At 68.2% G+C, this 51,444-nt stretch carries 38 protein-coding genes and 1 pseudogene; 23 read left to right on the top strand and 16 right to left on the bottom strand.

All coding sequences use genetic code 11. The annotated features are described in order from the left end of the window. Window positions 1–197: 197 nt before the first annotated feature. Entirely contained in the window at window positions 198–770 is a 573-nt protein-coding gene (locus B141_RS0128530) for a DUF222 domain-containing protein (protein WP_020578606.1), read from the bottom strand. Window positions 771–1,031: 261 nt separating this feature from the next. Beyond that, window positions 1,032–2,372, bottom strand: a complete 1,341-nt coding sequence (locus tag B141_RS43320) for a class I SAM-dependent methyltransferase (protein WP_063828678.1) — start codon at window positions 2,370–2,372, stop codon at window positions 1,032–1,034. 331 nt (window positions 2,373–2,703) lie between these two features. Here B141_RS43320 and groES point away from each other — a divergent pair, with 331 nt between their 5' ends. After that, entirely contained in the window at window positions 2,704–3,000 is a 297-nt protein-coding gene (gene groES, locus B141_RS0128520; RefSeq protein WP_020578604.1) for a co-chaperone GroES, read from the top strand. A gap of 136 nt (window positions 3,001–3,136) precedes the next feature. Continuing rightward, the gene (groL, locus tag B141_RS0128515) at window positions 3,137–4,756 is read left to right on the top strand and encodes a chaperonin GroEL (protein WP_020578603.1); all 1,620 of its coding nucleotides are present in this window, start codon (window positions 3,137–3,139) and stop codon (window positions 4,754–4,756) included. A 145-nt stretch (window positions 4,757–4,901) separates the two neighbouring features. On the opposite strand, the gene B141_RS0128510 is transcribed toward groL, so the two are convergent. Both B141_RS0128510 and B141_RS43315 read right to left on the bottom strand, forming a co-directional pair. Then, complete coding sequence (locus tag B141_RS0128510; RefSeq protein ID WP_020578602.1) at window positions 4,902–6,173, bottom strand: hypothetical protein; 1,272 nt, start codon at window positions 6,171–6,173, stop codon at window positions 4,902–4,904. Further along, complete coding sequence (locus tag B141_RS43315) at window positions 6,173–6,700, bottom strand: SigE family RNA polymerase sigma factor (protein ID WP_020578601.1); 528 nt, start codon at window positions 6,698–6,700, stop codon at window positions 6,173–6,175. Before B141_RS43315 ends, B141_RS0128510 begins: the two co-directional genes overlap by 1 nt. 256 nt (window positions 6,701–6,956) lie before the next feature. On the opposite strand from B141_RS43315, the gene B141_RS0128500 reads away from it, so the two are divergent. The 5 genes from B141_RS0128500 (at window position 6,957) to B141_RS0128480 (ending at window position 12,784) form a co-directional block, all read left to right on the top strand. Next, entirely contained in the window at window positions 6,957–7,604 is a 648-nt protein-coding gene (locus tag B141_RS0128500; RefSeq protein ID WP_020578600.1) for a PadR family transcriptional regulator, read from the top strand. A gap of 226 nt (window positions 7,605–7,830) precedes the next feature. Beyond that, entirely contained in the window at window positions 7,831–8,520 is a 690-nt protein-coding gene (locus B141_RS0128495; RefSeq protein WP_020578599.1) for a class I SAM-dependent methyltransferase, read from the top strand. Window positions 8,521–8,713: 193 nt separating this feature from the next. After that, a complete protein-coding gene (locus tag B141_RS0128490) occupies window positions 8,714–9,907 on the top strand; it encodes an MFS transporter (RefSeq protein ID WP_020578598.1) in 1,194 nt (397 codons plus the stop codon). A 167-nt stretch (window positions 9,908–10,074) separates the two neighbouring features. Beyond that, window positions 10,075–11,598 (top strand): IMP dehydrogenase, encoded by a 1,524-nt coding sequence (gene guaB, locus B141_RS0128485; RefSeq protein ID WP_020578597.1) that lies wholly within the window; start codon window positions 10,075–10,077, stop codon window positions 11,596–11,598. Window positions 11,599–11,677: 79 nt separating this feature from the next. Further along, window positions 11,678–12,784 (top strand): GuaB3 family IMP dehydrogenase-related protein, encoded by a 1,107-nt coding sequence (locus tag B141_RS0128480; RefSeq protein ID WP_020578596.1) that lies wholly within the window; start codon window positions 11,678–11,680, stop codon window positions 12,782–12,784. Between the two features lie 546 nt (window positions 12,785–13,330). Here the strand turns inward: B141_RS0128480 and B141_RS0128475 are convergent. After that, window positions 13,331–13,609, bottom strand: coding sequence for a type II toxin-antitoxin system RelE family toxin (locus B141_RS0128475; protein ID WP_020578595.1), 279 nt, complete (start codon window positions 13,607–13,609; stop codon window positions 13,331–13,333). After that, on the bottom strand, window positions 13,606–13,863 hold the full coding sequence (locus tag B141_RS0128470) for a ribbon-helix-helix domain-containing protein (RefSeq protein ID WP_157181366.1): 258 nt from the start codon (window positions 13,861–13,863) through the stop codon (window positions 13,606–13,608). Before B141_RS0128470 ends, B141_RS0128475 begins: the two co-directional genes overlap by 4 nt. Window positions 13,864–14,311: 448 nt before the next feature. Here B141_RS0128470 and B141_RS0128465 point away from each other — a divergent pair, with 448 nt between their 5' ends. Further along, a complete protein-coding gene (locus B141_RS0128465) occupies window positions 14,312–15,055 on the top strand; it encodes a hypothetical protein (protein ID WP_020578593.1) in 744 nt (247 codons plus the stop codon). Window positions 15,056–15,402: 347 nt separating this feature from the next. Next, window positions 15,403–16,911 (top strand): PQQ-binding-like beta-propeller repeat protein, encoded by a 1,509-nt coding sequence (locus tag B141_RS0128460; RefSeq protein ID WP_084678582.1) that lies wholly within the window; start codon window positions 15,403–15,405, stop codon window positions 16,909–16,911. A gap of 55 nt (window positions 16,912–16,966) precedes the next feature. On the opposite strand, the gene B141_RS0128455 is transcribed toward B141_RS0128460, so the two are convergent. After that, window positions 16,967–18,715, bottom strand: a complete 1,749-nt coding sequence (locus B141_RS0128455) for an outer membrane protein assembly factor BamB family protein (protein ID WP_020578590.1) — start codon at window positions 18,713–18,715, stop codon at window positions 16,967–16,969. Window positions 18,716–18,778: 63 nt separating this feature from the next. Next, window positions 18,779–20,491, bottom strand: a complete 1,713-nt coding sequence (locus B141_RS0128450) for an outer membrane protein assembly factor BamB family protein (RefSeq protein WP_237742834.1) — start codon at window positions 20,489–20,491, stop codon at window positions 18,779–18,781. Window positions 20,492–21,062: 571 nt separating this feature from the next. Here B141_RS0128450 and B141_RS0128440 point away from each other — a divergent pair. From B141_RS0128440 to B141_RS43305, 5 genes are all read left to right on the top strand, one after another. Then, window positions 21,063–21,983, top strand: a complete 921-nt coding sequence (locus B141_RS0128440; protein WP_040422580.1) for an aldo/keto reductase — start codon at window positions 21,063–21,065, stop codon at window positions 21,981–21,983. Between the two features lie 101 nt (window positions 21,984–22,084). Continuing rightward, window positions 22,085–22,984: an NAD-dependent epimerase/dehydratase family protein gene (locus B141_RS0128435; protein ID WP_020578586.1), complete on the top strand. Its 900-nt coding sequence runs from the start codon at window positions 22,085–22,087 to the stop codon at window positions 22,982–22,984. A gap of 167 nt (window positions 22,985–23,151) precedes the next feature. Continuing rightward, window positions 23,152–23,457, top strand: coding sequence for an SDR family NAD(P)-dependent oxidoreductase (locus tag B141_RS52380; RefSeq protein WP_020578585.1), 306 nt, complete (start codon window positions 23,152–23,154; stop codon window positions 23,455–23,457). A 337-nt stretch (window positions 23,458–23,794) separates the two neighbouring features. Then, on the top strand, window positions 23,795–26,617 hold the full coding sequence (locus B141_RS43310; RefSeq protein WP_020578583.1) for an AfsR/SARP family transcriptional regulator: 2,823 nt from the start codon (window positions 23,795–23,797) through the stop codon (window positions 26,615–26,617). Between the two features lie 795 nt (window positions 26,618–27,412). Next, window positions 27,413–28,036 (top strand): LysE family translocator, encoded by a 624-nt coding sequence (locus B141_RS43305; RefSeq protein ID WP_202805952.1) that lies wholly within the window; start codon window positions 27,413–27,415, stop codon window positions 28,034–28,036. A gap of 271 nt (window positions 28,037–28,307) precedes the next feature. Here the strand turns inward: B141_RS43305 and B141_RS0128405 are convergent, their stop codons facing one another. Continuing rightward, on the bottom strand, window positions 28,308–31,904 hold the full coding sequence (locus tag B141_RS0128405) for an efflux RND transporter permease subunit (protein WP_020578581.1): 3,597 nt from the start codon (window positions 31,902–31,904) through the stop codon (window positions 28,308–28,310). A gap of 264 nt (window positions 31,905–32,168) precedes the next feature. Between B141_RS0128405 and B141_RS0128400 the strand changes: the two genes are divergently transcribed. Together B141_RS0128400 and B141_RS0128395 are read left to right on the top strand one after the other, a co-directional pair. Beyond that, window positions 32,169–33,731, top strand: a complete 1,563-nt coding sequence (locus B141_RS0128400) for a succinic semialdehyde dehydrogenase (RefSeq protein ID WP_020578580.1) — start codon at window positions 32,169–32,171, stop codon at window positions 33,729–33,731. Next, on the top strand, window positions 33,728–35,656 hold the full coding sequence (locus B141_RS0128395) for a GMC oxidoreductase (RefSeq protein ID WP_020578579.1): 1,929 nt from the start codon (window positions 33,728–33,730) through the stop codon (window positions 35,654–35,656). The genes B141_RS0128400 and B141_RS0128395 overlap by 4 nt, the downstream gene beginning before the upstream one ends. Before the next feature lie 11 nt (window positions 35,657–35,667). Here the strand turns inward: B141_RS0128395 and B141_RS0128390 are convergent, their stop codons facing one another. After that, a complete protein-coding gene (locus B141_RS0128390) occupies window positions 35,668–36,072 on the bottom strand; it encodes a hypothetical protein (protein ID WP_020578578.1) in 405 nt (134 codons plus the stop codon). Between the two features lie 561 nt (window positions 36,073–36,633). Here B141_RS0128390 and guaA point away from each other — a divergent pair. Genes guaA through B141_RS0128375 form a run of 3 tightly spaced genes read left to right on the top strand, consistent with a single transcriptional unit; the run spans window position 36,634 to window position 40,265 of the window. Beyond that, window positions 36,634–38,193, top strand: coding sequence for a glutamine-hydrolyzing GMP synthase (guaA, locus tag B141_RS0128385; protein ID WP_026257643.1), 1,560 nt, complete (start codon window positions 36,634–36,636; stop codon window positions 38,191–38,193). A 10-nt stretch (window positions 38,194–38,203) separates the two neighbouring features. Then, complete coding sequence (locus B141_RS0128380; protein WP_020578576.1) at window positions 38,204–39,238, top strand: zinc-dependent alcohol dehydrogenase family protein; 1,035 nt, start codon at window positions 38,204–38,206, stop codon at window positions 39,236–39,238. A 49-nt stretch (window positions 39,239–39,287) separates the two neighbouring features. Continuing rightward, window positions 39,288–40,265, top strand: a complete 978-nt coding sequence (locus tag B141_RS0128375; RefSeq protein ID WP_020578575.1) for a glutathione S-transferase family protein — start codon at window positions 39,288–39,290, stop codon at window positions 40,263–40,265. Window positions 40,266–40,411: 146 nt separating this feature from the next. On the opposite strand, the gene B141_RS0128370 is transcribed toward B141_RS0128375, so the two are convergent. The 3 genes from B141_RS0128370 to B141_RS0128360 all read right to left on the bottom strand — a co-directional run bounded on the left by B141_RS0128370 (window position 40,412) and on the right by B141_RS0128360 (window position 42,576). Further along, window positions 40,412–40,624 (bottom strand): PspC domain-containing protein, encoded by a 213-nt coding sequence (locus B141_RS0128370; RefSeq protein ID WP_020578574.1) that lies wholly within the window; start codon window positions 40,622–40,624, stop codon window positions 40,412–40,414. Window positions 40,625–40,739: 115 nt separating this feature from the next. Then, window positions 40,740–40,958: a hypothetical protein gene (locus B141_RS0128365; protein ID WP_157181365.1), complete on the bottom strand. Its 219-nt coding sequence runs from the start codon at window positions 40,956–40,958 to the stop codon at window positions 40,740–40,742. Beyond that, window positions 40,951–42,576, bottom strand: coding sequence for a PspC domain-containing protein (locus tag B141_RS0128360; RefSeq protein WP_084678581.1), 1,626 nt, complete (start codon window positions 42,574–42,576; stop codon window positions 40,951–40,953). Before B141_RS0128360 ends, B141_RS0128365 begins: the two co-directional genes overlap by 8 nt. 201 nt (window positions 42,577–42,777) lie before the next feature. Here B141_RS0128360 and B141_RS0128355 point away from each other — a divergent pair, with 201 nt between their 5' ends. From B141_RS0128355 to B141_RS0128345, 3 genes are all read left to right on the top strand, one after another. After that, complete coding sequence (locus tag B141_RS0128355) at window positions 42,778–44,160, top strand: ATP-binding protein (RefSeq protein WP_020578571.1); 1,383 nt, start codon at window positions 42,778–42,780, stop codon at window positions 44,158–44,160. A 106-nt stretch (window positions 44,161–44,266) separates the two neighbouring features. Further along, window positions 44,267–45,055, top strand: coding sequence for a LuxR C-terminal-related transcriptional regulator (locus tag B141_RS0128350; RefSeq protein ID WP_020578570.1), 789 nt, complete (start codon window positions 44,267–44,269; stop codon window positions 45,053–45,055). 115 nt (window positions 45,056–45,170) lie between these two features. Beyond that, complete coding sequence (locus B141_RS0128345; protein ID WP_020578569.1) at window positions 45,171–45,515, top strand: hypothetical protein; 345 nt, start codon at window positions 45,171–45,173, stop codon at window positions 45,513–45,515. Here the strand turns inward: B141_RS0128345 and B141_RS0128340 are convergent, their stop codons facing one another. Then, on the bottom strand, window positions 45,516–46,241 hold the full coding sequence (locus B141_RS0128340; RefSeq protein WP_020578568.1) for a PIG-L deacetylase family protein: 726 nt from the start codon (window positions 46,239–46,241) through the stop codon (window positions 45,516–45,518). Between the two features lie 75 nt (window positions 46,242–46,316). Continuing rightward, window positions 46,317–46,880, bottom strand: a complete 564-nt coding sequence (locus B141_RS46265) for a winged helix-turn-helix domain-containing protein (RefSeq protein WP_020578567.1) — start codon at window positions 46,878–46,880, stop codon at window positions 46,317–46,319. A gap of 331 nt (window positions 46,881–47,211) precedes the next feature. Between B141_RS46265 and B141_RS43295 the strand changes: the two genes are divergently transcribed. Then, complete coding sequence (locus B141_RS43295) at window positions 47,212–51,231, top strand: carboxypeptidase regulatory-like domain-containing protein (RefSeq protein ID WP_157181363.1); 4,020 nt, start codon at window positions 47,212–47,214, stop codon at window positions 51,229–51,231. Here the strand turns inward: B141_RS43295 and B141_RS51785 are convergent. After that, window positions 51,228–51,444: pseudogene (locus tag B141_RS51785) on the bottom strand (NF041680 family putative transposase); the annotation flags it as partial. The gene B141_RS43295 and the pseudogene B141_RS51785 overlap by 4 nt on opposite strands.

Here is a 51,444-nt window from a genome sequence, read left to right as displayed (position 1 = left end):
TCCCCAAAAGGAAAGAGCTGCGCACCGTCTTCCTGATCCCCACCTGACACCCTCAATTGGACGCCTTTTCCCACATCGCTCACCACGACAGTCTTCAGCTAACGCAGCAGTGGGCGGTTTGAAGCCACCCCCCGCACGGGCGACTCCGAAGGGCCAACCTTCATCTCCTGCACAGCACCGCCATCCAGAACCCGTACCTACATCCAGGCTCCTTCCCGCGTCCGTGACGCACTCACCTTCAAGATCTCGGCTTCGATATGCAGCCGCAGCAGCCCCGCGCGGAGCTTCAACACCTCGGGGAAGATCGCCGCATCCACCGCCGCACGATCAGCCGGGGGTAGAAGGGAGAGCCGGTCGGCGATCGTCCGGACCTCAGAAAACTCGAGGTCGCCGCGTTCCAACGCCTGCCGGATGTTCGGCAGGTCGGTCAGGGTGAGGGCGATCAGCATGAACTGATCAGCGCGGTAGTTGGTCCACCCCAACAAAGGCGCCAACATCTCAGCCGTCTGCGGCTCCGGCCGAGCTGACCGTTCAGGCTCGTCGTCTTTGAAGCACGGCGGGCAATGCGCCAACGCACCAGTCACATCAAGACTCAGCGACTCGGCCCAGCAGGCAAGCTTCCGCGCGGCCTTAAGCAGCACCCCAAGCTCATACCCATTACACGCCGACCGGTCGATGCCAGCGAATGCCACCGCCAACTCCGGACCGGGAAGCATGTCGCCAAAACCGGGCGGGAGCGGTGAGATCCGCACACCATCACCGTCGCTCATGCGTTCGATCCTACCCCGTCAAGATCATTGAAACAACCGGTGGCAGCTGCCAAACACCCTTATTTTAAAGCGGCCTGACGACCATCATGGAAACCCGCATAAGCCATTGTGTCCGAGGTGGATTCGATAAGTCCCTTGCGAATATCCACAGCTAATGCACGGTAAATATCCCCAGGGGGCTTCTAGCTATCCACCGAAATCTCGATATCCACAGGCCGGTAAGCGCGGCTGCGTCGAATTCTGGTATGTCAGCCCGCCATTTCAATTTCTGTGCGCGGGCTCGGCCAGCAATACGACTGCTCCCTGGTCCGTTCGCGTGACGATGAGCGTGACAGCACGCTGCCCGCGGGCGCCGAGTCGTTTCCGCAGGGTCTCCGGGTCGATGTCGACACCGCGCTTCTTGACGGTGACCGTGCCGGCGTCCCGCGCTCGCAGTGCGCGCTTGATCGTCTTGAGGTCGTACGGCAGGACTTCCTCGACGCGGTACGCAGTCGCGAACGGCGTTGCCACGAACTGGTCGGACGTGAGGTAGGCGATCTTCGGATGGAGCAAGGCGCCGTCGATAAGTGGGGCCACGGCCGTGACAAGACCGGCCCGGATCACGGCGCCGTCGGGTTCGTAGACGTACGCCCGTGGCGACGCCACCGGGACGCCGCCAACCCCATCGCGGCCACCCGAGTCCACGCCACCGCCATCCGCCCCACCGCCATCCGCCGCACCGGGATCATCGGCGTCCGTCAGTGACCAGACCTCGACTGGCCTCGGCGTCGCCAGCAAGGTGGCGCCGCCGCGCCCCACCCGCACGCCCGCCGAGTCCGACCGCACCAGCACCGTGGCGCGTCGGCGTACTCCCGCCCCACTCGCGAGCGCACCGGACCACAGCGCCGCCTCCTTGACCTCGCCGCCTTCGCTGATCCACTCGGCTTCAACCCCGGCAGGTATGAGCCGGTGCGGGATGATCGGGGCGGTTTTGACGCAGGCGGTGCCACCCAGGAGGTCGAGCACGAACGACCACGGCGGCGAGTAGTCCGCGGGATCGAAGACCCGCCCACGGGCGGACCGCCGGGCGGGATCGGCGATCACCCGCCCGTACGCCGAGCGGTCGAACGTCGTCACGTCGGCGAGTTCGACGCTGGCCTGGTCTGACAGATCGAACGCGGCCAGGTTGGCCCGGGCGATCTCGACCGTCAAGGGATCCTTGTCGACGCCGGTGACCTGGCAGCCGGACCGTGCCAGCGCGATCAGGTCTCCGCCGATCCCGCAGCAGAGGTCGGCCACCGGCGCCGCGGTGGGTCCGGAACCCCCGGCCGGCGACGCCTGGTTGATCCGCTGGGCGCGGTACGCCGCCACCGCCGCGGTCGTCGCCTGCTCGAAGCCGTCCCGCGTGAAGAACATCCGCTCCGCGTCCGAGCCCCACTTCGCCCGGGCGCGCCGCCGCAGGGCGACCTGGGTCAGGGCCGCGGCCACCAGGTCGGGGGCGTTCAGCCGGCGCAGCCGGGTGGCGAGCGCGACCGCGGTGCGTTCGTCGTACTCCGTCCCCACCTCGGTGAACAGGTCATCGCCGGCGGGGGTGAGCAGCGCCCGGAACATCTCGAGATCCACGCGGGCAGTCCTCCTTCGCGGGTTGCGGCGCCCATCGAACTCGCCCAGCGACGTTGTACGCCGTCCACTCGGACGCCCGTCGAGGCGGCCGTTGTCGATCTTGGTTGGCGTTCGGATGCGGTCGAACGCCGCGACACGATCCAGGTTGTCTGGCACTCAGGTTGACCGAGTGCTAAGGACCGCCTAGATTCGTCGTTGGCACTCTCGACCTTAGGGTGCCAACGAACCAGCCCGCGACGAGGCGGCCGGCGCCCGCGACGACGGTACGCCCGAGTCGCTCCATACGGTGAAAGCACAAACCGTGACATCCCGTGAAGGGGGAGGTCAGCAAGTGTCGGTCTCCATCAAGCCGCTCGAGGACCGCATCGTCGTCAAGGCTCTCGAAGCCGAGGAAACGACGGCGTCCGGGCTCGTCATTCCCGACACCGCGAAGGAGAAGCCCCAAGAGGGCGAGGTCCTTTCGGTCGGACCGGGACGCATCGACGACAAGGGCAACCGCGTCCCGCTGGACGTCAAGGTCGGCGACAAGGTCATCTACAGCAAGTACGGCGGCACCGAGGTGAAGTACGCCGGCGAGGAGTACCTCATCCTGTCCGCTCGTGACGTCCTCGCCATCGTCGAGAAGTAATTCCACCGGTTCGCTTTGCACGTCCCGCGGTCACCCAGGCCGCAAGAGCAAACCGTTGACCTGACGACTAGCACCGCCCCGGCGGCCACACTGGTTGGGGCCCCCGGGGCGGCGTCGCGGAAGGACCTAAAGACCAATGCCGAAGATCCTGGAGTTCGACGAGAACGCCCGGCGCGCGCTCGAGCGCGGCGTCGATGCTCTCGCGAACACCGTCAAGGTGACGCTGGGCCCCAAGGGCCGCAATGTCGTCATCGACAAGAAGTGGGGCGCCCCGACCATCACCAACGATGGTGTGACGGTCGCCCGTGAGGTGGAGCTCGAGAACCCGTTCGAGAACCTCGGCGCTCAGCTCGTCAAGGAAGTCGCCACCAAGACCAACGACATCGCCGGTGATGGCACCACGACGGCGACGGTGCTCGCTCAGGCGATGGTGCACGTCGGTCTGCGCGCGGTCGCGGCGGGCGCCAACCCGATGGCGCTGAAGAAGGGCATCGACCAGGCGGTCGAGGCCATCAACTCCACGCTGCTGAAGCAGGCCAAGCCGGTCGACACCAAGGACGAGATGGCCCACGTGGCCACGATCTCGGCCCAGGACGCCCAGATCGGCCAGCTCATCGCTGAGGCGTTCGACAAGGTCGGCAAGGACGGTGTCATCACCGTCGAGGAGTCCAACACTCTCGGTACCGAACTCGAGTTCACCGAGGGTATGCAGTTCGACAAGGGCTTCATCTCGCCGAACTTCGTCACGGACGCCGAGCGCCAGGAGGCTGTCCTCGAGGACCCCTACATCCTCATCAACTCGGGCAAGATCTCCTCGATGGCCGACCTGCTTCCGTTGCTGGAGAAGGTCGTCCAGTCGGGCAGGCCGCTGCTGATCATCTCCGAGGACGTCGAGGGTGAGGCACTCGCCACCCTGGTCGTCAACAAGATCCGCGGCATCTTCACCTCGGTCGGGGTGAAGGCGCCCGGGTTCGGTGACCGCCGTAAGGCGATGCTCGAGGACATCGCGGCCCTGACCGGCGGTCAGGTCGTGTCTCCCGAGATCGGCCTCAAGCTCGACCAGGTGGGTCTCGAGGTTCTCGGGACCGCGCGTCGCGTCGTCGTCACCAAGGACGACACGACGATCATCGACGGTGCCGGCGCTGCTGACGCCGTCGCTGGCCGGATCGCGCAGATCCGGGCCGAGATCGAGCAGACCGACTCCGACTGGGACCGCGAGAAGCTCCAGGAGCGGCTCGCGAAGCTGGCCGGCGGTGTCTGCGTGATCAAGGTTGGCGCGGCCACCGAGGTCGAGCTCAAGGAGAAGAAGCACCGGATCGAGGACGCCGTGTCCGCGACCCGGGCGGCGATCGAGGAGGGCATCGTCACCGGTGGTGGCGCCGCTCTCGTCCACGCCGCGGCCGCTGTCGAATCCGAGCTTCCGACCAGCGGTGACGAGAAGGTCGGTGCCAACCTGGTCCGGACCGCGGCGGTCGAGCCGCTGCGGTGGATCGCCGAGAACGCCGGCCGCGAGGGCTACGTCGTCGTGGAGAAGGTCCGCGAGGCTGGCCCTGGCAAGGGCTACAACGCCGCCACCGGTGAGTACGGCGACCTGCTCGCGCAGGGTGTCATCGACCCGGTGAAGGTCACCCGCTCGGCGCTCGCCAACGCGGCGTCGATCGCGGCAATGCTGCTCACCACCGAGACGCTCGTCGTGGAGAAGCCGGAGGAGCCGGAGCCGGCTCCCGCCGGTGCGGGCCACGGTCACGGTCACTGAGCCGCGTTCCAACGGTACGAAAGTCGAAAGGGCCTGGTTCTTCCGCGGAAGAACCAGGCCCTTTCGCATTCCTTGAATCCCGCGATATCAGCGCGGCGCCTCACATCACGGCCTTCGTGTCGGAGACGGCGCGTTATCGTGCGGCCTAGCCCCAGCGGAAGCCAGGGAGCAGGTAGCGGCCGGCCAGGTGGTCCGTCTTGCGGGCCTTGGTGGCAAGCTCGCATTCGCCTTGGAGCGTGCAACGGGCGATGGCGTTTTTGGGATTGGTTAGGTCCTGATATGCGTCCGCGACGAAGAGAATGCTGCCATCGGGCTCCCAGGTTGGCGCCTCGAAGCGGAGGAGCCCGCTGATCTCGAGCACCGTACGGCTTTCCTTGAGGTCGAAGATGACCGCCTTCCCGGTGTCGCGTTTGGTTTCGTAATTGGTCTCGTACGTGGTGCCGAAGACGTATCGCCCGTCTGGCGAGACCGACATCACCTCGGCCCCGTCGAAGTCGCAGCCGTCCCACAACCGACGACTGTTGCCGGCTATGTCAATCACGCCTTGGCAGTCCATCCCGGTGTGCTCTGGAGCAGGCTGGACCTCGGTTAGGAGCAACTCGCCGCCGTTTGTTCTGTGGGAACGCAGGGCTCCCTTGACGGTGGAGATCTCGTCGGTCTCAGGGTCCCAGAGTTCGGTCGTACCTTTGTCCGACCTCTGCTCGGTCACGGCCACCAGGTCTCCAAGGAAGCCCACCGGATAAGGGAACCGCGGGTCGACATCCGCGCGATGCAGCACCTTGCCGGTGATGCCGTCGACAATTGCCAGCGACGTCCCGCTTGGCTGGTCACCAGCCATCCCTGCCCAGGCGAGGAGACGGCCATCACCCGAAACCACCGGGAAAGTCACCTCTGGGAGAGTCTTCCGCACTGCCCCATCGGAGGCGATCAAGGTCGTACGACTCGTGCTGTCGCCGATTCCCTCGCAGCAGCCCACCTCGACGACATAACCGCCTGCAGTGGGGACGAAGGTCAGGTCTCCGCCATCCTTGACCCCGGCCACAGGGGCGGTCTGGTTGCCGTCACGGATCACGCCGTCGTCGTACCACGGCACCTTGGGCGCTTCGCCCCTCGGCAGCTTGTCGAGGTCGAGGGTGACCTTGACCGGCGTCGCGCGTCCCGATGGCCGCGGCGCCGGCGACTGTGTGCCGGCTGGACCGACGTGGGTCTTGCTGGTCGTACGCAGATCCAGCACGTCGAGCCCGACCGGAATCGCGACGGCGAGCGCCACACAGGCGACCCCGGCGATGATGCGGCGGCGGATCCGGATCCGCCGGGCCTCGCGGTAGGCGACCTGCGCGAACGGCCGGTCAGATGCGCCGACCTGATCGGCGTGGCGTCGCAACGAATCGGTGAACAGCTGCTCGGTCGTGGGCATCAGGCGGCTCCTTCCTCGGCGGTGACGCGGCTCGAGGGCTCACCCAGCTCGGCGTACCTCGCCCGTAGTGCGGCGATCGCGCGGCTGGTCTGGCTCGCGACTGTCCCGACCGAGCAGCCCAGCGTCGCGGCGATCTCCGCCGGGCTCAGGTCCTCGTAGAAGCGGAGGACGACAATCGCGCGTTGTCGTGGCGGGAGGGTGCGGACGAGATCCCAGACCTCGTCACGATCGGCGAGGTCGATAGGGGAGTCAGCCGGTCGCTCGGGCAGGTCGGCCGTGCTGCGTTCGGTACGTCGCCAGGCGCGGCGCCACCAGCTGGTGTGCTCGTTGACCATGGTGCGGCGTACGTACGCGTCGACGGCGTTCCGCTCGCGGATCCGGTGCCAGGCGAGGAACGTGCGGGTCAGCGTCGCCTGCACCAGATCCTCGGCGTCGTGTCGGTCTCCGGTGAGCAGGTACGCCGTCCGGACCAGCACGTGCTTGCGGGCGGCAACGTACGCGTTGAACTCCTCCGCCACGTCGGTCACGGGCCGTCCTCCTCTCTCGATGCGCCGGTGGACAAGATGGTCATGCCTGAGGGACGCGACGATCGGGTCATTTCTTGCATCCACTGACTGACGAATCCAATCGGCTGCGGCAGACGCCTTGCGAGCGTCTTACTCGCGCCCGTATAGTCGCAGACGAGTAATCGTCAACGAGGTTAGTGGCTGATGGTGGGTTGGCGAGGTCAGCGAGTCTGATCGACGACCTGGTCGGCGAGGTCAGCTGAGCGAGGTGGTCCCGATGGCACGGCGGCGCAAGGTGGGCAACCTGCTGGCCCTCGCTGTGCTCTCGACGGTTGCTGAGCGGCCAATGCACCCGTATGAGATGGCGTCCCTTCTCCGCGCCCGCGGCAAGGAGCAGGACATGAACATCAAGTGGGGCTCCTTCTACACCGTCGTACGAAACCTCGAAAAGCACGGCATGCTCGAGGCGGTCGAGAGCGTCCGGCAGGGCGCCCGGCCGGAGCGGACCATCTACCGGATCACCGACGCCGGCCGCGACGAACTCCTCGACTGGGTCCGCGAACTCATCTCCACGCCCGAGCCGGAGAAGCCAAGGTTCGAAGCCGGCCTCTCCGTGCTGCCCGTCCTCCCTCCGGAGGAGGCGACGACTCTGCTCCAGCAACGGCTCCGCCAACTCGAGGCGGAGATCGCCGCGCAGAAGGAGTCGCTGGAGCGCTGCGCCGGCGAGATTCCACGACTGTTCCTGGTGGAGGTGGAGTACGACCTCGCGATCCGCGAGGCGGAGGCCACCTGGGTTCGCTCTCTCATCGCTGACCTCACGGCCGGCTCGTTCCCTGGGCTCGCGAAATGGCGGGCCTGGCATGAGACCGGGGAGATCCCCGATGAGCTGGCTGAACTCGCCGAGAGGGGCCGCCCACCCGACTGAGCTGAGCGGTGAACGCCCCAACGCTGGACAGGCAACCCAAGCGCCAGGCACACAACAGAAAATGAAGGACCTCGGCGGGGTGCGGGAACACCGCCGCCAAGGTCCTCAGACCTCGAACCGAACTCGCGCGAGCGGCGCCCGGTCACAAGGTGGCAACCGCAAGGATAGCTGGGCGCTAGTCGCGGGCCGGTTCGGACAACCCTGAATCCGAACCCGGAGGACCCGCATGAAGACCGTGAAAGACGTTGCCCAGAAGCGCTTCCGCATGCCGTCGATGGAGGGAAGGACGGCACGGTGGTACGCCCAGATTCGGGGTACGGCGATCCAGCGGGAGGTGTATCGCCGGCAGGCCGCGGAGTTCGGCGCCAACCTGCCGACCGGCGCCGACATCCTCGAGGTGGCGCCCGGCCCTGGATTCTTCGCGATCGAGCTCGCCCGCCTCGGGTCGTTCCGCGTGACCGGGCTGGACATCAGCCGTTCATTCGTGGACATCGCGAGTGAGAACGCCCGGCAGGCGGGGGTGAGCGTCGACTTCCAGCACGGCACGGTGGAGAGCATGCCGTTCGGCTCCGAGTCGTTCGACGTGATCGTCTGCCAGGCCGCGTTCAAGAACTTCATCCGGCCGATCAAGGCCCTCGACGAGATGCATCGCGTCCTACGCCCCGGCGGAACCGCGGTGATCCAGGACATGAACCACGAGTCCTCTGGCGCCGCCATCGACGAGGAGGTCGCGCGGATGGGTCTGAGTCCGCTCAACGCCTTCATGACCAGGCGGAGCCTCGGGATGCTCCGGCTCCGAGCCCTGTCGTCGGCGCAGTTCGAAGGCCTTGCCGCCGACAGCGCCTTCCGTACCTGTTCCGTCCAGGCGGAGGGGATCGGTCTGGAGGTACGCCTGCAGAAGCCGGCCGCGAGCTGAGCGCAGCGAGCCGCCCCGTGCTGGGCGTCGTGGGGCGGAATGATCACGTATACGTGGTCATTACCAGCTTCACGTGGCATCGACGCCATGTGAAGCAACCAATGACCACGTATACGTGATCATTCCGCGCGCGATGTCCGGATGCTGGAGCGTCGACGCCGTCCGATGGCTCGATGGGTGACAATGACGTCTGATGTCAGAACAGATCACCCTCCGGTCAATCGGCGTTCGGGTGTATCTCCCATCCCTGCTCTACGGCATCGGCCAGGGTGCGATCGCACCCATCGTCGCGCTGTCCGCGCGTGACCTCGGCGCCTCCGTCGGCGTTGCCGGTCTCGTGGTCGCGGCGGCGGGCGCCGGGCAGCTGATCGGCGACCTACCGGCTGGCGCGCTCGCCGGCCGGATCGGGGAACGCCGGGCGATGCTCGCCGCCACCGGGCTGGTGATCGCCGCACTGGCGGCCTGCCTGTTCGCAGGATCGCTGTGGGTCCTCGGAGTCGGGATCTTCTGTACGGGCCTGGCTGCGGCGGTGTGGGGACTGGCCCGCCAGGCGTACCTCGCCGAGGTCGTGCCGTTCCACCTGCGTGCCCGCGCGATGTCCACCCTGGGCGGCGTCCAACGGATCGGTGCCTTCCTCGGGCCGTTCCTTGGCGCGGGAGCGGTCCACCTCTGGGGCACCGACAGCCCGTACGGACTCCACATCGTGGCCGCGGTGATCGCCGCGGGCCTACTTCTCACCCTGCCCGATCCGCCCGGTCGGGCGCAGCTCTCCGAGCAACCCGCCAAGGGCTCGGTGCGGACGTTGGAGGTGGCGAGGGCCCACCTGTCGGTGTTGCGCACCCTGGGCATGGCCACCCTGATGGTCGGTGCCGTCCGCGCGTCCCGGCAGGTCGTGATCCCGCTGTGGGCCGACACGATCGGACTGGACGCCGCGACCACCAGTCTGATCTTCGGGGTGGCCGGCGCCGTCGACATGCTGCTCTTCTATCCCGCCGGCAAGGTGATGGACCGCGTGGGCCGGGCCTTCGTCGCCGTACCCTCGATGCTCGTCCTCGGCGTGGCCCACCTCCTGCTGCCGCTCACGCACAGCGCGCAGACCCTCGCCCTGGTCGCCCTGGTGATGGGGTTCGGCAACGGCATCGGGAGCGGCATCATCATGACGCTCGGCGCCGACCTGTCACCGCCGGTCGGGCGTACGGCGTTCCTCGGTGCGTGGCGGCTGTGCTCGGACGCCGGCGGCAGCGCGGGTCCGCTGGTGATCGCCGCTGTCAGCGCATCACTCGCCCTCGCACCCGCCATCGCGCTGATGGGCGGTGTGGGTCTCGTCGGAGCCTGGTTGCTGGGTCGCTGGATCCCGCGGCACGTGCCGACGCCGCAGCGGGCGTGAGCGAGCGAATCATTCAACACAGCGCCGTGAGTGCCTCACGCGCGTCCGCGGCGAAGCGAGGACGCGCATGAGCTGCGTCAAAGCGGGCGGAGTGCACTGGTAAGGCGCATGAACGACAGCGGTGAGCGCACCGCTAGCATGAGGAGACGTTCGCGACCGGAGGAATCATGGAGCCCAATCCCCGGCTGGAAGACGCCGACGTCCCCAACCCCTTCTCCGCCATCGGCCTGACCTACGACGACGTCCTACTCCTGCCGGGACAGTCTGACGTCATCCCCAACGAGATCGACACCACCAGCCGGATTTCCCGGCGAATCAGCGTCCGGATCCCCCTGCTGTCCAGTCCTATGGACACGGTGACCGAGGCGAAAATGGCCATCGCGATGGCCCGGCAGGGCGGTATCGGCGTCCTGCACCGCAACCTCTCCATCGACGACCAGGCCCAGCAGGTCGACCTCGTCAAGCGTTCCGAAGCCGGCATGGTCGCCCAGCCGATCACCATCGGGCCCGACGCGACGATCGGGGAGGCGGACGCGCTGTGCGCTCAGTACCGCATCTCCGGCGTACCCGTCGTCGCTCCCGACCGCCAGCTCCTCGGCATTGTCACCAACCGCGACATGCGGTTCGAAACCGACCGCACCCGGCTGATCCGTGACGTCATGACCACGATGCCGCTGGTGACCGGGCGGGTCGGCATCTCCGCCGACGAGGCGATGGGCCTGCTCCGCCAGCACAAGATCGAGAAGCTGCCGCTCGTCGACGAACGTGACCGGCTTCTGGGGCTCATCACCCTCAAGGACTTCGTCAAGCGCGACCAGTTCCCGCTGGCCACCAAGGACGACTCCGGTCGTCTGCGGGTGGCGGCCGCGGTCGGCTTCTTCGGCGATGGCTGGAAGCGCGTGATGACCCTGGTCGAGGCCGGCGTCGACCTGCTCGTCGTCGACACAGCACACGGGCACACCTCGGGCGTCCTCGACATGATCCGCGCGCTCAAGGCCGAGCCGGCCGCGCGTGACGTCGACGTCATCGGCGGAAACGTCGCGACCCGGGCGGGCGCCCAGGCGATCGTCGACGCCGGCGCTGACGGTGTGCGCGTGGGTGTCGGGCCGGGTTCGATCTGTACGACGCGGGTGGTGGCCGGTGTGGGTGCGCCGCAGGTGACGGCGATCTACGAAGCGTCCCTCGCGGCCCGGCCGGCTGGCGTTCCGATCATTGGCGACGGCGGTCTGCAGTACTCCGGCGACATCGCCAAGGCGATCGTCGCGGGCGCCGACTCGGTGATGCTCGGCTCGCTGCTCGCGGGATGCGAGGAGAGCCCGGGCGACCTGGTCTTCATCAACGGCAAGCAGTTCAAGTCCTACCGCGGCATGGGGTCGCTGGGGGCGATGAGCTCGCGCGGCAAGGCGCAGTCGTTCTCCAAGGACCGCTACTTCCAGGCCGACGTCCCCTCCGACGACAAGCTGGTCCCGCAGGGCATCGAAGGTCAGGTTCCGTTCCGCGGACCGCTCGCCGCGGTGGCGCACCAGCTCGTCGGCGGGTTGCGGCACTCGATGTTCTACGTCGGCGCCCAGACGGTGCCCGAGCTGCAGGCAAAGGGGAAGTTCATCCGCATCACCCCGGCCGGGCTCAAGGAAAGCCACCCGCACGACATCCAGATGACGGTCGAGGCGCCCAACTACTGGGGCCGCTGAGCTTGCGAGCGCGGACGGAGGCCGCCCGTGGTGGGAGGGCCTCGCGGGCGGCCGGTCGGCGTAGGGGAGAATCAAGGCCGTGACCGAGATCGAGATCGGCCGTGGCAAGCGCGGTCGCCGCGCGTACTCCTTCGACGACATCGCGATCGTGCCCAGCCGGCGCACCCGCGACCCCGAGGAGGTGTCGACGGCCTGGCAGATCGACGCCTACCGCTTCGAGATGCCGGTCGTCGCGGCTCCGATGGACTCCGTGATGTCCCCGCAGACCGTGATCGCCCTGGGCCAGAGCGGCGGGTTGGGCGTCCTCAACCTCGAAGGTCTGTGGACGCGGTACGACGACCCGGAGCCGCTGCTCGCGGAGATCGTCGGTCTCGACGCGGCGGCCGCCACGCAGCGGATGCAGGAGATCTACGCCGAGCCGATCAAACCCGACCTGATCGCGGCCCGGCTGGCGGAGATCCGGAACGCCGGGGTCACGGTGGCGGCGGCGCTCTCGCCGTCGCGGACCAAGCAGCTGTGGAAGACCGTCGTCGATGCCGGGGTCGACATCTTCGTGATCCGGGGTACGACGGTCTCGGCCGAGCACGTCTCGCACCAGACAGAGCCGCTCAACCTCAAGCAGTTCATCTACGAGCTCGACGTACCCGTCATCGTTGGCGGCTGCGCGACGTACCAAGCGGCTCTCCACCTGATGCGGACCGGTGCGGCCGGCGTGCTGGTGGGGTTCGGTGGCGGCGCGGCGCACACGACCCGCGGTGTGTTGGGGGTCGCGGTGCCGATGGCCTCGGCCGTCGCCGATGTGGCCGCGGCCCGGCGCGACTACCTCGACGAGTCCGGCGGGCGCTACGTCCACGTGATCGCTGACGGGTCGGTCGGGCGTTCGGGTGACATCGCGAAGGCCGTCGCCTGCGGTGCGGACGCGGTCATGCTGGGGTCGCCGCTCGCGCGTGCGCAGGAAGCACCCGGCCGGGGATTCCACTGGGGGATGGAGGCCCACCACGGCGAGCTGCCGCGTGGCGCCCGGGTCGAGGTCGGCACGATCGGCACGTTGCAGGAGATTCTCTTCGGGCCGTCCCGTATCTCCGACGGCACGATGAACCTCGTCGGCGCTCTGCGTCGGGCGATGGCGACCACTGGGTACACCGAACTCAAGGAATTCCAGCGGATCGAGGTCGTCGTCCAGTAGCGCCCCCGTTCGGGCCAGCTCCGGGCTGGCGCGGCTACGACCTGTCGGTGGTTCCCGGCTCGCCTACCGGGTGGGCCCGGGGCGGACGCGGCAGCACGGAGAGGCTCACCCCGTGGAGCCCGGCCGAGGCCCTTCAGCCGGAGGCCTCTTCAAACCCCTTCACTTCGACAGATCGTGGCATCGTGAAGGGGACGGGAGTCGAGTTGGCGGAGGTGTCTTGCCCTCTTTGGCGACAGACCTCCGCCAAGTCACCGCACCTCGGTGGGCGATCTCGCATGGTGAGCAACTCGAGCCCGATCAAGATCATTTCGGGGAAGCGGCCCACGTATCGCGCGAAACGTGGGCCGCTTCCCCGAAATGATCTTGAGTTAACGCAAGCCGGCACCCCGCTTCATGATCAACTTGCAGAAATCGACCACGATTCGCGCGGGTCGTGGTCAACTTCTGCAAGTTGATCATGGTCTGGGTCATGCTTCAGTCAGATCCAGCAATCCGGTGCGGCGCCGCCAGAGGTTTTACCGGGCCTACTCGATGAGAGGTAGCCCGTCAGCGTGTTCGGTAGGCGGCTGAGCGGTGTCGGATGTCGAGGACGATCACGGCGTGCTTGGTGTCGTCGATCTCGTACAGCACCCGCCAGTCCCGCCCGAGTCGAGCGCTGTAGATGCCGGTCAGTTCCTCACGAAGGGGTTTGCCGACCTGCTGGGGGTTGTCCAGGAGCGGTCCGGTGATGAACTCCACGGCTGCAGCGGCGACGTCAGAGGGTAGCCGCTCGGACAGGGCCCGCCGAGCCGGTGGGGCTGTTCCCAGCTCGTACGGTTGGGTCACGAAACTCGGCGTTGTTTGAGTAGCGCCCGTACGGCGGCTGTGCCGTAAACCACGTCGCCTTCCCGGACAGCTTCGCGTGCCTCAGCGAGTGCTCGTAGGGCGTCAGGATCGGCCTTGATCTCGGCGGTTTCCCGTAGGGCCAGCCAGGTTTCGATGGCAACTACCACCGTCTGGTGCACGCTGCGGTGATCTTCTTTCGCAACGGCGCGGAGTTCGGCCTCCAGTTCGGGCGGAAGCCGTAGCGTCATAGGCATACCGAAACGGTATCATGGCGCACCAGATTGATGCTTTTCTTCACGTACGAAGGGCTAGCCAGCTCCGGGGCCGCTCCCGTCGGGGGCTCGGCTGCTCGCCGAACGACGGCCGGGACGAACGAGGCGAATGACCGAGATCTCGGCGCGGCCTACATCGAGCAGGGTCGGTTCGCTGACGCGGTGCGCCATCTGGAACGTGCTCTGACACACTGCCGTGAAGGCGGAGATCACCTTTGTGGCGCACGGCGCTCGAGCGTCGTCGTGACGAGAGGGCACTCACCACACAGGAACTCGAGCGGATTCTCGCCGCACCCGTTCCCGAGCGGCCAGCGGCTCTCCGCGAGTACTAGAAGCCAACCCTGACCTGGCTTTAGCGATGCTTTAGCGACCTCGTAGAGCCTGCTTGGCGCGCACGCATCGAAGCCGAGGGAAGGCGACAACAACGGTCATGGGCAGTTCCGCGAGCACACGACAGGCCGTCTTGATAGCGCTATCCGTCGCCGCACTCATCACGGTTGGCGTCGTGGCGGTGGCTGTCGCAAACGGCGGCCCGCAGACCGGCGGCCCGACAGCGACCATCACGGTCGCAACGACTGAACCAACAAAGCCGTCGGCACCCGCCGAGAAGAGTCCTGCCGAGAAGAGCCCCGCCGAAACGGCGAGCCCCACCTGCGGACCCAGCGAGACCGGGTGCGGGAAGTACAAACCTGTGAACGACTTGTGTGAGCGGGCCGATTTCTCGGCCATCAAAGCTATCGCCCAGTTCGACGGCAAACTGAAGCAGAACGGCCCACATGGCCCGGAGAGCGCCGTCTACAAGTCGGTGAGTTGTATGGCTCCCGTCACGGGCACCGTTGACGGGCAGCGGGCGAGTGGATATCTCAGGGTTGAGGTTCAATATCTCCCGCATCCGGCGGTAGCTCAATCCACGTACCCACAACAGGTCCGGAGCAGCCTCGGCGAGGCCAAGCGGGTAAGAGAAGTTCTGGGAGACTGGGAGCAGGCCAGGGCCGGCATCGCGGTGAACAGAATCAGCCCGACGGCCAGCCCCACGTACGTCAGGATGGTCCTCCAGGACAGCAATCTGGTGCTCGCCATCGACTTTTCGCTGAGCTCTGTCAACGTCAACGAAAAGGCGTTTTCGGCCGTCCAAAAGACAGCCGAAAGCATCCTGGCTCTTTCTGGCTCCTAGCTAGTCGTCGCGCATTGGCTTTTGGGAAACGAGGTCTGTCAGCATGTACGCCCAACCGCCACAACTCCGCGGGCAATGTCGGTAGGCGGATCGACGAAGGGTTCGGCTTCGTCGGAAAGGCCAAGCGCGGTGATCTGCTGATCCTCTTCGTCATGCGAAAAGGAGGCACGATGGTCGCCATCAGCGCAGACGGCGGGGACCGCGCCCTTCCGTCTGACGTACGCGATGCCGCACTTGGCGCGGTAGCGAGCATGAGATTCGACGAGCGACCTGACGTGGCGACGCCCGTACCATCCACGCGGACGCGACGTTAGCGGAGCTTTAGTGCTGTCCGGCAGGCTGGTGAGATGAGATCATCGTCCCGGCCGGTCATGCGTTCCAAGCCGACCGCCGTTCCCGCGTTGACGGTGCTTGTGGGTGTGTTGGCGGCGGCCGGGTGCGCTGTCGGCGCACCGGAATCTGCGCCGTCTCCCTCCACCACCGCCACCCGGAGCACACCCCCACCGTCGCCGTCGCCCACACCAACGCCGACGGAGTTGTTGCCGGTCTACCGCCTGGCGCAGTGGAAGGTCGAACTCGAGGACGACCCGCAGAAGCAGGGGAGTGGTTGGGCGAGGGGAAATGTCGTCCAGGCGGGCGAGATGTATCTCGTGAGTGCTGGACCGACCCTGGTGGGCCTGGACAAGGACGGCAAGGAGCGCTGGCGGCGCACCTTTCCGAAGGTCGAGTCGGGTCTGAGCAAGGGAGACAACAGCGTCAGCGTCCAGGTGAGCGGCGGTGTCGTGGTCGTGACGTACACACATCCGACCGATGATCGATGGCCGCACCCTGACGTCGTCGAGGCGCTGGACCCGGCGACGGGCGCTCGGCTGTGGAAGCAAACCGCGTCGCCGTACATCACAGTGACCGACCGGACGGTGTTCACGCCGGTGTGCCGGGGGAAGCAGACCGGCCGGTCGGACGACTGCCGGCTCAGTGCGCGGGATCCACGGACCGGGCGGGCCCGCTGGACGGTGGACGCCGAGCATGTGGCGAGGGTCGAGGCCGCGTCCGAGCGGGTGGTGTTGGTGTCGACGAAACCAATGGGCTTCCGCGGCAAGTCGTGGATCACCACGCTCGACGCGTCGACCGGTAGGCGACTGGGTGTACGGGTGGAGACAGCGAAGTTCGGCGGTGGGCTCTACCCGGCGGGAGCCGAGCGGGTCGTGAAGTTCAAAGACCTGGCCGGCGACACCGTGGTCCTGGGCAGCACGGACGAGAAGGGTGACGAGAAGTGCATGGCCGACCTGGAGGGGCGGGATCCGCGTTCGGGTGAGCGCCGGTGGAAGACCACGTTGCAGCTCGCGAAGCCGACGAAGGACGAGACCTGCCGGTACGGCCTGCCCGACGGCATCGACACGACGCTGTTCGCGACGACGGCTGACGGGCGGCCACAGGTGTTCGACCTGCGGAAGGGCAGGACATTGTGGCGTGGGCCCGAAGAGGGCACCATCGTCGCCGGTGATGGGCGGGTCGTGCTGGTCCGCGATGACGAGACCGTCCGGCTCACGGCGTACGACCTGTCGACCAGCAAGGCGCGTTGGAGTGTCGCCGGTCCCTCGGTCGGCGACCGCACCTTTGTCAGGGCCCAGCTGCTCGAGGACCGGCTCCTGCTGTGGGAGAGCGGGTGGTCCACCTGCGCGTCCAAGTTGCCGGCAGGGCGACGTTCCGACGGCTGTGCCGACGTGTTCGATCTCGCCGACGGTACGAAGACGCTGACGACCGAAGGTGCTCCGGCCGGCTCCGGTCCGGGCTGGGTCATCGCCCGGCAGCGCACCAAGTCTGGCGGTGCCTTCTCCCTCTACACCACCAACTGATCACCAAAGCGATCGCGCACAGCCAATGAGGCGCTCCCATACCTGGAGCAGGCGGTCACGGTGCTCGAGCCGCGAGGTTCTCGGCGACCGTGGCCGCCACCTGGGTCCGATCGCTGTCGGCATCGGCCAGAACCGAGACAATCACGCGGTCGACCCGCAACCTGATCGTGGCGGCGTCCGTTTGGTACGCCTCGTCGGCGTCAGGGACCTCGACGCGGGGGTACGTCGGGTGCGCCGGACCACCGAAGATGTCGGCGGCGAGCTGCTCGGTGGCACCGACCCATTCGACCTTGACGGTGGCGTAGGTGGAGTTCGGCAGCATGGCCTCGCACCTGGTCCAGGGGATGACAGCATCATCGATGGTCGTGCGTCCCGTGGGGGTCCTCTTCGGCTTGGCCTGGTGGGTCGGCACTCCGTCGAGCAACGCACACGGGTCGGGCCATTCGTCGGGCCGCACCCCGCCAAGGGCAATCGGCTCCCTGACCGGGCCCCGGTCCTTCGGGGCGTACGACGCAATCGTCGCGGCGCCGACAGGGCCGCGCTGGAGGGTGAACACCCTTCCGCCGGCAACCGCCAAAACGTCCGGCCTATCGCTCGCCGTGTCACTGCCGATCGGCAACGGCGACTGGGTGAACGTGCCGTCGTGGCTGGTGGTCAGCGCCAACGGCAGCAGGTCGTAGTCGTCGTCACCGCGGATCCTGCCTTCCAGCGGTTGGATGGCGTGGAGCCGGCCACCGGCCATCTCCCACCTGGGATACGGATCGAGCGGCGTCTGTGTCGTCCGGCCGGAGCGCAGGTCGACGGTGACCGCGATCCGGGTCCTGGACGAGCCCCCCTCGTCCTCGGTGAGCACCACGACAGCCTGCCCTGCGGCGGTGAAGAGTTGGCAGGGTTCGAGAGTCATGCAGTCGCCCGCCCCGGCCGGAAGACGCAGCCGTCTGCCGTCCGGGCCGATCAGCTCGGGCGCGGCCCCGCGGCGCTGCAACAGCGTGACGCCGTTGCGGAAGTCAGTCTGCGAGTGCGAGTGCCAGGTCACAGACCGGGTCCAACGGGGTTTCCCGGTCTCGGTATCCAGCGCGGCGAGCCCACGTGGTCTGGCGCTGGCTCCCGGATCGCCGCAGGAGAACGTGACCAGGACCAGTTCGTCCTTGCCCGGCGTGCCCTTGGTGGACTCGCAGTTCTCGGTCAGGTCGGCTGCCTGGACTCGCCAACGTTCGTCACCGGTACGTGCGTCGACACCGATCGGGTCCCAGTTTTCTCCAGACCGGACGACCACGATCCCTCCGGCGGCCATCCCGGTCTCGCCGGAGTCAGTCATTCCGTCGCTCGGGGGATGCCACGGCTCGCGGTTCTCCCACAGCAGCTTGCCGGTGCTGGCCTCGAGACCGACCGTGTGGCGGACGTCCTCCTCCCACGCCTCGGAGTCGTTCGCCGTACCACTGAGCACCACCAGCACACCGTCCGTCGAGGCGATCCGCTCGACCTCGCGACCCGGCTCGCGGTAGTGCCAGCTCGGCTTGCCCGTCCGCGCGTCGTACGCCCGCACACCAGACCACCTGCCGGTCACGACGATCTGACCGTCGACCAGCTGGAAAGTGGGATCACGATCAATGTCGTCGGAAGTATCGACCCTGGTCTGCCAGAGCCTCTCGAGCTGGCCGGGGGTCGGGCTCCTGTCGGCCAACGGACTCACCGCCGCCGCCGCCGTCGTGTGCTCGACCTCGAACTCAGCCTCTTCTCCAGAGCATCCGGCGACTACGACGACGGCCACGCACACGGCGCCCGCGATCCAGCGCATCCCCATGGCCGGCAAGCGTCCACGACGCCGCTAAAGTCGCGCTAAACCCCCGCGAAACCGGGCTGAGGGTCAGAAGCCACTGCGGTGCAGGTTCTCGGCGACTTTGGCCGCCAGGTTCCCGGCACCATCGCCCTCAGAGACCCGGACCGAGACAATCACGCGGCCGACCCGCAGCATGATCGTGCTGAACGTGCGTTTGCTCGTTCGGTATGCCTCGTCGGCACCGGGTACGTCGACGCGGTGGTACGCCGGATTCGTCGGACCAGCGACGATGTCGGCGGCGATCTGCTCGGTGGCACCCACCCATTCGACGGACACGTCCGCTGGGGTGGAGCTCGGCAGCATGGCCTCGCACGTGGTCCAGGGGATGACAGCAGCTCCGACGGCCATACGCCCGGAGGGGGTCTTCTTCGGGGTGCGCGGGTCGGTTCGCACTCCGTCGAGCAAGGCACACGGGTCTGGCCATTCGTCGGGCTGCACCCCGCCAAGGGCGATCGGTTCCCTGACCGGGCCCTTCGGGGCGTACGACGCAACGGTCGCGGTGCCGCCGTCGCGACGCTGGAGGGTGAACACCCGGCCACCCGCGACGGTCAACAGCCTCTGGCGCGCATCCGGTCCGCGGCTGCCGATCGGCAACGGCGCTTGGGTGACCGTCCCGCCCACCTGGCGGATCGTCAGCGCCAACGGCAGCATCGAGAGCGGTTCGAGCTGGTCGATGGTGTGAAGCTGCCCCTCGGCCAGCACCCATTCGCGAATCCCCCCGAACGAGATCTGCGTCGTCCGACCAGAACCTAGATCGATAGTGGTAACGCCAGTGGCAAATGGGACCTTGCTCCGCGTGTCGTGGAAGACCAGGACGGCCTTTCCCGCGGCGGCGAAGAGCTGGCAGGGCCTGGCCATGCAGTCGGTCGCCCCGGCCGGAAGGCCCAGCCGCTTGCCATCCGGACCGATCAGCTCGGGCGCGGCATCGCGGTCACCCTGGAACAGCGCGACCCCGTTGCGGAATTCAACCTGCGAACCCGAAGTCGCCGACCGGATCCAACGCGGCTTTCCGTTCTCGGCATCCAGCGCGGCGAGCACCGTACGGCGGGGCGACGAGGCCACCGCCGGCTCTTCGCAGTCGAGCACGACCAGGACCAGCTCACCCTTGCCCGGCGTACCTTCGGTCGGCTCGCAGTTCTCCGCCAGGTCAGCAACGTGGACGGTCCAACGTTTGTCACCGGTACGTACGTCGACACCGATCCGGTCCGAGTCATCCCGAGACCGGACGACCACGATCCCGCCGGCGGCCATCCCGGTCTCTCCCGAGCGAATCACTCCGTCGCTCGGGGGGTACCACTGCTCGCTGTTCTCCCACAGCAGCTTTCCGGTGCTGACCTCGAGACCCACCAGGTGCCGGACCTTCTCCACAGCCTCGGAGTCGCTCGCCGGGTCGCTGACGGCCACCAGCACACCGTCGGTCGAGGCGATGCCGTCGACCTCGCGACCCGGCTCGCGGTAGTGCCAGCTCGGCTTGCCCGTCCGCGCGTCGTACGCCTGCACGCCAGACTTGCTGGTCGCCACGATCCGACCACCGATCAGCTGAACAGCCGACCGAACATAGGTATCGGTGCCGTCGGTGTCGTCGGCCAGGTCGATCTCGGTCTGCCAGACCTTCTCGAACGGACCCAGGCGCGGACTCTTGTCGGCCAACGGATTCACCGCGGCCGCCGTCTTGTGCTCCACCTCGAACTCAACGCCTCGTCCAGAGCACCCGGCCAGAACAANAACAACCACGCACATGGCACCCGCGATCCATCGCATCCCCATGACCGGCAAGCGTCCACGACGCCGCTAAACCCCTACTAAACCGGCCCGGGACCGGCGAGGTCGCGGAACCGACCAGAGGGTCGGCCGTTATGAAGCTCGTACATCGCGGCCACCTTGTACGGCAACCTGATCGGCGAGCGGGTAGAGCCGCATCGGGGGAGGGGTTCGACGTCGTCGATCTGCACCGGTAGCTGTGTGTGCGGCACCTCGACGTCTCCTCGCGACTTTGTGCGGTGTCGTGGACCACAAGGTGGACCTCTTTCGCACGATCGTGCAGTCGAGTTCCTGACCGACCTTCGGCAGCGCAGCGCCCGCGGGGAGGACGTCCGCTCCCTGTGGGGACCAGGACAGACACCCAACTAGGACGACATTTCCCGTGTTGCTGGCCGAATTGAGCAATCGGACCGCTCGCAGTGAGCAGCGCTGGCTATTGGACATCCTCGAGCTGCCCCGGCCAGGCTAGGTCGCCGGCTGGTGCCCCGACGACGGCTTGCGCAACGCGGGCGCTCTGGCAAGGACTGATCACACTGGGCGAGGGAGAACGATGTCTCACACACTTGCCACTCGACAGCTCGGTTCCACGGGCCTGGAAGTGACCAGGCTGGGATTCGGTGCCATGGAGATCCGTGGCGAGCGGATCTGGGGCGGTCGGCCGGTACGAGACGAACAGGCCCGCGACATCCTCGGCGCCGTTCTGGACGCCGGGATCACGTTCGTCGACACCGCGAACGACTACGGGCGGAGCGAGGCCTACATCGGTCGCTACGTCTCGGAACGACGGGACGAGTACGTCCTGGCGACGAAGTGTGGATGTTCGATGGTCCCGGCCGGCGACCACGACGAGACCCCGCACCAGTGGGACCGGGAACACCTGCTGGGCAACATCGACGACAGCCTGGCCAAGCTCGGCACGGACCACGTCGACCTGCTGCAGTTGCACAACCCCTCGATCGCACTCGCCGAGGAACACCGGCTCGTCGACACCCTCCGCGAGATCCAGGCCTCGGGCAAGGCGAGGTTCATCGGGGCCTCGTCGACGTCGCCCGACCTCGGCACGTACGTCGACTGGGGTGTCTTCGACGCGTTCCAGATCCCGTACTCGGCACTCGAACGACGCCACGAGAACCTCATCACCAAGGCGCACGCTGCCGGTGCCGGCACGATCATCCGCGGCGGTGTCGCGCGAGGTGAGCCCGGCGCGGGCCTGGGCGCGACCGATCGGTGGGCCACCTGGGAGCGGGCGAAGTTGGACGAACTCCTGGACGAGGGCGAGAGCCGTACGCAGTGGCTGCTGAGGTTCACGCTCAGCCACCCGGGCGTCGACACGATCATCGTCGGCACCCTCAATCCCGCGCACCTCGCGGAGAACGTCCGGGCGGCTCAGGCGGGCGCGCTCGCCGACGACGTTTACGACGAGGCCAAGCGACGGCTCGGCGAGGCAGGGGAGTCCCCGGAGGAAGGCTGACACCGACGACCGAGAACGCGCATTCCACACTGCGGCGGCCTCCTGCGAGGCCTGCCCAGACGTGAGGTCGGCCGAGACGAAAGCGGCGGGAAAGGACGAGTATGCGGATCCTGGTGACGGGTGCGGGCGGCAACATCGGAAAGGGAATCGTGCCGAGGCTGCACGCCGCCGGGCACAGTCTGGTGTTGTCCGACGTCAACCGGCTTCCGGACGAGCCGCCGTTCGCCGACCTGCCGTTCGTGCAGTGCGACGTACAGGCCGGGTTCGGTCTCGAAGGAGCCGCGCAGGGTTGCGACCTGCTGCTGCACCTGCCCGCCTGGCACGGCATCCACTCCCGGGCCAAGACCGAGGCCGACTTCTGGCGGCTGAACGTCGACGGCACGTTCTGGGCGCTGCAGGCGGCGCGTGCGGCCGGGATCCGCAGGCTGGTGTTCCTGTCCTCGCAGTCGTGGCATGACCACTACGGCAAGTACGGTTTCACCAAGCAGGTCGGTGAGGAGCTTTGCGAGTACCACCGGCGCAACCACGGCCTGCGGTACGTCGCGATCCGGCCGGCCGACTTCACGCCCTGGGGAGACGACTACCTGAACCGCTACGGCGCCCGCCTGCTCTACGGCGGGGTCGACCGGGAGGACGTTCTCGGATACGTCGAGGCGGCGGTCGAGCACTTGGGGCCTGACCTCCCCGACGGTGGGAGTCCCGAAGCCCTCATCGTCGACGCCGTACGGCCCGACGCGTTCACCGCCGAGCAGGTGCGCGACTGGGAGGACGACCACCTGACTGCCTGCGAACGCGTGTTCCCGGGTTCGCGCGACCTTTTGGAGCGGTACGCGATCGACGTGCGCCGACGGCCCTCCGTCGTGGCCGGCGGCGAGGACGGACCGGGCGCCGCGATCGGCTACACGCCGACCCGGCACTTCGGCACGTTCCTGGACGACCTGCGGAGGCTGGACGCCACCGGCGAGCCGGACGCGGTCCGCGCGATCACCTGCCCGTACTGAACCGCGTCGACGCGCACCTTCCTGGCGGCCGGGGCCGCGCAGTGCCCGACACAGACGGAGGTGATGGCTGGCGATCGGCGCGGACACGTCGGGTTGCGCGCCCGGTGCTACGGTCCGGCACCGGGCCTCGGTGTGGTTGGGCAGGAACGGTTCCTCCGGGAGGCAGGATGAACGAGGTACGGGACCTGAGCGGTCAGGTAGCGATCGTGACCGGTGCGAGCAGTGGGCTGGGCGAGTCCACCGCGGTGCGTCTGGCCGAGATGGGGGCTCGGGTCGCGCTGCTGGCGAACCGCCGCGCTGCGGCCGGACAAGCGGTGACAGCACGCCAAGCGGTGCAAGGAAGCGTCAACCGCAACTCCCCACCTCCAGGGGGTGCCGGTCAATACAGTCGCCTCATAGCGGATGGCCAGGCCCGAGCCCGTGCGGACACCCCGGGTAGGTGTCTCCCGCGGATCGAGGTCGTCGTCCAGTAGCCCGCTCAGACAGTCAACAGTCCCCAGTACGTTGCCCACGGGACGAACAGCACCCCACCCGCGGTGAGCACTGCCAGCCGGGCGAGCGCAGCGCCTCGCCACTGGTCCGGCGTCTCCGCCAGCCCACGGCGATCACTGTCGTGGTGACGATGGCGGCGACCGCGCAGAGCTGCAGGACCAGCCAGGCCGGTGGCCGGCCGAGGACCGTCGAACCGATCTCCGTGGCACCGGTGGCGACGATCTGGAACAGGTAGGGGCTTGGTGATCTTCATCGGAGGGGACGATCGTCCCCTCCCGATACGCTTGGCATCTGTGTCCGGCGGTTCGGGGGGTTGCCATGCGGTTTGGCGTACTCGGTCCGATCGAGGTCCTGGACGACGATGGCTTCCCGGTGGATCTTGGTTGGCCGAAGCAGCGTCTGGTTCTCGCGATTCTGCTCTCTGATCCTGGTCGGGCTGTTTCTGTTGATCGGTTGATTGATGTGGTGTGGTCGGGGGAGCCGCCGCGAAGCGCCCGGACCAGCTTGCAGATCCTCGTTCAGCGGCTTCGTCGTGCTCTGGGTGACTCGTCGCGAATCGTTCACCAGGCCGCGGCTTATGCGCTGGACGTGCGGCAGGGTGAGCTGGACGTCGAGCGGTTCGAGCGGTTGGTGGCCGACGGCCGGATGGCCCGTGAAGCGGGGGATCTGGCCAAGGCGGCTGATTTGTTGGATGAGGCGTTGTCGTTGTGGCGGGGTGAGGCGTACGCCGACGTCGCCGTGGCGGAGGTCGTCCGGGAAGAGGCGGGTCGGCTGGCTGAGGTTCGGTTGGCCGCGCTGGGGGATCGGCTGGACGCCGACCTCGCGCTCGGCCGGCACGCCGAGGTGGTGGCGGAGCTTCGTACCCTCGTGGCGCGGAATCCGTTCGGTGAGCGGCTGCGTGCGTTGCTGATGCTGGCGCTCTACCGTTCGGGTCGGGCGGCCGAGGCGCTTGAGGTCTACCGCCAGGGACGGCAGGTGCTGGTCGATGAGCTCGGGCTCGAGCCGGGCACCGAGTTGCGGGAGTTGGAACAGGCGATCCTCACCGAGGATCCGAGTCTGGATCGGCCGTCTGGGAACGCCGCGGTCGCGACCGGTTCGGCGCCCCGCGTCGTGCCGGCGGAGTTGCCACCGACGGCGCGGACGTTTACCGGACGTCAGGCCGATCTCGCTCGTCTGACCGGGTGGCTGGCCCAGCATCACGAGGACGCGACACCGGTGACTGTGGCGATCAGCGGCCTTGGCGGGATCGGCAAGTCCGCGTTGGCCGTCCAGGCCGCGCAGGCCGTCGCCGCCGATTTTCCCGACGGCCAGTTGTACGTCAACCTGCACGGTGCGACGCCCGGGCTCGCACCGCTGGCGCCGCATGAGGTAATCAGTCGGTTCCTGCGCTCGCTCGGCCTGAGCGACGATCAGATCCCGGCCGAGCTGGAGGAGGCGGCGGCGAGGTTCCGCACCTTGACCTCCGGCCGGCGGCTGCTGGTGGTGCTCGACGACGCGGTGGACGCGGCTCACGTACGCCCCCTGCTGCCGGGCGGAGCCGATTCCGCCGTACTGATCACCAGCCGGACTGTCCTGGCCGCCGTCGACAATGCCACGCATCTTCACCTTGAGCTGCTGTCCGACGACGAGGCCGTGGTCCTGCTGTCCCGCTTGGTGGGCCCTCGCCGGGTGGCTGCCGAGTCCGATGCCGCCGCGCGAATCGCGGAGCTCTGCGGCCGGCTCCCGCTGGCCCTCAGGATCGCCGGCGCCAGACTTGCTGCCCGTCCGGATCTGCCGTTGACGTCGATGGTCGATCGAATCACGGACGCTCGGGGACGGCTCGACGAACTCGCGTACGCCGATCTCGGCGTGCGGGCCAGCTTTGCCGTGAGCTGTCAAGCGCTTCCCGCTGGGGCCGCCAGGTTGTTCGAGCTGCTCGGTCTGTTGGATCTTCCCGATCTCACCTTGCCGGTCGCCGGTGCGCTCGTAGACCGCCCCGCCGGGAAGGTACGGCGGGATCTGGATCGGCTGGTGGATGCTCAGCTCGTGACGGCCGGAGCGGGTGACCGCTACTCGTTGCACGACCTGCTGCGGCTCTTCGCCCGGGAGCAGGCCGCCGAGCGACTACCCGAAATTGAACGCACTGAGGCCCTACGTCGCGTCTTGCATTGGTATCTCGCCACGGCTCGCCAGGCTATGCGGCGGTTATCAGAAAGCTTCGGTCGCCGAGACTCGGCCGGAATTCCAGACTCGGAGCTTCGCCAGCGCGGCCTGGAGTTAGACGGTGCCCAGGGGGCCGCGCAGTGGATCACGATCGAAGCCAACAATGTCCTCGCCGCCGCGCGGCAGGCCCTCAAGCTCCCGGGAGACGGTCCGAGCATCGTCGCCGGGCTGGCCGCCGCCGTGTATATGCCCCTTCACAAAACCGGCCGGTGGAATGAGCTCATCGGTGTCAATCAGTTGGCGCTGGTCGCGTCCGAACACACCGGAGAACAGCTGTGGAAGGCCCGTGCACACAACGACATGGGTTGGGCGTACCGCGAACTCCGCCGATTCGGGGAAGCATTGAACCACCTCGAAGAGGCGTTGGACGCCTATCGTGCGGTCGGCTATCTCGCCGGTGAGGCCCACGCGCTCAACGGCCTCGGTGCGGCTTACAAGGAAAGCGGCCGGCTGGACACGGCGATCGAGATTTACCGAGCCGCCCTCGCCATCCGGCGCAAACTCCAGGACTCCAGAGGCGAGGTAGTGGTGTTGAACAACATTTCCGACCTCCTGCGGAAACAAGGAAAGCTCGAGGAAGCGATTGCGCACAGCCACCAATGCCTGGCGATCCACGAGGAACTTGGGGAGAGCACCAGCATGGGAATCACCCTCGGAAACCTCGGCAAGGCGCTGCACCGTTCCGGCCGCGCCGATGAGGCGCTTCCCCGCTTGGAGCAGGCGATCACGGTGTTGAGGAGAACCGCCACCTACAGGGTCCTTCCGGAGCTTCTGTGGGACTTGGGCAGCGTTCTTCACGAGTTGGGTCGCCTTGAGGATGCCCGCGACCGCTGGCGCGAGGCGCTCGACGCTCTCTGCGAGATGAGTGCCATGACCACTGCCGAAGCCGATCGCATTCTCTCCGAACCGGTGCCTACGCAGCCCGATATCCTCCGATAGAGCCACGGTACTCACCGCTGCCTCCAACGTCTTGCTAGGCGCGACCGCGGGCTACGGCGCACTGGCTGCCGTGGGACGTCTTGGCGCAGACCTTGATCGATCTTCATTCCTTCCTTGATGTTCTGGCCGATGTCGTTGACGCACCACGTCGGGGAGCTGTCGTATCCCCAGTTGAGGCACCCGTCGCTCCCGGGTTGAAGGTTGCCATTCGTGATGGTCCGCCACGTTCCGTCCGCCGGCCGCTGATACTTCAGCGAGTAGCAGGCGTCCTTGCTGGTGATGGACGATCCGAAAACCGGCAGCCGTTCACACGGTCAGCCCCTCCGAGGTCGTCGGATTCGCTGGCGTGATCTGACTGTCACGTCGAGCCTGCGTCGAGCTGCTATAGATCCGCTAAACGTCCACTAGTGCTCCCTCGACGCGGCCTGCCTCGCCGAGGCCACCGCCGTGCGGTCCCATGGGATAACCGAAGCGCCAAGCGCGGTCAGGTACGTGGGTGACCCGAGCAACGACCGCGCGGACTGTCAAGGTCTGCTGATGTCTTTGACACCGGAGTCGGCCCCGAATTCTCGGGGTCGGCGTCGGCGTGGCTTTAGTACTGCTCAAGCGCAGCTTTAGCGGACTCGTCGATTCTGCTGGCATCGCGTTCGCTATAAGAGCGACCAGCGGAGGGTTGAACGATGTCGGGGTCACCAATGGCGGCAATGCCGGTGGCAGCTCCTGCCGTAACCCCGGCCCCGCCAGTTGCGCTCGGCGCCCGGCTCCACAGGGACGAGGTTCGGGGGGAGCCCGCCGATGCCTGACTCCGGCGAATGGCTCGTCTTCCTCGGCACCGCGGCGTTGTTCGCGCCAGTCCGGGGCCGGCCATTCTCTACGTACTCGCGCGCACTCTCCATGGCGGGCGCCGGGACGGAGTGCTCTCCGCGATCGGTAATGGCCTGGACCACCGTGCACGTCGTGGCGGCCGCACTCGGTTTGTCAGCCCTGCTGGCGGCCGCTCCGGCTGCCTTCACCGTCGTCAAATGCGCTGGCTCGGCGTACCTGGTCTTTCTCGGCGTACAGGCAATTCGTCGCCACAGCAGCGGTGGTCCGCCGTTCTCGCCTGGATTCGGACCCCGCTCCGCCCGATCGCCGCTGATGCAGGGCCTGACCATCGAACTGCTCAACCCCAAGACGGCGTTGTACTTCATGGCGCTCCTGCCGCATTTCGTGCACCCAGAACGCGCGCCCGCTCCATTGGTGTTCACGGTGTTGGGACTCGTCGCGGCCGCGATGGCCCTGATCGCCGATCTGGTCGTCGTGGTGTTCGCGAGTCAGATCCGCGGCAGACTGTCGAGGAGCTTCCGGTGGCAGGAACGCCAGCGAGCCGTCAGCGGCTTTCTGATGATCGGGCTCGGCTGCTTCGCCGCGGTCGCCTGAGCGGCACCCCCCTGCCCAGTGATCATGTTCGTGATCATGAAGCCGAACGGGTTCTATGTGACCGTTTCCCTTCATGACCTTCGCCAAGATCATCGCGGTCTGCTCGTCGAGGCAGGGAGTCGCCCAGCGCCGGTGATCATGAAGGCGTAGCGGGCCAGATGTCCCGACGGCCTTCATGATCACGATCATGATCACCGAGGCGGCGAAAGGGGTGGCGAATTGGGATGCAAGCCATGCGACCGCCCGGGCTGGAACAGGCGCAGGGCCTAGCTCAGCTGGGCTCGACGTCGCCACGGTGGGCGCCGCCGTACCCTCGCCTCCTTGGTGGCCGGGCGTCGGGTGGGACCTGGCCGGGCGGAATCCGGTCGGGCGGGACCTGGCCGGGTGGGACCTGGTCGGGCGGGATCCGGTCGGGCGGCAGGCCGTTCGGCGGACGTGGGTCGGGTGGCAGGTTGCCCGGCCACGTCGATTCGGCGGGCGGGCCTGGCGGACCCGTACCCGTACCCGAGGCCGGCTGTGGGGGAAGCCACGCGCTGTCCGGCCGTCCGGCGTACGCACCTCCCGCGGGCTCCGAAACCGGAGCAGGCGCGGGAGCCTCAGCACCCGCCAGCGTCCTCCGGACCCGCTTACCGCCGCCCGTGCCTCGGGCCCCACCAGGCTTGCGCTTCCCGCCCCGGTCGCGCCGGGGAGGACGGGGAGTACGCCGTGACCGGCGTTCCTTGAACTCCTCCACCATCGTGTAGAGCGTCGGCACGAGCACCAGCGTCAGCAGGGTGGAGCTGACCAGGCCGCCGATCACCACGATCGCGAGCGGCTGCGAGATGAACACGCCCCCGCCGGTCAGCCCCAGCGACATCGGGATCAGTGCGCAGATCGTCGCCAGCGCCGTCATGAGGATGGGCCGGAGCCGCTTCCGGCCGCCCTCGATGACCGCCTCGCGGACGTCCAGGCCCCGGTCGCGGTACTGGTTGATGAGGTCGATCAGCACGATCGCGTTCGTCACGACGATGCCGACCAGCATGAGGATGCCGATGAGGGCGGGTACGCCGAGCGGTGTGTTGGTCGCGAGCAGCAGCGACAGTGCTCCGGTGGCCGCGAACGGCACCGACACCAGGAGGATCAGCGGCTGCACGACACTCCGGAACGTCGCGACCATGACCAGGAACACGATCGCGATCGCGGCGAGCGTCGCGAGACCCAACTGCGCGAACGCCTCGCTCTGCTCCGAGCTCACACCGCCGAGCCGCCAGCTGGCGCCTCCGGGCAGGGACAGTCCGTCAAGGGTGCGTTGCAGGTCGCCGGAGACCTTGCCGACATCCGTTCCGGAGGGGGTCGCGCTGATCGTTGCGCTGCGTTCGCCGTCGATGCGGGTGAGCTGTGCGGGCCGGCTCACCTGCGACACGTCCGCCAGCTCCTCCAGACGCACGGTGGTGCCGAGCGGGGTGGCGAGGCGGAGCGCGCGGAGTTGGGCGAGGTTGACGGGTGCCTTGGCGGTGTAGAGAACGACGTCCCGCTGGGCCGAGTCGAGCAGGACCTTCGCCGTCTGCTGTCCCTCGAACGCCTGGCGGACGGCCTGGCCGATCTGGCCTTCGGAGAGCCCGAGCTGTGCGGCGGCGGGCCGGCGTACCTTCACCTCGATCGTGGGCAGGTCGGGGCTGAGGTTGTTGGTGACGTCGGTGGCGCCGGGTACGCCCTTGACCGCCTTCTCCACTCTGTCGGCAGCGGTCTTGAGCGCGCCATCCGTGGGCGCGGTGATGATCACCTCGAGCGCGCTGGAGCCGAACCCTGACCCGCCGGCTTGGACCGCGAGCGAGCCGGCACCGTCCAGCTTGGACAGCCGGCGGCGCAGGTCGTCCTGGAACGCCGCCTGGTCAATGCCGTCCTTGGTGGTGAGGGAGAAGGTCGCTTCGTTCGACCCGCCGCCGGCGGAGAAACCACCGAAGTCCGACGAGCCGACCGTGGTTTGGTACGACGACACCTGGTCCAGCTGCTCGAGGAGGAGTTCGACCTTCCTGGCGGCCCGGTTGGTCTCCCCGAGGGAGGTCGCGACCGGCATGGTCTGGGAAACCGTGACGGTGTTCTGACCACTGTCATCGAGGAAGTTGGTCTTGAGCAGCGGGGTCGCGGCGATGGTGGCGACGAAGACAACCACCCCGCCGAGGATCGTGAGGGTCTTGTGCCGGGTCGTCCAGCTGATCACGGGCACGTACGTACGCTGCAGCGGGTTGCGGGCTTCGGAGGCAACCGCGTCCGCACGGGCACGCTCCGCCTCGCCCGGATCGAGGACCGGCTGCCGGAGGAACCAGTACGCCAGCACCGGGACGATCGTGAGGGACACCAGCAGCGAGGCCAGCAGCGCGATGGTGACGGTCACCGCGAACGGCCGGAAGAGTTCGCCGACCTGTCCGCCCACGAACGCGATCGGCAGGAAGACGCCGACTGTCGTGATCGTCGAGGCGGTGACCGCGCCGGCGACCTCCCTGACGGCGTTCAGGATTGCCTGCTGCTTCTCCTCGCCGTACCCGAGGTGCCGTTTGATGTTCTCCAGCACCACGATCGAGTCGTCGACGACCCGCCCGACGGCCACGGTGAGCGCGCCCAGGGTCAGGATATTGAGCGAGTAGCCGCCGGCGTACAACCCGATCATCGCGACGAGCAACGAGAACGGGATCGACACCGCGGTGACCAGCGTCGACCGCAGCGACAGCAGGAAGACCAGGATCACCAGGACGGCGAAGATCAGCCCGATCGTGCCCTCGGTGGTGAGGCCCTCGATCGACTCCTCGATGAACGGCGCCTGGTCGAAGACCACGGTGATCGCGGTCTTGTCGCCCACGGCCGACCTGAGGTCCTTGAGCTTGTCCTGCACCGCGTGGGAGACGGCGACGGTGTTGCCGTCGGCGGTCTTGGTGACCGAGATCCCGAGGGTACGCCGGCCGTTGGTCCGGGTGATCGAGGTCGACGGCGCCGGAACGGTCCGCACGGTCGCGACCTCGGCGAGCCTGACCGGACGAGGTGGCGGTGCGGATGCTCGCTGCCGGGCGCCGGTGCCGCCGGACGTACGCCCAGACGACGCATCGCCCGGCCCGGAGTCTGACCCTCGGGAGCCGGCGCTGGTGGCCGGCGCCGCGGGGAGGAGCGCGAGGTCGCGGATCTCCTCCACCGAGCTGAACGGCGTACCGACGTCCACGGCGAACGTACGGCTGCCGGACTCGAGCTCGCCGCCCGGGACGCTCACGCCGTTGGCCTGGAGGGCCGCGGCGACGCTCTCGGGGGTGAGCCCGTGCGCGGCGAGCTTGGCGCCGTCGATGGTGATCGCGACCTGCTCGGCGCGCGCGCCGGTGACCTGCACGTCACGGACGTCGGTGAGCTTCTCGAGTTCGGGTACCACCCGCTCGTTGAGCCGGCGGGCGAGCTCCTGCTCGGTCGCGTCCGCGCTGACCGCGAGCAGGACGACCGGCACGTCGTCGAAGCTGCCGGCCTGCACGGTGGGGTCGACGTCATCTGGTAGCTGGCCGCGCAGCCGGTTGACCGACTGCTGCACGGACTGGACGGCGCGGCCGATGTCGGTGCCGTAGCTGAACTCCGCCTGCACCATCGAGAAGCCGTTGCTCGACGTCGACGTGGTCTTGTCCAGCCCGTCCACGCCCGCGATCGCCGACTCGATCGGCACGGTGATCTCGCGCTCGACGATCTCCGGCGACGCGCCGGGGTAGGCCGTGGTGATGAAGGCGCCGGGCAGCTCAAGGCTTGGGATGAGCTCCTGCTTGAGCGCGCCGGTGGAGATGAGGCCGAATCCGAGGATCGCGACCGAGACGAGGGCAACCAGGCTGCGGTACGCCAGGCTCAGGCTGGCCAGTCTGGACATGCGGTTTCTCCCTCGGAGGTCCCTGGCTCCGGCCGCGGGTCGTTCCTGTGGCTCTGACGTGGTGGCTCTGACCGGCTGCTGTACGTCGATGAGGGTACTGCGGGTAATCCGGATGACCGTTACGAAGCGTTATTTCTCGGCCTATTAACCCCCATATTCATCCCCAGGTAGGACACGGGAACACGTACCGTCGTCGACCATGCTCGCAGCGCGGCGGAGATCGAAGTCGCCGAATGACCCGATCCACCGGATTACGCTGAAGCCATGACCGCGCCGACACAGGAGTTTCCGCGCCTTTCCGCCGAGCGGGTTGCCGCGCTCACCGGCCGGGTTTTCTCGACGTCGGGGGAGACGATCGCCTCGGTCACCCCCGTCACCGGTGAGAAGCTCGCCGACGTCCCGTTGTCGAGCGTCGACGACGTGGCCGCGGCGTTCGCCCGGGCCCGCAAAGCCCAGGCGGAGTGGGCCCGGGTCCCGATCACCGAGCGGGCCGAGCTCCTCCTCCGGCTCCACGACCTGGTCTTCGAACGCCAGCGCGACATCCTCGACATCGTCCAGTGGGAGTCGGGCAAGGCGCGCAAGCACGCGTTCGAGGAGCTGTGCGACGTCGCGATGAACGCCCGCTACTACGCGCGGGTCGCCCAGCAGCACCTCCTCCCGACCCGGCGGGCCGGCCTCTTCCCGCTGCTCACCCACACTGTGGAGCTGCGGCATCCCAAGGGTGTGATCGGCGTGATCGCGCCGTGGAACTACCCGCTCACGATGGCGATCTCTGACGCGCTCCCGGCGCTCGTCGCCGGCAACGCGGTCATCACCAAGCCAGCGACCCAGACCGTGCTGTCCGGCCTGCTGGGCGCCGAACTCCTCGCCGACGCGGGGCTGCCCGAGGACGTCTGGCAGGTGGTGGTGGGCGAAGGCCGGCGGGTCGGTGCGGCGCTCATCGACCAGGCCGACTTCGTGTGCTTCACCGGCTCGACGGAGACCGGGCGCTCGGTGGCCCGGCGCTGTGGTGAACGCCTGATCGGCTGCACACTCGAACTCGGTGGCAAGAACCCCCTGCTGGTCCTCGACGACGCCGACGTTGACAAGGCGGCCGAATGCGCCGTCCGCGGGTGCTTCTCCAACGCCGGCCAGCTGTGCATCTCGATCGAACGCCTCTACGTCGCGGCGCCGGTCTACGACGCCTTCCTCGAACGCTTCGTCGCCCGGGTCGAGGCGATGCGGGTGGAGCCGGCGTTCACCTTCGACGCCGACATGGGCTCGCTGATCTCGGAGCAGCAGCTGGCGACCGTCACCGCACACGTGGAGGACGCCGTCAGCAAGGGCGCGCAGGTGCTGGCAGGTGGCAAGGCCCGACCCGATCTCGGCCCCTACTTCTTCGAGCCGACGGTCCTTACCGACGTCACTCCGGAGATGACCTGCTTCGCCTCCGAGACGTTCGGCCCGGTCGTGTCGGTCTATCGCGTCGCGGACGACGACGAGGCGGTGGCGGCGGCCAACGACTCGCCGTACGGCCTCAACGCCTCGGTCCACGGTCGCGACCTCCGCCGGGCCCGGGCGGTGGCCAGCCGCCTCCGGGCCGGCACGGTCAACATCAACGAGGCCTACGCCGCCGCCTGGGGCAGCATCGACTCCCCGATGGGTGGCGTCGGTGATTCGGGCCTTGGTCGCCGGCACGGCGTGGACGGGCTTCTGAAGTACACCGAGCCCCAGACGATCGCGGTCCAGCGGGTGCCGGTGGCGCCGCCGGGCAGGGTTCCGTACGACGTGTTCGCCCGCGCGATCACGACCGGCCTGCGCGCACTCCGGAAGGCTGGTCGCCGGTGAGGAGGGGGATCATCCGCTCCCGGCGCTCCAGGCCGCGCGGAGCGGGAGCCGCCGAACCCGCCGAGCGGCGGTACGACGTCCTGATCATCGGGTCCGGGTTCGGGGGCAGCGTCGCGGCGCTCCGTCTGACAGAGAAGGGTTACCGCGTCGGCGTCCTCGAGGCCGGCGGGAGGTTCGAGGAGTCGACGGACGCGGACGACCGGCAGGCTCGCAGCCAGCGGGCTGATGCCCGGGAAGCTGACGACCGGCAGGCTGACGATCAGCACGTCAGGGCACTGCCCGCGCCCCTGCCGCGTACGTCGTGGGAGCTACGGAGGTTCCTCTTCGCGCCGAAGCTGGGCTGTCTCGGCATCCAGCGGATCACCTTGCTGCGCGACGTTCTCGTCCTCTCGGGCGCCGGTGTGGGCGGCGGCTCGCTGGTGTACGCCAACACGTTGTACGAACCCCTCGACGACTTCTACGACGACCCGCAGTGGCGCGAGCTCACCGACTGGCGGGCCGAACTCGCGCCGTACTACGACCAGGCCAAGCGGATGCTCGGCGTCACGACCAACCCCACGACCACGCCGTCCGACGTCGTGATGCGGACCGTCGCCGCGGAGTTGGGGGTCGGCGAGACGTTCCGTCCGACGCCGGTCGCGGTCTTCTACGGGATGCCGGGCATGGCGCCGGGCACGACCACGGAGGATCCGTACTTCGGTGGTGCGGGCCCGCGCCGCACGTCCTGCATCGAGTGCGGCGAGTGCATGACCGGCTGCCGCCACAACGCCAAGAACACCTTGACGAGGAACTACCTCTACCTCGCCGAACGCGCGGGCGCTTCCGTCCACCCGCTGACCACTGTCACGGCCGTCCGCCCGCTTGCCCGAGGCGGATACGCCATCGACACCGAACGCACCGCGGGTCGCCCGGGCCAGGGCCGGCGTACCTTCGAGGCCGACCAGGTCATCTTCGCCGCGGGCGCGCTCGGAACCCAGTCGCTGCTCCATGCGATGAAAGCCGATGGCTGGCTGCCGAACCTCTCGCCCATGCTCGGCGTTCTGACCCGCACCAACTCCGAGTCGATCGTCGGCGCGGTGGCGCGCCAGCGCACGACCGACTATTCGCAGGGTGTGGCCATCACCTCGTCGTTCCATCCCGATCCGCGCACGCACGTGGAGCCGGTGAGGTACGGCAAAGGGAGTAACGCGATGGGGCTCCTGCAGACCGTGCTCACCGACGGTGGAGGACGTAAGCCGAGATGGCTGACGTGGCTCGCGACCGTCGCCCGGCATCCGGGGATGTGGCTTCGGACGTTCAATCTCCGGCACTGGTCGGAACGCACCATCATCGCGCTGGTGATGCAGTCCCTGGACAACTCGCTGACGGTCAGGTTGGGCCGGAGTTGGTTCGGGGGAAGGCGCCTCACCTCGAAACAGGGCCACGGCGAACCCAACCCCACCTGGATTCCGGTGGCCAACCAGGTGGTACGCCGGATCGCCGAGCTCATCGACGGATCGCCCGGTGGCACGGTGGGCGAGATCGCCAACATTCCGTTGACAGCGCACATCATTGGCGGCTGCGTGATCGGAGAGTCGCCAAAGACCGGTGTCGTGGACGGCTACCAGCGGGCGTTCGGTCACCCGGGCCTTCATGTCATCGACGGGGCCGCCGTCTCTGCGAACCTTGGCGTCAACCCGTCCTTGACAATCACCGCCCAGGCCGAACGCGCCGTCGCGTTGTGGCCGAATCGCGGTGAGGTAGACCCAAGACCGCCGTTGGGAACGCCGTATCGCCGGGTGGACCCGGTGCCGCCCCGGCGGCCGGTGGTACCGGAGAACGCGCCGGGTGCCCTGCGGCTCGGACCCTCCTCGGGTGGGTCATCCTCGGGTGGCGGAGGCGAGTCGGTTGCCCTACCGAGAAGCCTCCGCCAACGTCGCGGATGAGCCGGGTCTGCTCAGCGCGAGCAGGGGGAGCTTGCGCTGACCTTCTCACCCTCACGGATGGCGGACGCAGAGGTGAGAACGTCGTTCAGCAGCTTGAAAAGCTCGCGATACTCCTGCTGCCCGCCCTCGGCGAGGTCCTTGAACCGGATCTGCTTGTCGCCCACCACCAGGGTGAGGTGGATGGCGTCGGGGATCGGCGTCTTCCAGTCCTTGCTCCGCGTTGACGACGCCTGAGGCGACTCAGCCGCGGCCTTGGCCGCGCCGTCGAGCTTCGCCTTCGCCGCCGGATTGACCGTGCAGCTGACGGGTTTTTTACCACGGCTCTTGAGCGTCGCCTTGCCGTCCGGGGTGACGGTGAGCTCGTCGTTGAAGCCGGCGAAGCCACCGGTGCGCCGTAGCGTCAGCGTGGTGGACATGCTCGTTCCTGAAGTGGGTTGAGGGCTCGCGGTAGAGGTGGGTTGTGCCTCCGTGGTCGTCGCCTGCCTGGTGCCGCACCCCGCGACACCAAGGACGAGGACCCCCGTGAGCGCGGCGAAAGCGCCGCGTCGAAGTACGGAAAGCATCATGCTGCTGCGACGTTCCTCCACTCTTTGTGGTTCCGTGCGCGCGAGGTTGGAGTCATGGTCAGCCATCATCGCAGCTCCATGATTTCAGAGGCCCGGCTCCTGCAGGCAAGGAGCCGGGCCCGAACGCGCGAGGCACCGCGAGGCCGCGAGCGATTGCCGTCGCACGGACGGTGACAGGCCGGACGAACCAGCAGTACACCGTCGTTCCACCAACGAGCGACTGGTAGTGACAGTTACGACCAGTCGGCCATGTGACGAATTCGTAATGCCGCCAGGGCCGTCCGTCGAGGGAGGCGGGTAATGATCACGTAGCCGCTCGGGGTCGTGGGGTGGGCTCGGAGAGGCCGGCCGATAGACTCCGAGAATTCCCCAAGCGGCACAGTGCTCAGCGGCACCATCCGAAAGGTCACCGTGACCGACCACGATCTCGTCCTCGTCGTCGACTACGGCGCGCAGTACGCCCAACTCATCGCCCGTCGCGTCCGTGAGGCACGGGTCTATTCCGAGATCGTCCCGCACACCGTGCCGGTGGAGCAGATGCTCGCCCGCAACCCGAAGGCGATCATCCTGTCCGGCGGGCCGCAGTCGGTCTACGCCGAAGGTGCTCCCCAGGTCGACCCGTCCGTCTTCGCCGCCGGCGTTCCGGCGTTCGGCATCTGCTACGGCTTCCAGGCGATGGCCCGGGCCCTCGGCGGCGACGTGCGACGCACCGGCAGCTCGGAGTTCGGGCGCACCTCCGTCGACATCACCTCCGGCGGCACGCTCCTCGCGGGGCTGCCCACGAATCCCACGGTCTGGATGAGTCACGGCGACTCGGTGGTGGCAGCGCCGGACGGATTCGCGGTGCTGGCGTCGAGCGAGGGCGCGCCGGTCGCGGCGTTCGAGGACACCGAACGCGGGCTGGCCGGCGTGCAGTGGCACCCGGAGGTCCTGCACTCCGAGCATGGCCAGAAGGTGCTCGAGCACTTCCTGCACGAGATCGCCGGCTGCGAGCAGACCTGGACGATGGTGAACATCGTCGACGAGCAGGTGGAGACGATCCGCGAGCAGATCGGCGACGGCCGCGCGCTCTGCGCGCTCTCCGGTGGCGTCGACTCCGCGGTGGCCGCGGCGATCGTGCAGCGCGCGATCGGTGACCGGCTCACCTGCGTCTACGTCGACCACGGGATGATGCGCCAGGGCGAGACCGAGCAGGTCAAGCGCGACTTCGAGGCGGCGTTCGACTCGCTCGACGTGGTCGACGCCTCCGGCCAGTTCCTCGGCGCGCTCGAGGGCGTGATCGACCCGGAGGAGAAGCGGAAGATCATCGGCCGCGAGTTCATCCGGGCGTTCGAGGCGGCCGAGGTCCGGGTCTTCGGCGAGACCGCGCGGGCGGGGGACACGGCGTACCTCGTGCAGGGCACTCTCTACCCCGACGTGGTCGAGTCCGGCGGCGGCGCGGGCACCTCCAACATCAAGTCGCACCACAACGTCGGCGGGCTGCCGGACGACCTCCAGTTCGAGCTGGTCGAGCCGCTGCGCACGCTGTTCAAGGACGAGGTGCGGATGGTCGGCGAGCAACTCGGCCTGCCCGCGTCGATGGTGCACCGGCAGCCGTTCCCGGGCCCTGGCCTCGGCATCCGGATCATCGGCGAGGTCACCCGCGAGCGCCTCGACATCCTGCGCCGGGCCGACGCGATCGCCCGCGAGGAGCTGACCCGGGCCGGCCTCGACCGCGACATCTGGCAGATGCCCGTCGTGCTGCTGGCCGACGTCCGCTCGGTCGGCGTCCAGGGCGACGGCCGCACCTACGGCCACCCCGCCGTGCTGCGGCCGGTCACGTCCGAGGACGCGATGACCGCCGACTGGGCGCGGCTCCCGTTCGACCTGCTGGAGCGGATCTCCACCCGGATCACCAACGAGGTCCGCGAGATCAACCGCGTCGTCCTCGACGTGACCAGCAAGCCGCCCGGCACCATCGAGTGGGAGTAGCCAGCCCGCCGTGAAAGCCGTTGTCTACGACGCGCATGGCGAGGTCCCGGTGGTCCGTGAGCTGCCCGATCCCGTTCCGGACCCGGCCGGCGCCGTCATCCGGGTCGAGGCCACCGGCGTCTGCCGTAGCGACTGGCACGCCTGGATGGGACACGACCAGGTGCCGTTGCCCCACGTCGGCGGGCACGAGTTCGCCGGTGTCGTGACGGCGGTGGGGCCGCTGGTTGGTGGCTGGCAACCTGGCCAGCGGGTGACGGCACCGTTCGTCTGCGCCTGTGGCACCTGCGAGGAGTGCGCGAGCGGCAACCAGCAGGTCTGTGAACGCCAGACCCAACCAGGGTTCACTTATGGGGGTTCGTTCGCGGAGTACGTCGCGATCGATCATGCCGATGTCAACCTCGTCCTGCTCCCCGACGCGCTCGACTTCGTGACGGCCTCGGCGCTCGGATGCCGTTTCGGTACGGCGTTCCGCGCGGTCCTGCGTCAAGGTCGGGTTGCGGCGGGGGAGTGGGTCGCGGTCCATGGCTGCGGCGGCGCGGGACTGTCGGCGGTGATGATCGCGGCCGCGGCGGGAGCGCGGGTGGTCGCGGTCGACATCGCGCCCGCAGCACTCGAGCTGGCCCGGGAGTTCGGTGCCGTGGCGACTGTCGACGCATCCGTCGACGGCGATCCGGCGGCCGTCGTACGTGACCTCACCGGTGGTGGCGCGCACGTGTCCCTTGACTGTCTTGGACTTCCGGACACCTGCGCGGCGTCAGTGTCGAGCCTGCGCCGGCGCGGGCGGCACGTCCAGGTGGGCCTCATGCCGCTCGGTCCCGCGCCGGTCCCGATGGACCGCGTGATCGCCTTCGAACTCGAACTCCTCGGCAGCCACGGCCTGCAGGCGTACGAATACCCCACGATGCTGGGCATGGTGGAGAGCGGTCTGCTGCGGCCGGACCTGCTGGTACGCCAGCGGATCGGGCTCGACGGAATCCCCGCGGCCCTGGTCGCGATGGGGTCGCCGTCGCGGGCACCGGGCATTACGGTCGCGGTCACGGGCTGATCGTTTCGGTGCCTGGCCGGAGGGGAGCGGCTGGGGGAGACTGGGACGCATGGTTGGATCCCCGCACGCATCAGCGCGGCGCTCGTCAGCGCAGCTTGCGTCAGCGCAGTTCGCGAAGGAGACCGGCAGCCGCGGCGAGTTCGTCCGGCAGGGCAACAGGTTCACCAGCCGGATCACCGCCGACGGATCCTCCGGTTGGAAGGCCGAGCCGGGGAGGTACCGCCTGGTCTGGTCGCGCGCCTGCCCCTGGGCACATCGCGCCGTAATCGTGCGCGGCCTGCTGGGGTTGGAGGACGCCATCTCGCTCGCGACCGTCGACCCGATCCGGGACGAACGGGGCTGGCGGTTCAGCCTCGACCCTGGTGGCCGCGATCCGGTACTCGGGATCGAGTTTCTTGCCGAGGCGTATCTCGCGACCGATCCGGAGTACGACGGGCGGGTCACGGTGCCGTGCCTCGTCGACACCCGGACCGGTGCCGTCGTGACCAACGACTATCCGCAGATCACCTTGGACTTCTCGACCGAGTGGCGGGAATTCCACCGGCCCGGCGCGCCCGACCTTTATCCGGAGGACCTTCGCGAGGAAATCGGCCGCGTTGCCGACCTCATCTTCCGTGACGTCAACAACGGCGTTTACCGGTGCGGGTTCGCGACGACGCAGCGAGCCTATGAGGAGGCGTTTGACGCGCTCTTCGGTCGACTCGACTGGCTGGAGAATCTCCTGCGTGACCGGCGTTATCTCTGCGGCGACCGGCTCACCGAAGCCGACGTACGCCTCTTCACCACGCTGGTTCGGTTCGACGCCGTTTATCACGGCCATTTCAAGTGCAACCGGAACAAGCTGACGGAGTTTCCGGTGCTGTGGGCGTACGCGCGGGATCTTTTCCAGACTCCGGGGTTCGGTGAGACGGTCGACTTCGACCAGATCAAGCGACACTATTACCTCACCCACCACCGGATCAATCCCACCGGCATCGTCCCGAAGGGACCTGACCTTTCCGGCTGGACGACCAGACCAGACGCCTAGCCCGCACACATGATGCGGCTGGCGGTGGATTTCCCAGGCATTTCCGTCGCCTGGTCAACCACCGCCAGCCTGTCTGCACAACCTGGTCAATGTGGGTTGGGATGGGGAATGGCTCAGGGCGATTGGTCGCCTCCGGCCGCCGCATGTCAGAAAGCCGGCGTTTCCTCTTCCGGAATGATGATCCAGCCGGCGAGGTAGATCAGCGCGCCCGCGCCACCAAAGATCACCAGTGCCACCATCGCGAGCCGGATGATCACCGGATCGACATTGGCGTAGCGGGCGATACCACCACAGACACCGGCAATCATGCGGTCGTTCTTAGTACGGACAAGCTTCTTGGGAGTCGATGTTTCGTTCATGTCCTCAAGCCTCCTGTATCCGTTGACTCGCGACCATCCGGAACGCTCCTTACCGATCCCGGAGCCATACCCCGAGCGATCTCCGGGGACGCACTGGCGTCTCCCGCCAACGTGCTCATCGCCGCCGCCGGGTGCCGCCCCGAAGGGACGCCACGAGGCCAACGATTCCAGCGCCGATGAAGATGACGGGCACCAGCAGACCCAGGTCGCTCAGACGAAGCTCGCCGGACTCGACCAACCACCAGGCGAGCGCGATACCGCAGAAGACGACGCCCGCCACAAGCGAGGCGACGTTGACGGGGGTACGCCGCCGAGCCACGGGATGCCTAGCCACGCTCCACCGCCAATCGTCCGATGCCGACGTCAGCCTTGAGGGTGAGGACACCGCCGCCCGGCCCGTCAGCGCCATAGTCGACCGTGGACCGGGAGAGGTCAGGGCCGGACTCGGAATTACCAAACACCGTGAGGTCACCCACCCCCACGTCTCCGCTGAACCGCACGTCGACATGGGGCGGCACGATCACCGTCACGTCACCGGCGCCCATGTCGACCGACGTCGTGACGTTCTGCCTGTCCTGGAAGGGAACCGCTGACAGGTCGACCGACAGGCGACCGGTCGGATAGTCGTAGGTCGGCTCGATCCCCGCGACACTCACGGGTCGGACAGTCAGATCCACGCTCTCGTTCACGACGCGCTGGGCAACGCTCGCGGGGATGAGCGCGAGAGCGAGCAGGATGCCCACGGCGATGAGGCCGGCCGACCGCCCGAACCACGTGCCGACGATGAGGCCGAGACCGACGACCGCGAGCGCCACGGCGATGTACCCGGCCGCTGGAATGTCGGTGGCGCGTCCGCTGCTGGCGACGCCGAGACGGTCGATCATCGCCATCACGCTGAGGACTAGGAACGTCGTCACCATCGTGGCGAAGAAGAGGACGAAGCGGCGGCGCCGCGGCGCGGGAGCCGCCGACACCTCTGGGTCCCGCAGCGGCGTCCAGTCCTGGTCGCCGGGATCGGGTTGCGCCTCCAGGCCGAGCGGGTCCGGTTGGTTCCAGAACTCCGGCGGTGCTGGTAGGGCCGTTCGCCAGGACTCGGTCACGGGGCCGTGATCCGTGCCGCCCCCGCTTGTGGTCGTGACCAGACCCGGCCGTGGGACGTTGCCGGTGGTTCGAGGGCGAACGCCGGAGTGTGGCGCGGCACCGGGAGGAGGTGTGGGGAGGCCGGCGTGCGAGGGAAGTGGCGCGGTGGCGGGTTCCGGTGTCCCCTCAGCTGGCCGGGAGGTGTCGGCGGCCGGGTGCGGGCCGCCGGTCCCTTCGGTTGCGCGTGGGATCGGCATGGTCGCGGTGTCGCCGTGCCCGGAAGGGACCACCGAGGTCGCGCCGGCGCCGCCATGGAAGGGGAACGGCGAGGTCGCCGGGCCATCCGCCGGCCCCGCACCTGGTGGTGCCGCGCCCGGATCCGTGCCCGGTGTCCCGCCAGCCGGCCCCCTGTGCTCGGCGTTGCGACGAAGCAGCACCACCAGCCCGAGAACGCTGAGCACCAGCAGCGTCGGCACGTGCCAGGGGAGCCCCCACCAGGGCAGGCTCAGCACGAGGAGGCCGAGGACGACCAGGCCACCGACGAACACCGCGTTGTCGGGGCTGCCGTTGCGGCGCCGCCCGAGTTGTTGTTCGAGGATGGAGCGATCCGCGCCCTCGTCGGGAAGCAGCAGCCAGCCGCCGGCGTACAGCAGGATCCCCACGCCGCCAAAGAGCGCGAGCACCGCGAGCGCGACGCGCAGGACGACCGGATCGACGTTGAGCCGACGACCGAGTCCGCCACAGACGCCGGCGATGACCCGTCCGTCCCGCACGCGACGGAGTTGTCGGAGATCGGCGAGGATTCCATCAGCAAGGGCGCCCGGGCTCCGGGAAGGCTCACCCTGCTCTGGGCGTGGAGTGCGCTCAGACATACACCCGATCTTCCGTCGAGGGGCCGTGACCCGTCATCCGGGATGTCCCCGGGGTTCCCCTGGGCGGGGTTCGGGTGCGGCTCGGGGAGCGTCCTGGTGGCTGCGACGTGGTGTCTCATGTGACCATCGGAGGGGACAACGCCGCCCAACCGGCGGTGACAACGACCGAAAGCCTGGCCTACCGGCACGATACGCCACAGAGTGGAAGTCCTTGAGGAGGAAGCCATCTTCACCGACCCGAGTGCCGGCGCCGCCGGCACGCCCCCGGTCGCGGCAGCGAGGGACGACAGCGTCTCCCGCTGCTTTCGGCGTACCGACGGGAAGTGGATCGGTGGTGTCGCGAGCGGGCTCGCCGAGCATCTCGGACTGCAGCCGCTGCACGTGCGCCTGGCGTTCGTGGCGCTGACCGCGGCGGGTGGGTTCGGCCTCCTTCTGTACGCCGCCCTCTGGGTGGTGCTTCCGCAGGACACCAGAGCGGCTGCCTCTGCCCAGCCGGCCGGGATCACGGCCGCCACCCGCAAAGGTCTGCGTACCGAGCGCCCTCGCCGGCGACGGCGCCAGGACACCGGACAGCTGATCTCGATCGCGGTCCTGGCCATCGGCGTCATCTCGATGTACCCCCATCTGGGTGGGGTCTCGGCGCAGGTGTTCTGGCCGCTGGTCCTTGGCGGCGGCGGGCTGGCGCTGCTGTGGCGGCAGGCGGACGAGTCCCAGCGAACTCGCTGGACGTCCTCGGCGCCCATGCGGTTCAAGTGGCTGTGGCCGCTGTTCACGACCGGTGGCTGGGTGTCCGTACTCCGGTCCGTGGTCGGCCTCGGGTTGATCGTGGTCGCGCTGTCGTGGGGGCTCGCCTCCATGGGCGGCATCAGTGAGGTCAACGCGGCCCTGCTGGCGGTCCTCGGTGCGGGCATCGGGGTCGGCCTGATCGTCGGGCCCTGGGCCTGGCGGCTGGCTGGCGACCTGTCAGAGGAACGCCGGGAGCGGATCCGGTCGCAGGAACGCGCCGACATGGCGGCCCACCTGCATGATTCGGTACTCCAGACGCTCGCGCTGATCCAGAAGCAGGCTCATGACCAGCGGGCCGTCGTACGCCTCGCGCGGGCCCAGGAGCGCGACCTGCGGCAATGGCTGTACGGCGAGGAGAACGACGCCGACGCGACCCTGCGAAGCGAGCTGCGCCGGGCGGCCGCCGAGGTCGAGGACCAGCATGGGACGCCGGTCGAGGTGGTGATGGTGGGTGACGCCCCGATGGACACCGCGCTGGTGGCCGTCGTGCGCGCGGCCCGCGAGGCGATGGTCAACGCGGCGAAGCACTCCGGCGCTCCTAAGATCGACGTGTATGCGGAGGTCGAGGCGGGTCGGATCGATGTGTTCGTCCGTGACCGGGGTGCCGGTTTCGATCCCGACCAGGTGGGTGATGACCGGCTCGGTGTGCGTCGCAGCATTTATGAGCGGATGGAACGCCACGGGGGCAAGGCCGACATCCGCAGCGCGCCGGGTGAGGGTACTGAGGTCCGCCTCACCGTCGACCGGAGCGGCTCGGGGACGAGCGAGGAACGAGCGAGGAGCCGAACGCGACCATGAGGATGGGGCGGCGGCGAGCGAGGAACGAGCGAGGAGCCGAACGCGACCATGAGGATGGGGCGGCGGCGAGCGAGGAACGAGCGAGGAGCCGAACGCGACCATGAGGATGGGGCGGCGGCGAGCGAGGAACGAGCGAGGAGCCGAACGCGACCATGAGGATGGGGCGGCGGCGAGCGAGGGGCCGAACGCGACCATGAACCCGACCATCTTCGCGGTCGGCTGGCGAGAGGAAGATTCCGTGACCATCAATTCTGACAGCCGGCGTCGGGTCGTCCTTGTCGACGATCATGCGATGTTCCGGACCGGTGTGCGTACCGAAATCGGCGCGGCCGTGGACATCGTGGGTGAGGCTGGCGACGTCGATGAGGCGGTCAAGGTGATCCTCGAGACGAAGCCGGAGGTCGTGCTGCTCGACGTCCACCTTCCGGGCGGGGGTGGCGCGGAGGTGTGCCGCCGGGTCCTGGCCGCGGATCCGGACGTGCGGTTCCTGGCGCTGAGCGTGTCTGACGCGCCCGAGGACGTGATCGGTGTGATCCGGGCGGGCGCGCGCGGTTATGTGACCAAGACGATCACGGGTGAGGAGATCGTCGATGGGGTCCGCCGGATCGCGGACGGGGACGCGGTCTTTTCGCCGCGGCTGGCGGGGTTCGTGCTGGACGCGTTCGCGGGTGCGGTCGACCCGGGCAGCATCGACGAGGAGCTGGACCGGCTGACGCAACGCGAGAGGGAGGTGCTCCGCCTCATCGCCCGCGGCTACGCGTACAAGGAAGTGGCGAAGGAGCTCTTCATCTCCGTCAAGACGGTGGAGACGCACGTGTCGTCGGTGTTGCGCAAGCTGCAGCTGTCCAACCGCTACGAGCTGACCCGCTGGGCGACGGATCGCCGCCTGGTCTGACGGGCCAGCCGCAGGGTCCGAACCCACGATCGCTATCATCAACCCAGATCATTACTACTTCGCGTAGTAGCAATTCGGATTATGGTGACCCGCCGGGTCTGGGAGGCGTGCCGTCGTGGAGTTCGTTCGCCAGTTGCTCCTGTTCGTCCACTTCATCGGACTTGCCAGCCTGCTTGGCGGGCTTCTCTTTCAGATGAAGGGGCCCGAACGCCGGATTAACAGCGGGATCCTGCACGGCGCCCTGACACAGGTGGTGTCGGGCGTCCTGCTGGTCGGCGTTCTCCAGGGACTCGACGACCCGGTCAACAACGCGAAGGTCGGCGTGAAGCTCGTCGTCGTCCTTGTCATCACGGCTCTGGCCTGGCTCAACCGCAAGAAGCCGACGATCCCGTCGGGGCTGTTCGTCGGGCTGACCGCCCTGGCGATGCTGAACGTCGGCATCGCGGTCTTCTGGCGCTGATCAGCCGGTTGGTACGACGAAGAAGCTTTCGGCGAGCCGCCCCTCCGGTAGCCCAGCCTCGCGCGCACCCCGGGTGAGCCAGTCGCGCACCCGGGGAGCGAGCTGGTCGGGCTGCGGGTGCTGGCTCTTGTGGGCAAGGAGCGCCGCGATCTTGCGGTCGAAGGTGTCGGTCACGTCCACGGCATGGTTGGACGTGGGGTGGGCGGACAGCCAGACCTCCCGGACCGTCCAGGGCTCGAGGCCGGCGGCGGCGAGTCCGGGGAACGCGAACGGATTACGGGCCGCCGGGTAGACCGCCCGGATCGCCGCCTCGCCCGCGGCCAGGTGGTCGGGGTGGCTTCGAGGGAGCAGGGCCCAGTCGCGTTCGGGGCTCTGGATGATCATCCGGTCGGGGCGTACCTCCCGGATCACCGCGGTGAGCGCGCTGACGAGCTCGAGACTGGGCTCGAGTTCGCCGTCAACCAGGCCGAGGAAGCGGACGTCGCGCACTCCCACCTGAGCGGCGGCCTCCTCCTGTTCCGCCCGCCGGATGCGGGGGATCTCGGAGCGGGGGAGGTCGAGGTCGAATCCTCCCGCCTGGCCGTCAGTGCACACGCAGTAGACGACCTGGATACCGGCGTCGGTGAAGCGCGCGACGGTGCCGGCCGCGCCGAAGTCGATGTCGTCAGGATGCGCGGTGACGGCGAGCACCCGGGAGATCTCTGAGTCTGGGAGTACGTCGTACATCACCGGAGGAACCTACCTGACCCCGCCGGGATCCGGCCGGCTTGCCTCTGTAGGCGACGGCACCGCGGGCCGCGCTCAAGTCCCACCCATCCTGCTCGGGCGCAGCGGCGTTGGTACCAACGCGAGTCTGTAGCCGACCCCGCGGACGGAGGTCACCGTCAACTGCCCGGTCACGCGACTGAGCCGCTGCCGTAGCCGCTTGACGGCCGAGACGACGGCATCGGCGTCACCGATGTACGGGCGCTGCCATACGGCCCGGGTGAGGTCGGCGAAGCTCCACACCCGGCCGCCGTCACGAGCCAGGGTGGCGAGCAGGTCGAACTGCCGGGCCGAGAGTTCGATGGGACGGCCGCGCCAGGACACCTCCCGGAGGTTCTCCTCCAGGCGGAGTGGCCCGAACTCCACCACCCGGTCCGGCTTCCTGGCCTGGGCGCGCGGTGCGTCGCGTCGGCTGGTGAGCATGCGGACGGCGCTCTCGGCATCAGCGACCACGAGAACGGCGGCGTCACTCCCGACGTTCGCGACAACCGTCGAGGAGACGTCCGTACCGAGACCGATGCAGAGGATCAGTCCGGTCGGCGGAGCCGGCGATTCGGGATTGCTGTCGAGCGCAGAGTCAAACAACGGTCCACCCCCCATGGGCGCTACCGTCACCCGCCGCGCGGAGGACGGTCCGAGTAACTTTCGGACAACTCCCCGTAACCGAAGGATTCTGACACGCAAGATCGTCTGATGAAAGAGGGCGACGTCACCTGTAACACAGCTGGACACGGCCGTTTACGTATCTGGTTGAGCGCCTCGCCGACTTGTGGGCGCTTCCCGGTCTGCCGGCCCTGAACTGCCCTTCGACCGACCACGCCGCGCCCTGTCCGGCCCGCCGGTTTCGGAGTTCTCTCACTGCCAGGAACCCTTGTCGCCCGCCGACCGAGACCCGGAAGGCGGGCTTTCGCAGGTCCTTCGAGGAGGGAACGTGTTCAGACGAAGGGACCGAGGTAGCGCCAGCCCACCAATGGCGACGGCGCGACGGTTCAGGAGAACGCTCGGATCCGTTGCCATGTCGGCGTTGGCGTTGACGTTGACCGCAGGGATGCTGTCACCGTCCAACGCCGTCGCGGGGGAGGCCCCGCAGGCCAAGGCATCGATCGAGAAGTCGCTACAAAACAAGCTCGACAGCAAAGGCACCGCCGACCTCTGGGTCGTGTTCGACGAGAAGGCCGACCTCACCAAGGCTTCCGCCGTCAAGGACTGGACCGCGCGCGGTGACGCCGTGGTCAAGGCCCTGCAGGCCACCGCCAGTGAGAGTCAGGCGAAGGCCAAGGAGACGTTGAAGGCCGCCGGGGCGAGCTTCACGCCGTACTGGGCCTCCAACCGGATCCTCGTACGTGACGCCACCGAGGCGCTCACGGACAAGCTGGCCGCGCTGCCAGGCGTCAGCAAGGTCGCCGCGACGCGGACCTGGGCGATCGATCCGCCGGCCAAGGGCAAGGCGGAAAAGGAAGTGAACGCCGTCGAGTGGGGTATCGCGGCGATCAACGCGGACGACGTGTGGGGGCAGTACGACGTTCGTGGTGAAGGGATCACGGTCGCCAGCGTCGACAGCGGCGTGCAGTTCGACCACCCGGCGGTGGTCGGCAAGTACCGCGGCAACCAGGGCAACGGGACGTTCGACCACAACTACAACTGGTTCGACCCGTCTCGCGTGTGCGGCAACCCCTCGCTCGCGCCCTGCGACAACAACAGCCACGGGACCCACACGATGGGCACCATGGTCGGTGACGACGGAGGCAGCAACCAGATCGGTGTGGCGCCGGGCGCCCGCTGGATCGCGGCGAAGGGCTGCGAGTCCAACGGCTGCTCCGACACCGCGCTGCTCGCCTCCGGCCAGTGGATGCTCGCGCCGACAGACCTCAACGGTCAGAACCCGCGGGCGGACCTGCGTCCCAACATCGTCAACAACTCCTGGGGCGCGTCCAACGGGTCGGCGGTCGACCCGTGGTACGACGACATCGTGACCGGCTGGACCGCGTCCGGCATCTTCGGCATCTTCTCCAACGGCAACGCGGGTCCTGGATGTGACACGGCCGGCTCGCCGGCCGACTCGCCGTTCGCCTACGGTGTCGGCGCGTTCAACTCCGGCGGGGCGATCGCCAGCTTCTCCAGCCGGGGTCCGGGTGCCAACAACCTGATCCGCCCGAACGTCTCGGCGCCGGGTGTGAACGTCCGGTCGTCGGTGCCCACCAACGGCTACGCCAACTTCGACGGAACGTCGATGGCCGCGCCACACGTCGCCGGCGCAGTCGCGCTGGTCTGGTCGGCGGCGCCCGCACTGGTCGGCGACATCGAGGCGACGCGGACTCTCCTCAACGAGACCGCGGTGGATGTCAGCGACCTCACCTGTGGTGGAACAGCGGGCAACAACAACGTCTGGGGTGAGGGCAAGGTCGATGCCCTCGCGGCGGTGACGGCCGCGCCCCGCGGTGACACCGGTGTCCTGACCGGCACCATCACCGACGCGGGTGACGGCGACCCGATCGCCGGCGCGAAGGTGGACCTGGAAGGGCCGCTCAACCGGTCCACGACGACCGGACCTGACGGCACTTACAGCCTCACCCTGTCGGTCGGTGACTACTCGATCGACGTACACGCGTTCGGCTACACGGACGCTTCTGGTACGGCGACCGTCACCACGGGCGAGACGACCACGAAGGACTTCGCGCTCGTCGCTGCCCCGTCGTACGGCGTCACCGGCACGATCGCCGACGCGCGGGGACAGCCGGTCTCCGGTGTCAAGGTGAGCGTCGAGGGCACACCGATTCCGCCGGTCACCACCAACGCGGAGGGCGCGTACGCCTTCGAGTCGGTGCCGGCTGGTTCGTACACCCTCAAGGCGACAGCGTCGGGGTGTCTTGCGGCGCAGAGCAAGGACGTCGTGGTCGACGCGGCGAAGGTGGTCGACTTCGCGCTCGCCGACCGGACCGACAACTACGGCTACCGGTGCGTGGTGGAGCCGTCGGCCTACGTCGAAGGTGACACCGCCTTGTCGCTCAGCGGCGATGACGCCAGCGCCGTGGTCGACCTGCCCTTCCCAGTGGTGTTCTACGGGCAGAGCTACAGCCGGCTGAACGCCTCGACCAACGGCCACCTGAGCTTCACGGCGGCATCCACGTCGTACGCGAACTCGCCGATCCCGTCGACGACGCCACCGAACGGTGCGATCTATCCGTTCTGGGACGACCTCCTCATCGACGCCAGCGCGAAGCTCTACACCAAGGCGATCGGCCAGGCACCCAACCGGTCGTTCGTCCTGGAGTGGCGCAACGCGCTGATCTATGGCACGCAAGGCCGGGTTGACGCCGAGGTGGTCCTGAAGGAGAACGGCGACATCGTCCTGGCGTGGCGCAACATCGATCCCGCGCTGCCGGCCGAGCAGGGCCTGTCGGCGACCGCGGGCATCGAGAACCCCACCGGCACAGACGCTCTGCAGTACTCCCACAACTCGGCGGTCCTGTCGGATTCGGCCGCGGTCAGGTTCACCCTGCCGCCGAACGGATTCGTCAAGGGCACCGTGACGGACAAGAACGACGGCAACCCGGTCGCCAACGCGACGGTCAAGGTGACCGAGGGCGACACGACCGTGCGCGAGCTCAAGACGGGCGCGGACGGGACCTACCTCGGTCAGGTCTGGGTTGGTTCCTACACGCTCACGGTGGAGGCGCGGAACTACACCACGTCCTCCAGCGCGGTCTCGGTCGCGGACGGACAGACCGTGACCAAGAACTTCGCCCTCACGACCGCGCGGGCCGAGCTCGACGTCCCGGAACCGCTGAAGTGGGTCCTGCCGGAAGGGAACAAGCAGGAGGTCAAGATCCCCCTGTCCAACACGGGTTCGGCGAACCTCGAATTTGAGGTCGCCGAAAGCGGAGGCGGCCGGGTGACGGCGACGACGCCCCAGCAGTCCGCGACGCTGGCCGCCAAGGCCGACCCGAACGCCCTGACCGCGAAGGAGCGCTACTCCTCCTCCGTGGCGGCCGCCGCCGTACCCCAGGCACCAGGTGATGTCCTGGCGTCCTGGCCCGCGCAGGGTCTCTCACCCGCGTGGGGCGTCGGCTACGCCGGGACGGTGTGGATCTCCGACCCCAACACCAAGCGCAACCACGAGTTCAGCACCGCCGGTGCGGCGACCGGCCGGACGTGGAACGCGTCGTGGGCGGGGACGTGGAACGCCGACATGGCCTACGACAGCCGGCGTGGCCAGATGTGCCAGGTCAACGTGGGTGGCGACAACGGCATCTACTGCTGGGACCAGGCGACGGGCACGGTGTCGTACAAGCTCACCGGCTCGCCGTGGGCGGGCATCTCCCAGCGGGGTCTTGCCTACCGGGCCGACGATGACTCGTTCTACATCGCCGGCTGGAACCAGGACGTCATCTACCACGTGGCGGGAGCATCGCACGCCACTCCGGGCGCGACCCTCGGGCAGTGCGCGGCGTCCGCCGGCACCGCCGTCGCGGGGCTGGCCTACAACAACACCGCCGGTGTGCTGTGGGTGACCACGAACACGCCGACGAGCCCCATCCTGCAGCTCAACCCGGCCACCTGCGAGGTGATCTCGTCGTTCGGGTTCCCCGAGCAGGAGCAGTACGCCGGAGCGGGCGCGGAGTTGGACAGTGCGGGCAACCTGTGGGTGACCTCTCAGGTGACCAACACCGCGTACCTCATCGAAACCGGGGTTCCGGAGTCGTCTGACGTGCCGTGGCTGTCGGTCGCACCGGCGAGCGGCACCATCGCGCCGGGCGGCTCCAAGGAGCTCACGGTCACGGTGGACACGACCGGCCTGGCCGCGGGCGTGTACCGCGCGAACCTGCTCGTGCAGACCAACAGCGGACGGCAGCCGAATCTCCAGGTCCCGGTCGAGATCGTGGTGGCCGGTTACTGGAAGGGCGTGGACGTTGGCGGTGCGGCCTACACCGACACTAAGCTTGTTGTTTAACCTTTTTGGTTGGTCGCTGTGGTGACTGGTGTGTCCGTTTTGGTGATCTTCCCGACGTGGCGTACGACGGCGCGTTGCTTGTTGGGTGAGTTGGGGGGACGGCCTGGGCCAGGGTGGGAGGGTTTCGGGACGCCGGCCGGAAGCACCATGGTCGGGCGGATGTTGCGAAATCCTCGACGGGTCTGGGCGGGGGTGAGCCGGCGGGGATCGCGG

Source organism: Actinopolymorpha alba DSM 45243 (assembly GCF_000373925.1).
Classification (GTDB): Bacteria; Actinomycetota; Actinomycetes; order Propionibacteriales; family Actinopolymorphaceae; genus Actinopolymorpha; species Actinopolymorpha alba.
The sequence above is the reverse complement of the archived record's forward strand: the minus strand, read 5'-3'. Positions and strand labels throughout refer to the sequence as shown.

What these genes read in the sequence shown, in the direction of transcription:
- B141_RS52380 (WP_020578585.1), top strand. Translation starts at nt 23,152, where the DNA reads ATGAACGAGGTACGGGACCTGAGCGGTCAGGTAGCGATCGTGACCGGT.
- B141_RS0128490 (WP_020578598.1), top strand. Translation starts at nt 8,714, where the DNA reads ATGTCAGAACAGATCACCCTCCGGTCAATCGGCGTTCGGGTGTATCTC.
- B141_RS0128360 (WP_084678581.1), bottom strand. Translation starts at nt 42,576, where the DNA reads ATGTCTGAGCGCACTCCACGCCCAGAGCAGGGTGAGCCTTCCCGGAGC.
- B141_RS0128350 (WP_020578570.1), top strand. Translation starts at nt 44,267, where the DNA reads ATGGGGCGGCGGCGAGCGAGGAACGAGCGAGGAGCCGAACGCGACCAT.
- B141_RS0128530 (WP_020578606.1), bottom strand. Translation starts at nt 770, where the DNA reads ATGAGCGACGGTGATGGTGTGCGGATCTCACCGCTCCCGCCCGGTTTT.
- B141_RS0128440 (WP_040422580.1), top strand. Translation starts at nt 21,063, where the DNA reads ATGTCTCACACACTTGCCACTCGACAGCTCGGTTCCACGGGCCTGGAA.
- B141_RS0128390 (WP_020578578.1), bottom strand. Translation starts at nt 36,072, where the DNA reads ATGTCCACCACGCTGACGCTACGGCGCACCGGTGGCTTCGCCGGCTTC.
- B141_RS0128465 (WP_020578593.1), top strand. Translation starts at nt 14,312, where the DNA reads ATGGGCAGTTCCGCGAGCACACGACAGGCCGTCTTGATAGCGCTATCC.
- B141_RS0128370 (WP_020578574.1), bottom strand. Translation starts at nt 40,624, where the DNA reads ATGAACGAAACATCGACTCCCAAGAAGCTTGTCCGTACTAAGAACGAC.
- B141_RS0128375 (WP_020578575.1), top strand. Translation starts at nt 39,288, where the DNA reads ATGGTTGGATCCCCGCACGCATCAGCGCGGCGCTCGTCAGCGCAGCTT.
- B141_RS0128470 (WP_157181366.1), bottom strand. Translation starts at nt 13,863, where the DNA reads ATGCCTATGACGCTACGGCTTCCGCCCGAACTGGAGGCCGAACTCCGC.
- B141_RS0128340 (WP_020578568.1), bottom strand. Translation starts at nt 46,241, where the DNA reads ATGTACGACGTACTCCCAGACTCAGAGATCTCCCGGGTGCTCGCCGTC.
- B141_RS0128405 (WP_020578581.1), bottom strand. Translation starts at nt 31,904, where the DNA reads ATGTCCAGACTGGCCAGCCTGAGCCTGGCGTACCGCAGCCTGGTTGCC.
- B141_RS0128510 (WP_020578602.1), bottom strand. Translation starts at nt 6,173, where the DNA reads ATGCCCACGACCGAGCAGCTGTTCACCGATTCGTTGCGACGCCACGCC.
- B141_RS0128495 (WP_020578599.1), top strand. Translation starts at nt 7,831, where the DNA reads ATGAAGACCGTGAAAGACGTTGCCCAGAAGCGCTTCCGCATGCCGTCG.
- B141_RS0128400 (WP_020578580.1), top strand. Translation starts at nt 32,169, where the DNA reads ATGACCGCGCCGACACAGGAGTTTCCGCGCCTTTCCGCCGAGCGGGTT.
- guaB (WP_020578597.1), top strand. Translation starts at nt 10,075, where the DNA reads ATGGAGCCCAATCCCCGGCTGGAAGACGCCGACGTCCCCAACCCCTTC.
- B141_RS46265 (WP_020578567.1), bottom strand. Translation starts at nt 46,880, where the DNA reads ATGGGGGGTGGACCGTTGTTTGACTCTGCGCTCGACAGCAATCCCGAA.
- B141_RS0128460 (WP_084678582.1), top strand. Translation starts at nt 15,403, where the DNA reads ATGAGATCATCGTCCCGGCCGGTCATGCGTTCCAAGCCGACCGCCGTT.
- B141_RS0128455 (WP_020578590.1), bottom strand. Translation starts at nt 18,715, where the DNA reads ATGGGGATGCGCTGGATCGCGGGCGCCGTGTGCGTGGCCGTCGTCGTA.
- groL (WP_020578603.1), top strand. Translation starts at nt 3,137, where the DNA reads ATGCCGAAGATCCTGGAGTTCGACGAGAACGCCCGGCGCGCGCTCGAG.
- B141_RS43310 (WP_020578583.1), top strand. Translation starts at nt 23,795, where the DNA reads ATGCGGTTTGGCGTACTCGGTCCGATCGAGGTCCTGGACGACGATGGC.
- B141_RS0128500 (WP_020578600.1), top strand. Translation starts at nt 6,957, where the DNA reads ATGGCACGGCGGCGCAAGGTGGGCAACCTGCTGGCCCTCGCTGTGCTC.
- B141_RS43305 (WP_202805952.1), top strand. Translation starts at nt 27,413, where the DNA reads ATGCCTGACTCCGGCGAATGGCTCGTCTTCCTCGGCACCGCGGCGTTG.
- B141_RS0128435 (WP_020578586.1), top strand. Translation starts at nt 22,085, where the DNA reads ATGCGGATCCTGGTGACGGGTGCGGGCGGCAACATCGGAAAGGGAATC.